Source organism: Nostoc sp. (genome assembly GCF_036919555.1).
Classification (GTDB): domain Bacteria; phylum Cyanobacteriota; class Cyanobacteriia; order Cyanobacteriales; family Nostocaceae; genus Nostoc.
Map to the genome: position 1 here is coordinate 1 of NZ_JBALCS010000074.1, position 57,671 is coordinate 57,671.

Genomic DNA, 57,671 nt, shown 5'->3' on the forward strand with positions numbered 1-57,671 from the left:
GGCTGAACACCACGCTATTGACCCAACTGCTATGTCCACTCAGGGTTTGCAGAGGTTTGCCTGTGGCTGCATCCCAGAGTTTGATGGTCTTGTCACCACTAGCTGAAGCCAGCCTTTTCCCATCGGGGCTGAACACCACGCTATTGACCCAACTGCTATGTCCACTCAGGGTTTGCAGAGGTTTGCCTGTGGCTGCATCCCAGAGTTTGATGGTCTTGTCATAACTTGCTGAAGCCAGCCTTTTCCCATCGGGGCTGAACACCACGCTATTGACCGAACTGCGATGACCTTCTAATGTATTCAGTTCTTGGAATTTGTTCTCTGGTTGTAAGTACACAGCTTTCCGCAATGTTCCTACAACCCGCGTCTGGGTATCTACTGCTACCTCACCTGCGTTTTTCAGTTTTCCGCCTGCTTTTAAGCCTTCTGTCAATGCCTCCCAGATTTGCCCAGAGGCAGAAAAGGTGGCTGAAGAGTTAGCAAGGGCGTTGATTTCACTGATTGCAGCTTGTTTTGTTTCCTTTTCTGCCCTTTGTGCTGCATCCCAGGCTGTAACTGTTAGTCCAGCTAAGACTACTCCGGCTGCAACTGAACCAAAAAGGGCGCGTTTGAGAAAGCCATTGAGTTTTGCGTCACTCAGTTTTCTTTGTTCTCGTTCTTTTTCCAGTTCCGCCATTACCTGCTTTAACTTCGGTTCTTGTTGCTGGCGGATAAAGGCGGCGATGTAGTCGTGTACCAGTTGATAACGGTCAGCTGGGTTATCTGGTAGCAAAACCACCAAGCCCGATTGGACAAAAATTTCTACAATCAAATCTAATTTGCTGATATCAAAAGCTTTATCCTCCCTAATTTCTGATCCCCCCGCCTGGGTTGACCCCCTTAAAAAAGGGGTGAAGAGAATAAAGCCCTGCTTTTTAAGGGAGGTTGGGGGGATCTCCGAGAGATGAAAACTACTAACCGAGAAGTACTCCTGTAAATCGCGTTCCAACTCAGCACGAGTCTTTAACGGGCGAGTTCCTTTTTCATCCGTCAGCAAATACAGTAATATGTTTGCTGCTTGCTGATTTTCTTCACCACAATCATTAATAACTTCATCCAAATAACGCTTAACCAATTCGTCTTTAGTGCCAAGCTGCCGATATTCTGCCAGAGTTCTAATATTCTCCGTTTGCAGTTGTGCCCCCACAACCTGCAACTCAATGGGACGAACTTCGCCCAATTCCCCGGCTAAATCTTGCACCAGTTGTTCAACTAAAACATCCTCTAAGCGAAAACTAGTATTTGCAGTTAAACGCTGAATAATTGACTTCGCATCAGCAGGTGAGAAATTCCCCAACTTGTAAAGCACATTATTACTGAGAATGTCATTGCCAATAATCTTCAGACTGGGCAAATCATTGCACTCCAGCAAGTAATGGATGTAATCCACCCGCAGCGATAAGATAACTTTTACCGATAGAACATTCAGACACTCTCCCAGAAACTCAAAGAATTGCTTCCGTTGTGCAGGTTCGGTGTAAACAAAGAAAAATTCCTCAAATTGATCAAAAATTAACACCGTGCGGAGGTTGCGCTGTTCGTTTTCTTTAAGCCTGGATATTAAATATTGCGGTTCTCTAACCCCTCTGCTTACCAAGGAGAGGGGAGTGTTTGCGTCAGCAAATACGGGGTGAGGTTGCGACGGGATTGCACCGAAGTCAGAACCGCTATATTGCGGAGTTTCGAGTTCAGAGGCTCGACTTTGACCTTCTGAGGCTCGATGTTGACCTTCTGAGGCTGAACGTTGACCTTCTGAGGCTGAACGTTGACCTTCTGAGGCTCGATGTTGACCTTCTGAGGCTCGACTTTGACCTTCTGAGGCTGAACGTTGACCTTCTGAGGCTGAACGTTGACCTTCTGAGGCTCGACTTTGACCTTCTGAGGCTCGACTTTGACCTTCTGACCCTCCCTCATCCCCCTGATCCCTTTCATCTCCCCTATCTCTTCCCAAAAGCCTCCCCAACTCTTCCACCCAGTTGGTGTAAACGCGCATTACCACTGGTAAATAATCTTGAGTACCGATCGCTTTATTCTTTAAAGCTGGTACCAGTCCCGCATTCACCAGAGAACTTTTGCCTACACCCGATTGCCCATGAATTACTATCAACTTTTTATCAGGGCGACCCATGTATTTAATTAAACATTCTACATCCAATAGGCGACCAGATGCAGCAATTTCTGGGGCAATATTTCCTTGTGGAGAGTTTGAGCGCAATGTCTCTACAAATGCCTGTTTTGTAGCTTCTAACCTACCCGCACCAATAAAAGCCCGCAAGCCGAATTGCTGTTCAATAGAACGCCGTTGCTGTTTGATTTTGTATGCTTTGAGATATTCTTTCTGCTCAAAGTAAAGCTGCTGCAAAAACCTGAGAATATCCAAGTAAAGCCTGACATCTTCTAGGGGATTCCCCTCATCCCTAGCAGTTTCTAAGCTGAGAGTCGCCTCTTGAGTTTGACCTAAATGGTATTGAGAACGACCTAAGATAAATTGATATAAGCTCAAATCTTTTGATTTGAAAACCCTTTCAGGAATATCAGATAAAACCCCTGATATATTCGCTGATTCTAGATTGGGAATCAGGGCAAAAACTTCTAAGGCTTGCTGAACTAACTGATTTGCTTTCACCCAGTTATTTTGAGCCAAAGCCACCTCAGCTAAAAAACCGTAGTCCTTGGCTAATTCCCTAAGCTGGTTGTTAGTTTGATGTATTACTAAAGCTTGTTCTGAAAGACTCTGCAACGTTTTCCACTTTTGCAAGTCTCGCAAGATATCACCAAATTTCACTACTGCATTAGCAATTAAATCTTGACTTCTGAACTGATAAATAAAATTTATATACTCTTGAATATAATGCCAAGTTGCTTGCCAATCTGGATGATTAATATCTTGATGTTTAAAAGCTTTGAGATAACAACAAAAGCCAATCTCACCGAGGACTTTTACCTGTCGTTCTAAATTATTACTTTGCTGCCAAAGCTCTAAAGCTTTGTGATAATGCTGTAGCGCCGAATTTTTGTGATTATTTATCTGTTTGATAAAACCTAATAAAGATTCTAAATTAGCTTGAGTTTCTAAATTATAAACATCTGGCTGATTGAGTAAATATCTTCGCGCCGCTTCTAACTCATTTCCCAGTTTGATATATACATCGACGCTAAATTTTAAGTTATTAGTAAACCATTGATTAGCCGTTTCGCTGATAAAATCTACCAATTCCTGTGTTGATATGGCAAAATTTCTCGTAGTTGCCCAACTTTCCAAATCTGGTGCAAGCTGTATTAGCTGCTTGTAGATTTCATCGTCAATCCACAACACTAAGGGAAAAGCAAAATTCTTGCGAAACTCTTCCCGCACCTGATTAGCAGAAGTTAACATCACAGACAAATTCTGCACTGATTCCAAACCGACAACCATTACACAGGCTGGTATTTCTTCGCCGAATTCTGACTGAATCGCAGTATAAAGAGTCCTGTGAGATTGCTGCACCGCCAAGACACGAATTTCGACTTGACAAATTTCCCGCAATTTGGTGATTAAGCGATCGCGGAGGCTAGCATAATTACACCGTGCCAAAATCAGCTTAAACTGTCCCACAGAGGACTCAATCGCCCAAGCTAATTGTTGCAAAGAGTGTAGGCGAAGCCCGTCGTAGACATCGCTGTTTACATGGTCATCTTCTGGTAATTGCGAGTCTGTCATACCAATTTTGGATTTTGGATTTTGGATTAAAAGAACCTGGGCGAATAGAATTCGCCCATTTCGCGTTAAGTAGACTACAAAATTAAACTTCCTGGCGTTTTAACTCCTGTATCAATATTTGAGTGCGTTTGCTAGCTTCTCTTGCTTGTTGTCTAAAATACTTGGCTTGCTGACGGTCACTTAAGCACACTTCAGATGCTTTTTTACTAAATTCAACAGCTTGTTTACTGACTTCTTTAATACGAGTCTTTAACTCTTGGATTGTTTTCATATCTCATCCTGTTCGGAAATTACAATCTCTAAATTTTCAATTTCTTCATAAAGCAAGAGACGCGATGAATCGCCGTCTCTACAATAATCACTGCAACTCACTCGCCTCAGCCAAAACGGGATTAACATCAAACCAAGACTCGCCACCATCCCGATATTCAAATACAAACCGACTGCGGATCAGTTTTTGATATCCGTGGTCATCACTCACCTTTTTCCTTTCCTTGACATGACGTAACAATTGCCACTCTTTATCAGAAATCGGTAATATTATTTCATTCCGTCGAGAACGAATAACTTGCTCTAAGGTTTCACGGGTTAGGGGAAGACTCATTTCTTCCATAATCCAGGTATTTAGCAGCCTCAGCACGTCCCGCACATGACCACCGCTCATTTTACATAACCGCTCTAGGCTAGCAGCACTATCAAAAATCTCGGTAATTTTACTTAAACGTTCCTCTGGTGTCAAGTCAGGAAAAGCTCTCGCTAATACCATCTGCTGCATGAGTGCCATTCCCTCTAGATGAACACTGCCATCAGTCCTTTGTACAGGTACCATTGGCAACACCTTGGGATCTTCTGGGAAACGCTGAGTCAGCATTCCGTAATCATTGGAAAACTTCAAAGCCAAGGGCATGGTGTAGAGTAGATGACAATTAAGCTTCGTCAAAAACTCACCCTGATCGACAAATAAATATTCTTGCTGCGGACGACCCCAAGATTTGACACGATTATCTATGCGGTCAAGATTATCGACAATTACCACCAGACCATTTTTACCCTGCTGTTTGAGTTTAGCGATCGCAGGTTCTAATAATTCTTGATTAATCGCTTCCAGCAGCTTAGTTTTTTGCGGTGCCAAATACTGATTGAGTTTTTCTCGCAGGGTTGAGTCATTTTTTATCTTTGTAGTGATTTCACCAATGCCCACAGACAGAGACAACTTTTCTTTTTCTGAACTGACACCAAAATCGCCGACATTTGGAACCTTAACTTTTACTCCCGTTACCTCGGAGTTTAAGACCTTCCAAGCACCTTGGAGCAACTCATTAAACTTGTTGGGTGCCTCCAGGGTAATTTTATCCAGACTTTGACTCACACGACGAGCGATCGCCAGCAGCACATCAGCAATATCGACATCAGTCATTTCCAGGTCTTCACTGGACTCAAAATAGACGACATGGAAGCCTAACTTTTCCAGTTCTGCCTGTAACCGTAGTAATTCTGTCGATTTTCCACAACCAATATGCCCAGTAAATAAAGTGCAAGTGGGTTCATTGGGCTTAAAAAAAGTAATCTTCTGCTTCAGCTTGCCAAGAATATCACCACCTCGTACCGAGGAAAAATCTATGTAATACTTGCCATCAGAGCTATTATTGACAAACAGAGTTCTGCTCGGATCGCTAGCCTGATAAAATTCCCGTAAATCTATGGGCATAACCTGGTAGTGCAATTATCTCGTATTGTCTTAACATATCCTTGTTTAAAAGGATAAAGTTATTTACATCTTCGTATCTCAATATTTCGGAGAATTTTCGCTTTTGCTGCCTCAAAGGTGAGTAAACGGTATTTTTAGGTAAATTCAATTATTAAACGAGGTAATGAAAAGTTTGGTTTACCACCATGTCCAAGCGACTAAAACTCTTAGTATCTATTAGGAGAGGGCTATTCCAGGTTAGGATGATGACTAGCGATGCCTTGAATTAGATATCGATATTGAATTGTTGAAATTTTATGGACCATAGTCCACAAGATGGCAGTATCAACCTCCTCTGAGCTGGCGAGGAAGCCTCCCAGCGCGGGGGAGACTTAGGAGATATATATCATGCTCACACAGGATATTCGGGATTTACTGACTGATACTACCGATTTAAACCAGTTGAAATGGGATTTAAATCGCTTACAACCTGTGGATGTGGGAGAATACATTACACAATTACCTGAAAAACAACGCGCGATCGCATTCCGTTTACTCAACAAAGCTCAGGCAATTGATGTATTTGAATATCTGCCCACAGAGGTGCAGGAAGAACTAATTAATTCTCTGCATGATGTGCAAGTAGTGCAACTTGTAGAAGCGATGAGTCCCGACGAACGGGCAGAATTGTTTGATGAACTACCTGCTGGGGTAATCAAACGGCTATTGCAAGAACTGAGTCCAGAACAAAGGCAAGCAACAGCAACGATTCTCGGCTATCCAGAAGGTACTGCTGGGCGGGTGATGACAACTGAATATGTCAGGTTGCGAGAAGGATTGACTGTAGGCGAAGCCCTAAGCAAAATCCGCCGTCAGGACCAAGACAAGGAAACAATTTACTACGCTTACGTCACAGATGACAACCGGACGCTGGTGAGAGTAGTTTCACTGCGCCAGTTATTGTTTACCTTTCCCGATGTTTCCATCGGCGATATTGCTAGCGATCGCGTCATTAAGGTGACAACTGAAACTCCTCAAGAAGAAGTGGCGCGAATCATGCAGCGCTATGACTTAATCGCTATCCCCGTGGTTGACCGAGAAGACCGATTGGTAGGCATTGTCACCATTGATGATGTCATGGATATTTTGGAAGAGGAAGCCACAGAAGATATTCAAAAACTGGCGGGTGTGAGTGGTGATGAAACAGCTTTGTCCTCTCCTCTACTCACCATCCGCAACCGCTTGCCTTGGCTATTGGGCATCATGGCACTGTATATTGGTGCAGCCAGTGCGATCGCGCCTTTTCAATCTGTAATTGCCGCAGTGCCAGTTTTAGCAGTTATCATGCCAATATTTTCTAACACTGGTGGTACTGTTGGTATTCAATCATTAACGGTAACAATCCGCAGCTTAGGGGTGGGCGAGGTAACACCGAAAGATACCTTGAAAATTCTCCGTAAAGAACTTTTAGCTGGTTTAGCCACAGCCGTAGTTTTAGCCACAACGATGATTATGCTTTCCTTAATTTGGGCGCGACCTCAAGAGCGATGGGTGGCTTTAATTGCCGGAATCGTAATGGCAACTAATACAATTATGGCTGTTACACTCGGCACTTTACTGCCAATGGGTTTGAAACGACTGAAGCTTGACCCGGCCTTGGTTAGTGGGCCGTTGGTGACTACAATGCTAGATACAATTGGTTTTTTAACGTTCCTTACCCTGATTTCTTGTGCTTTAAATGTTTTTCATTTACCAAGTTAATAAGCTGAAAAACGTCTAATTGAAAAAAAGAGCATAATTTTTTATTTGTTAAAACCCTTGCCCCGTAAGGGTTTTATTATAATCAATCGTCAATGACCATAACGATTCATCTACGCAAAAATCGGCTGTAAATTTAAAATAAAACCAGGGAGAACATCTTCACCAGATAAACTTGTAGGAGATTGTAAAACTTCTGGTGCAAGATTTGGACGATAAATTATTACTTGTTTCTCTTTGGGATTAATTAACCAACCAAGTAATAATCCCGAAGCTAAGTATTCCAGCATCTTGGCTTGAGTGTCTTCCACATCATCAGTTTCGGAAACCAATTCTACTGCAAAGTCAGGACACAAGGGGAGATATTTTTTTCTTTGTTGTGGTGTGAGAGCATCCCACCGTTCCATCTTCAGCCAAGAAGCATCAGGAGAACGAGTTGCACCATTGGGAAGTTTAAAACCAGTGGAAGAATCAAAGGCTTTTCCTAAATTTTTTTGACTGTTCCAAAACCATAGTTGACCTAACAAATCAAAATTACGGTTTCCCGTTTCTCCTCCAGTGGGTGACATGATTACCAATTCTCCTTCAGCAGTTAATTCCAAACGCAACTCTTTATTCACAGCAACAATCTGCTCAAATTCCTCATCCGTAAATTTGAGATTAGGAGGTAATTGTAAAGTTAAAGCAGTCATAATTAATTCCGCTCCACGAAATTCTAGTTGCGTTACACCCATGCGCTGCCAATAGGGAAGACTAAACCTCTACCTCTACTTTAGACAGGTAGCTAATTTGATAGAACACAGATGATATCATTTCCTCTGCATATGTAAATTAAAAAGCTGTAGAGACGCGATGTCTGACGACAAGCCGCTTTGCGTCTACGCTCGGATCTCTATACAGGAAACTGATTACTATTTATGCCTACTAACACCTGGAATCGTCATCACATTCTTTCCCTAGCGGACTTCACTACCACTGAATATGATACAGTTTTGCAAACTGCTGCCAGTTTTGAAGAGGTGCTATCACGGCGGACGAAGAAAGTACCAACCTTACAGGGACAGGTGGTGGCGAATTTATTTTTTGAACCCTCTACCCGAACTCGTAGCAGTTTTGAAATCGCTGCCAAACGCTTAAGTGCAGATACGCTGAACTTCGCCGCAGCCACTTCTTCTATGACTAAGGGAGAGACAATTCTGGACACGGCGAAAACCTATTTGGCCATGGGAACTGATATTATGGTAGTCCGCCATCGAGAGGCAGGAGTACCGAATGCGATCGCGGCTGAAATGGATCGTCTCGGTGTAAAAGTTAGTGTCCTCAATGCTGGTGATGGTCAACATGAGCATCCTTCCCAAGCATTGCTAGATTTATTTACCATTTGTACTCTAATTGACCCAGATCACCCCCGACTGGATCTTTTAAAGGGTAAAAAGATTGCCATTGTTGGGGATATTCTCCATTCTCGTGTGGCGCGATCGAATATCTGGAGTTTAATTGCCAGTGGTGCCGAAGTGCATCTAGCAGCACCACCCACCCTCTTACCCAAGTTATTTGCCGAGTATATCTCGGAGGAAGTAGGGGGCAAAGAGCAGGGAGCAGGAGGAGACAAATTAATTCTCTCATCTCCCTCATCCCCCATTACCCCTTATCCCCAGAGGGGACCCCACCTTCCCCAACTATTTCTACATTGGCAACTAGAACCAGCTTTACAAGATGCCGATTTTGTCATGACTTTGCGCCTACAAAAGGAACGCATGACGGCTCATTTACTGCCAAGTTTGCGAGAATATCATCAGTTATTTGGCATTACACGCACAAAGCTGCAACTTTGTAAACCTAACGTCAAAGTTTTGCATCCAGGCCCAGTTAACCGTGGTGTTGAAATTAGTTCTGAATTGATGGATGACCCGGAATTCAGTCTCATTCAATCACAAGTTACCAGTGGTGTAGCCGTTCGTATGGCGCTGCTGTACCTATTAGGTAGCGGCAAGGCTTAATATAATCTCTTTTAATATTAGTCCCATCGGACTACCTTACGGAAGAATACCTAATCTCATAGAAATTATATATTCCTCCGATCGCATGAGGACAGAATTCTGTAATCTTGGCACACTGGTATCGTAGAAGTTAAGAATTTCATGACTTCTAGATGACTTCTAGAAGTGTCGGAGGTAAATATGAAACGAATTTTTTTGACGGCAGCAGCCATACTCAGCACGCTATGTTTAGCTGCTCCCATCCCCGTCAAAGCAGAAAACTCCGCCCCTGTCCGGCGCTTGCTCGAAACTAGAGAATGTTCCGGATGTAATTTAACAGGAGCAAACCTCAAAGGCGCTCATCTCATAGGTGTTGACCTGAGAAACGCAAATTTAAAAGGAGCTAATCTCGAAGGTGCTAACTTAGAAGGTGCCGATTTAACTGGTGCTAATTTGAAGTCTGCTAATCTCACAAAAGCATTCGTCAGCGATACTATCTTAAATAATGCCAATCTTACCAACGTTAATTTGAGTAATTCCCGTTTATATAATACTGACGTAGATGGCGCAGTTTTGGCTAATATTGATTTAAGCGGTGCTCATGTATTTAATACTGCCATTAGCATCGGTGGTGAATACTAATGATGAGTTAAGAGTTATAGCGTTTCCTAATCATATAAGGTACATCATAGCCCCCTCTCGAAGAGCGGGGAGGGGGTTGGGGGTGGCGTTCTTGTACCTGACTCAACTGAGAACCGCTATATATTCAACTCCTAACTCTGCACTTGCTAAGTTTTATTCACCAGTAATCGACAGTTCATTAACCCAGATTTTCGGGCATACTCCCCCTGGCGTTAACTCCGCTTCTTTCTCTACATAAATAATTGACTTTAAGAGTTCCAAGAAATCACCAGCAACTGTTGCTGACTCAATACTTGTCCTGACACCCTTATTAACTAGCCAACCATCAAACGGCAAAGAAAACGAACCTTGCAAGGATTTAACTCCAGCATGGAGAGCCTGTAAATCATCGATAAAAATCACATTTTCAGCAGTTTCTAAGCTAAACTCTTGCTCAGGAGTTGCTGTTGTAAAAACGTGATAAAAATTGGGACTGACGCTGACTTTTGCACCAATACTGGCATTACCTGTTGGCTGGCCATTTAACCTTTTAGCAGTGCCTGCACTATGAAGAAAGCTTGTTAAAACACCATTTTCAATCAGCGAAATCTGACGAGTCGGAGTTCCTTCACCATCAAAAGTTTCTGCACCAACGTTAGCTGGGTGCAGTGCATCATCAAAAACTGAAAGCAGAGGAGAAGCAATTTCCTTACCTAAATCATCAGGAGTAGATAGGCTTTGATTGTCCAAAATACTTTGGGCGTTGAACAAGTTAGAAAAAGCACCCAACAGACTTAAGAAAGCTTCCGCAGAGAAAACAACTCGATATTTACCAGTTTTGATTTTTTCATAATTCAAGTGACTGATAGTTTTATCGGCGGTTTCTTTGATGCAACCATTGATGTCTAGATTATCTAAACTTTGGTTGATTCTAAAAGCGCCTGCACTACGCGGTTTTTTCCCTTCTTCCTCAGTTTTGGTGTAAAGATAAACTGATGCTAATGAGTGAGATTCAGTTCTCACTGCACCGTCGCTATTGAGATAAAACCTGTCAATATCTCTTTGCGATAAACCATTATAAGGCACACCTTTAATTGCTGGATGAGCTGCGAGTAATTCTTTTTCAGCTACCAATAATCTTTCTATGAGTTCAGCAACAGGTGCTTGGGGTGTCTTATCTTGAGGTTTATTTGGAATAGGAACAGTAGCTTCGGGACTAAAATCAGGAACATTTTCCTTAACACCAAAGAAACTGGCTTCGTAGGCAGTTTTCAAAGCTAATTCCAATCCCTTGGAATCTACATCTGTGGTGCTGGTGACACCCATTGTATTATCTTCATTCCAGACACGAACAGTAACACCAGAGCGATTTGAGGCTTTGACTTGTTTTTGCTCACCTTGGTCTACTTGCACGCTAGTATCATCTACTGTTGAGCCATAAATGTCGAATTTCTTAATACCAAGCTTATCAGCATTGTCCTTGGCAGAATTTGCAATCTCATTGATATTCGGCATAGTCAATTTTAGATTTTGGATTTTAGATTTTGGATTGGAAGCGATTCCATTTTGGATATTAGATTTTGGATTTTGGATGTTATGACTTATATTTTTCTCGTGGTGTTTTTATTGATGCAACAGTCATAGCTAGAATTTCGGTAGCTTCTTACATTAGGCTTTTTAGTTTTTCTGCTGTCATTAATCATGATTCAATCAGAAGCTCAAACCAGTAAAGCGTTTCATCAGTTTCTTCTTCCACGATACCGAGTTTGGCAATTAAATCAGCTGTTGATTTAGCTCAACAGGCTGCTCGATAATTAGCACCAACTGAAGTTGCTGAACGTAACAACTGTTTGCCAATGACATCAGCAATTCTAGTTTGTGGCAGTTGCTCAACTAGACGAATAACTCGTAATGCCAGCTGCTTTGTTCTAGCCTTAAACTCTTGCTCATTCACAATCCCTTCGGGTTCGGCAGTCGCTCATGGGGGAAACCCCTAAGACCGCGCTGCTTCACCAAAATCCAAAATCTAAAATCTAAAATTCTTATCGTCCACCTACGGTAATGGAATCGACCTTGATGTGGGGTTGTCCGACTGTGGTGTAAATACTCCCACTCACAGAGCCACAAAAACCTGGTGCAAGTTCCAAATCTTGGGAACACATGGAAATTTTATTCATAATTTCCTTGGCTTCACCGATGAGAATTGCTCCCTTTAAAGGTTTGGTGATTTTGCCATTTTCAACCAAGTAAGCTTCATCAACACTAAAGTTAAATTGACCTGTAGCACCAACACTACCACCACCCATCTTTTTACAGTAAATACCTTTATCAACAGAGGCAAATAATTCTTCAGTGGTGTATTCGCCAGAATCGATATAAGTATTACGCATCCGGCTAGCAGCAGCAAAGGTATAATTTTGGCGACGTCCACTTCCAGTTCTGGGGTGTCCGGTGCGTGCAGAACCTGTTCTATCTGCTAAGAAGTTTTTGAGAACGCCTTTTTCAATTAATAGGGTTCTTTGAGCCGGCATACCTTCGTCATCCATGTCAATTGTCCCGAAGGCATTTTCTGAGCGCCCTTCATCCCAGGCTGTCAGACTTTCGTGGGCAATTTTTTCGCCTTTTTTGTCAGCAAAGGGAGTGGTATTGCGTTCAATTTGAGTGGTTTCTAGCAAGTGTCCGCAAGCTTCGTGGAAAATTACGCCGCCAAAGTGATTGGCCATAATGATGGGATAAGTACCCGATTCCACGTAATCTGCATAGAGCATTTTTCCAGCAGATTCTGCTATTTTCTCAGCAGCTTGTTGAGAATCCCAAGTTCTCAAGAAGTTGGCATCGCTGGTATTACCAGCGCGATCGCCTATTGAGGTACGATTAGCACCATCGGCACACAACAGGTTAAATCCTACTGATTGGGTGAGGCGAATATCACGGGCAAAAGTGCCGTCACTGGCGGCGATTAAAACTTCTTGCCAATCCCGGAAATAGGTAGCACGGCGCGATTGGACGTGGCTAGCTTTTTGCTTCAGGTGGGCAGTACCATCAAGGAGGACTTCTCCCATTTCGCGGATGGAGCTACACACTGGTAGCCATGCATCTTTACCTCTTTTGGTGGCGTAATCTCTCAATAATTCCAGGTTGATTTCTGGGATGAAAGCTTTAGGAGCAGGTAATTGCAATCCCAGGATAGAAAGACCTTTTTCTAAGGCTGATTTCAAACCGGAAAACGAAAGGTCATTGGTACTGACATAACAGTCAGCTTTGCCGCGAAATACTCTGACTCCCGCACCTGTAGACAGACTGGGTGAAATACTGGTGATGGAGTCGTCTTCTGCAAGACAACTAATATAGTTGCGACGCTCTAAGAATAATTCTATGAAGTCAGCGCCAGCGGCGCGTCCTAGTCCCAAGAGGGTAGCCAGGGGGGCTTCCCAGGTTTCATCGAAACGCTCTGGTGTGGAGGAATATTGTAAGGTGGGAAGTTGATTCGAGAGAAGTAGCGTACTTGTAAGCATGGGTAGCCTCGTCTGCTGGCGTAATTCAGAGATTTGACTGAAAAATCGTAGTGTGTTCAGTCTAACAAATGAGCGAAAGCCAGAGTCGGCAATTAAGTAGTAGGGGTTTCCTCACCTGGGAGACTCACTCCCCCCTTAAAGGTCAGTGAAATATTGTAAGTAACGCCCTTTCGAGAGCGATCGCTATCATGTAGAGTCGAGATAGAATACAGTTTCATTTTGCGACAATAGGGGTAAAAGTTCTACAGCATTGCTAATATCCGCAGGCACTGTTTTACCTATAAAAGGAACATAACAAATGAGTTCGTATGCTTTTTGGAACAACAAAGGTGGTGTGGGAAAGAGCTTTCTTTGCTTTATGGCTGCTGCTGAATATGCTCACCGTTATCCCGATACAGATGTTTATGTAATTGACCTATGTCCCCAAGCCAATGTCTCAGAAACCATACTAGGGGGATATCTCAATAGTCCTAAGGCACTACATTCTTTGAGCAGTAAAACACCGCGTGCCACGGTACTCGGCTATTTAGAAGCACGTCTTAACTCCCCCTTCCGAATGATTACGGATGTATCTCCTTATGTGTGTGAGCCAAGAGAATTTAACCCATAAATACCAGAGAATCTGAGGCTCGTGTGTGGGGATAATCTTCTCGAAATAATTTCTGAAGCAATTTGCTAAAGCTATTAAGGATGTTGATGCCTTGTTACAATATCTTGTCGCTGTTACTGACCTTGGCATGAAGCAAAATATTCAAATTATCTATGGCATAGTTGCACCCTGGTAATAAATCAAGAGAATGTTTAGAGAATCAGTTGCAATACTGGGTGTAGTGTTTTAGACGCAGAGAATCAGCAAGCCAGAAAGTTAAAACCTTCATACATAATTGGAAGGCAGTCTTAGACTGTCTTCCAATTTATTAAAGTATAGGAAGCAATATCTACATATATTGGCAAAAGCAACAATTTCATCAAACTTATTTTTGATTTCTGCCTTGCTCATAGCTAGAATGACATCATTGGGATAAACATTTTTCCATCCACTTAATTTTGTGCAAAACCCTATTTATTCTAAGGTTTATTTACGATTTGCCATTTTCAGTGGAACTCTTGTTGTTTCTTGCTCATTAAAAGTCTGAGCTAAATTGGAAGTTTGCCCTGTAGATGATAGATTCTTCAACAGGAGCTTTAGTATTCGAGTAATAGTTTTAATAACTTTCATTTTGCTGGCAGTCGGCTTTTGATCGTATCTCAAAACCATTGGAACTTCTATGATTTTTGGTTTGAGTACTTTGGCTTTCAGCAGTAAATCTATCATACAAGCAAATCCACTTTCAGTAAATAAACTGTCACCATAATACATATCTAGTGTAGTGACGAAAGTACGGTTATACAGCCTGTAACCACAAGTGTAGTCTCTTACACCTGGTACACAGGCTGCAATTCTAAAAAGCCAGCTGGCTCCATAACTCATCAGCTCCCTAAATGTTGATAAGCCTATGACTTTAGAGCCTTTTCGATATCTAGATGCGATCGCAATATCATAGCTACCAGCTATCATGGTGTCATACATCTTGATTAATAGTTCTGGTGGTTGAGTGTTGTCGCAATCCATCGCGGCTAAAAAATCGCCTTCTTGAGAAATTTCTAAGAAGGTTGCGAAACCTGTTTTGATTGCTTGACCTAAACCAGCATTTTTGGGATGTTGTACTAATTTCAGTAATATCCCCAGTGATTGAGATTCTTCTAAAGCAGTTTTAGCAGTTGTATCACTACTGCCATCATCAACAAGAATCAGTTCTATCTCCATATTAAAGATTTGCTGCAATGTCTGAAACCTTTTGAACAAGGGACGAATTGATTCTTGCTCGTTGTATGCGGGTAAAAGAACAAAAATACTCATAAAGACCTCGTATTATTTTTAAAATAAAATACCATTACTTGAATTTCAATAATTCAGTAATGTTGATTTTTTGAGAAATTCATCGACTTGTCGTACAACTGCGTTGTTGTTAACGCTATCGTTGACCAACTGTGAGGTATTGACGACGAAAAAATCATCGTTTTCAGTACTCACTTTCGGAACAAGACTTGAATAATCTAAAACTTGTAGTGGCTGTACTTTAATCGCTCGATTAATGTGTGCTGCCACAATATCATCTGCTTTGAGTTCTGGGAACATCAAACGTATACCCTGGAAAAATACTTGGCGCAATTCATCATCTGGCTGTTTTAATAACGGGTTAGTGGAAAGTATATATTTTGGTAAGAATGTCATGTGATATCCTGCCGTTTCCTGTAAAGAAACTAAGTTACTCATACCGATAACTCCGGTAAAGGGAATATTTCTATCGGCAATATTTACTACGTAATAAGGAACTAGAGCCTTACGAGTAATAAGTACCATGCAGATTACACCCAGGTATTCTACTGTTTCACCTGTGTCTGAAACTTTCACCAGTTCATTGGCAGCAACCTGTTGCAAAATATTAACTGACCCAGTAAAAATGACTTTATCAAAATGTTCCTTTTTACCCTGAGATTCTACCCAGATTCCACCCCCTGGATGAGGAGCGATATATTCCACCGCAACACCTGTGTGGATATGACCGCCAGCCGCGTAAATTAATTTTTCTATCTGGTCAAAAACAGTTTTGTAACTACCTGAGACATAACCAAGTTGTTCTTTATTTAATGAAGAATCTCGCGCTGAAAATAGTCGTTTAATATAAGCCCAGATAAAAACGGCTGATATTCGCTTATAATTCTCTCCTAATTTGGATAGAAGCAAGGGTTTCCAGAGCTTTTCGTATGTGTTTTTACCACCGAGTTTCAATAGCCAATCTTCAACTAAAATCTTCTCTAAGCGGGGCCAGTTATTAAGGCGTGAACCATACAGAAGAGTAAAAGCTAATCTGATTTTACCTATAAGTCCAAACAGAGGAAATCGCAGAAATTCGATAGTATTACTAATAGAATAAAATTTTTGATTGTCGTAAAAACCTGTTAAACTTCGATGCCAACGCAGTTTCTCTCCAAGACCAATATCTCTGAGAAAATTGATTAAGTGAGTATCAGAAGGTAGGATAACGTGATAAAAGCGATCCCAGGTAAATAATCCGTAATCATGATAGGTAGTAAGTCCACCAAGCTGCTTGTTGCTATCGAATACAGTTACTATATGTCCTTGATGTGAAAGACGTTGGGCTAATACTAGCCCAGTTATACCCCCGCCAATAATGCCTATATTCATAAATTTATATTTTTGTAAGGATACTTTTGAGATTTATATTTCAGAGGCATTTAATATTAATAACCTCAAGAATTGCAGTTTTAGCTCTTAATGTACAACCAGAATTACGCCAGTTATAATAATGGAAATTCCTAACCACTGCCTAAACATAACCTCCTCTTTTAAAAGATAGTGAGAAGTAATTGGTATAAGTGCATACATTAGTCCGAGAACTGGAAATGCTTGACTTAGAGGAATTGTCCGCAATACATAAAGCCACAATATAGTCATAAATGTATAACAGATAAACCAAATCAAAAAATAACGAGAGAATAATAGATTTTTGATAGATGTGCTTTCTCCCTTAGTAGGACTATAAATGTAAAGTCCATACTTGAGTGATACGTTAGCTGTTGTTCCAAATAAAACTACAAGCATTAAAATTAGCCAAGTAATGATGTTCATTTGTCAATACTTTTTGTGGAATTTACTATAATAAATTTATATAGACTTTTTAATGGGAATAGCCACTAAAATAACACCCAGAAAAATAGTGATGACTCCTGCTATTCGAGTTACTGTAATCACCTCATTAAAAAAGTAGTATGAACCGAAAAGTATGCCGACATAATTTAAACTAGTGAGTGGATAAGCAATACTCAATTTTACAGAACGCAGAGCAAATATCCAATTTACTACTCCCAAGCAATAAACACTAACAGCTAATGTTAATTTTTGAATAAATACCCAAGTAAATAATTCCTCATTTGTATTAATCATAGTATGCTTCATCAGCAATTGCCCAGAAATACTAAATAAAATACTGACAAACAGGATGATATAAGGAAGTATTTTAAAGTCGGAAATTTGCGACATAGATTTTCTAATATATTTACCTCAATCGAGATAGTAGGTATGAACCGAACAGTAAACAGTTCGTTGTTTTGAACGTTTCCGATCTCGGTAACACCTTCTGTACAATTCGACTTCCACTTCAGTAAATAGACAACAAAATTAGGGAGGCTATGTTGAAGGGACTGATATCAAAATGACTGGTGAAGCTCATGTCCTAGAGTTAGCAACTAAATATTATCCAGGTTGGATAATAGTACCTGTATTATGGAAGCGTCCGATATTATTCAGAGTAGAATACGCTAAATTTGTTCACTGAGTTATAATCCCAGACAAACCAGTTTTCTTCTTGGCAATTGGCATAATCAATTTAGGCTTTCTTTAGACCAACTGTGAATTACAGAAACCTTCTGTGTTAGCCAGTTATGCTTCAAGACTACTTTTGGCGCGATCGCAATATCTAGGTTATAAAGGATACAGATATAGTGAAGGTTGCGGATTTTGCCACAAATTTGCTATGATACCATACAATTGATCTAGGCTCACAAACATATCTGTAACCTCGGCTGAGAACTAAGCCGATTCATAAAAATTTGTACTCAAGGACATTTAAACACAACAAATTACAGAAGTCTGCTTGGCTGCGGAAACCATAGATAAATCAGTCTACAGGAATGCGCTTTACAGGTTTCTGGGGAATTTTACTGAATGTCCAAATTGAATTTTTAATCACACTAACGGCTAATATAAACTAGCGTTGGGTGATCAACTCGCAGTTAATGTTGATTGCATCTGATTTGAGATGTTTTTACATTACTTAGTATTAGGTTGGCTTAACTTGTTCTTAATTACATGAAATTTTAACTACAGGTTTACTTTAACTTTATTATTACATGTAATTACCTACTAGAATACCATGAGAAAAGCATGTTGCAAATTTATCGCCTCACTTCATCAAAAATTCATTTACCGAAAATATACTTAAACAGAAACTTCATCAAATCTAAACTTTCCTCTAGATGAATTTTCATTTTTAAGGATTTGTGCATTTATGAAGCACTTTCTGGCTAAGAAACTTGCAGAAGTAGCGATTTAGTCTCAGACTCTAGAAGTGCAAAGCTAAGAGTTTGAGAAAGCAGAATTTCAATTTGAACAACAGTGTAAACAGTGGCAAATTGTAGTACAGAAATACATTATTTGCAGCACAAGTTATAAATGCAACCAAGAGTCTGAATAGTTCTGAATAGTTTTTTATTTATCTACGAAATTTTTCAAATCCAGATATCTCAGACATAATTTAGTTGAGAGCTAATTCAGACACTAAGTAAGTTGGAAGAGCCTATTTCTGAATTCTCTCATCAAAGTTTATTTGATACTACGATTGATTGTAAGTATACTTTTAAAAGTTGGCTTCGCCTTACAGATGGAAAATCTCAACAATACCTAACCATAGCGTTTATGGGCTGAAGGAGAAGATCAAGTTTGCCATTATTAGGAAATATTTCATTTCAAAAGCAAGTAGAAACTGGTCAAAACCATACTCATACAGAAGAATTTCCCATAAAACGTTATCAACTTCCGTGTTTAAAGATATTCCTGGGTTAGGTGTCTGATAATTTCCAGCAGTTTAAAGTTAAGAAAAAATTATTGAGTGGTAGTTGGTATTATTTAATTTCTCTAAATTGTTTTCTTGTGGCTTGAGTTTGTTTTAACTCATTTTCCTGCAAAAGCCTGTTAGTAATAATTAAGACAATGATTAACAATCCAAACTGAATCTGCCAGGGTGCTAATACTAAGCTTAAAATCAAGCTAATAGCTGCAAATACACCTGCAAGATATGCAATTTCATCAGTACTCTTTTTAAATAAGTAGCCAGTAGCTAAAGCCGTACACAGTGGTATCAAGAAAAACAAAGGCATTTTAGTAACCTCTGAACAAAAAACTATTGTGGTTATAAAACAAATTGGAATTGTGGTTAATTCTACATCCAATCAGGTTTTAGCCACAACAGTCGTTTGAAATAAATATTATATAAAGTCAAGATTACGCAACGTTGTATATTACACCAATTGGAATATAGCGCTTCTATGTTGAGTAGACATCTCCAGAAATTAAATATGCGTTACCCAGAACCCTTGTAGAGACGTAGCACTGCTACGTCTCTACATTCATTTTCTTTTCCTTTGTCTATTAGACATAGGAGTGAAAATGACGTAGGGACAATTCATGAATTGTCACTGCCAAGGATTTCGAGCAACGCAGAATTAATTTTCACTCCTATGTCTATTAGGCGGACGCCATCTGAACCACCGAACTGACATCAGCATAGCTGCGCTATGCTATTATCGTTTATCTACACGGATTAAAGTGAATCCGTTAATTGTATAGACATCTCTGGATACCCAAAAATCGAATCATCATAATTTACTACAAAAAAAAGAGAGAAAGGCTGCCGTTGGCAGCCTTTCTCATAACGATTATCATTATTATAAATGTATATTTTATTCTCTGGAAGTCCCTAAGAGGATTGTGACAAATTGTGTTCCTCAACTCAAATCAACGGCTGTTAAGGGTTCTGGAAAACTTTTAGATCTACTGAAACTGGTTTACCCCTATTGTGATAAATTGTTTTTTGCGTAAAAAAAGTGCCATCATTGATTTTCGGAATCCACTAATTTCAAAAGTAAAATCATGGTAACTACATCCGCAACAAGTCAAATATCAATAACCTATGGAACCGATGGCACCAAAATTGTATCGGGAAGAACCCAACGAGGTGCAACAAATTGGCAACAGCATAAAGATGATCAAGTTCCGCTATCAATTTATGTAGAGATTGACACTAGTGCTGCTGGGTTTGCTGAGACACCGATATATGTAACATCAATAGCTGGGGATAAACATCATTACGGAACGACTGGAGCTAGTTCTGTTTACAAATCTTCCCCTACAGGCTTTCGTATACAAATCAGATGGGAGAGAGGCTACGTAGAGAGTACTCCAAAGCCTAAGATAGAAGAACTTACACCAGAATGGGCTAATAGTCGTAATTGGTATATCAATTGGATGGCTATTGAGCCTTCTCCACCCATTGGAGCCAATGAATTGCCAAAACTAGGTTGTGAGAATGAAAAATCACTTCGTTCAGTTGAAGGCGGTGCTGTCAGTGAGATAAACTTCATTAACAAAACCAGTTCTGTGGTGAAAGTTGTTTGGATTGACCACCAAGGTCAGCGTAAATTCTACCGTGATTTAAAGCCAGGAGAGTCGTATATACAATCGACCTACGTTAATCATCCTTGGGTGGTGACCGATGAAAAAGGAGGATGCTTGGGTCTTTTCCTCCAGTCTGAGCGCGATCGCAAAGATGCCATCATCAAGAAGTAGCAGACCTGACTCCCTGACAGTAGGTCAAACTCGCACTCGTACAATTCGTTATCCTACTGTCAAAAAAAGTACTATAAAGCCCAAAAAACCAACACCACAATCTGCTTAATCCCGTGATTTTTCAATTTTGGAGTGTAAAGCTTGTGACTCAGTTATCCTGAGTTACTTCGTCATGGGTTTAGTCTAGTAGCGTGCGGTGTAAATACGCCTACCATTTCTCAAGACTGCAAATGATGATTGATTTCAAGGTTCATAATGATGGGTTTATTTCCGCCATGCTGTACTAGCATATTACCTTTAGTAGTAGCATTTTCATTTTAGACACCCAATGCTGAACATTCCTCAATTACTCGCAACTGAAATAAACCTCAAACCCCATCAGGTGCAAAACGCGCTGGAACTTTTGGCGGAGGGTGCAACAATTCCCTTTATTGCACGTTACCGCAAAGAGCGCACCGATGAGATGAATGAAGTGCAACTACGTGAACTGGCTGATCGATATACTTATTTAACAGAACTGGAAGAACGAAAATCGGTGATTTTAAGTGCGATCGCTCAACAAGATAAACTTACAGATGAACTCAAAGCCAAAATCTCATCCTGCTTACAAAAAACCGAACTTGAGGATTTATACTTACCCTATCGACCAAAGCGACGCACCCGCGCCACCATCGCCAGAGAAAAAGGACTCGAACCACTGGCGGAGTTCATCAAGTCGCTAAATGTCAAAAATGCTGTAACGGCTTCCCTGGAGTCAGAAGCGGCTAAGTATATTTCGGAAACCAAGGGAGTAAAAACAGCAGCAGAAGCGCTTAAAGGTGCTGCTGATATTTTGGCGGAAGAAGTAGCTGAAAAAGCTGAGTTACGCGCATATATCCGCGACTATCTCCTAGAAGAAGGGGTATTTGTCTCCCGCATCAAAGATGATTATCCCGAAGGTACAACCAAATTTGAGATGTACCGAAACTATCAAATCAGGGTAAAAAATATTGCAGCCCACAATATGCTGGCGTTGTGTCGGGGTGAAACTGAGAAAGTATTAAGCTTTGAAATTGCTTTTGATGAGGATACAATACTTTACTATCTTGAATCGAAAGAAATTAAAACCAAAGTCCGCACAATTCGGGATTTTTATCAGGCGATGTTGAAGGATGCATTCAATCGTTTGATGAAAGTCTCTCTCATGGGAGAAGTAATTTCTGAGAATAAAGTTTACGCAGACATGGAATCAATTAAGACATTTGAAACTAATCTGCGGGAGTTACTGCTGTCTGCGCCCGCAGGAATGAAACCAACGCTGGCGATAGACCCTGGATTTAGAACTGGTTGTAAGGTTGCAGTCCTCGACCAAACTGGGAAATTTTTGGAATACCAAGCGGTATTTCCCCATCAAGCGGCTGAACAACGACTCAAAGCAGCACAAACTGTCAAAAATCTCATTGAAAAGTACAAAATTGAGTTAATCGCCATCGGTAACGGTACAGCGTCTCGCGAGACAGAGGAGTTTGTGACGCAACTATTGCAAACCATAGAACGCAAACCAGTTAAGGTGATGGTGAATGAGTCTGGCGCATCTATATATTCTGCGAGTACTGTGGCGTTAGAAGAATTTCCCGATTTAGATATTACCGTGCGCGGTGCCATTAGCATCGGTCGCCGTTTGCAAGATCCTTTGGCGGAACTGGTGAAAATCGATCCCAAATCCATTGGTGTGGGACAATATCAGCACGATGTCGATCAGAAGTTGTTGAAAAAGAAATTGGATGACACTATCGAAAGCTGCGTTAATTACGTCGGCGTAGATTTAAACACCGCCTCCAAAGAACTTCTGACTTCCGTCTCTGGGATTACGGCAACAGTTGCCAATAATATTGTCGCCTATCGTAACCAGTATGGAGCCTTTAAAAATCGCCGCCAACTTTTGAAAGTTCCCAAATTGGGGCCGAAGGCTTTTGAACAAGCAGCAGGTTTTCTGCGGATTCGCGGCGGTGACAACCCATTAGATAATACAGCAGTGCATCCAGAGAGTTATTCTGTAGTAGAAGCGATCGCATCTGATCTAAATGTGCCATTAAATCAGGTGACACAAATTGCTGAAAAACTTAAAAAGACCAACCTGAAGAAATATGTTACCGATAGCGTTGGCGAACCCACACTACGCGACATCCTCAGCGAACTGGAAAAACCAGGTAGAGATCCTCGTGCTGAGTTTAAGTATGCCACCTTCAAAGAAGGAATTAAGGAGATCAGGGACTTAAAGGTGGGAATGGAACTAGAGGGAATCGTGACAAATGTCGCCAACTTCGGCGCGTTCGTTGATATCGGCGTACATCAAGATGGTTTAGTGCATATATCCCAACTTGCTGATAGATTTGTAGACGATCCCAACAAAGTTGTCAAAGTTGGACAAGTAGTTAAAGTGCAGGTGCTAGAAATCGACGAGAAACTCAAGCGGATTAGTTTGTCGATGAAAGCAGTTAAACAATAATTAAAAATAGCAGATGGCAGTTTATCAAGTTCGATTCCTCAATTCTACACTTGGGTTAGATCGCACCATTCAAGTACCAGATGATCAATATATTCTGGATATGGCAGAAGAAGCTGGTATTCGCCTACCATCTGGGTGCAAACAAGGCGAATGTTCTGCTTGTATCGCCAAACTTATTAGCGGTGAAGTTGATCAAAGTGAGCAAAAATTTCTGCGTCCAAGCGAAATACAGGCTGGTTATATTGTTACTTGTGTAACTTACCTTTTATCTGATTGCACTTTAGAAACCCATCAAGAACAAGTCTTGTATAAATCAGCCCTTTACTATCAGCCTGAGTCGGGAAAATCCGAGTGATTGTTGGACTATGACAGTGAACTAATCTTAAGTTTGTCGGGTGCGTTAAATTTGTTTATAGCGGAATACGCTTGGGTTATATCATGTCCGGTTAATTAGTTGTGATTCGCATAGTCATTGCACCCCATACGCCAGATGCTCCACTTGGGGAGACCCCTTTGAGCGCTGGCTCCCCTTAATCCCCTCCCCGCCGGCGGGGAGGGGAGACAAAACGTAGCTTTGGCGGGGTGGGGTTCTTCGGGTTTAATAAGTAATCAAGCGGACATGATATTACAGCAGTTTTCATGTATTTGAACCACATCTATCGTAGGGGCACAGCAATGCTGTGCCCTTCCTCAAACGCCACTTGCTTAAAGTCGGGAAACCGCAAGGGCGCAGTGCTTCCCCAACCTACACAGTTTAAGGTTTTTGGCGCTAACTAAACCGTATTGATTTATAGCGCTTTTCGTTTGTATATAATACAGTTTTACCTCTCTCCTAAAAGAAGCTACGGTGTACATACAAGTCTTTGATGACGCAATGCAATTTACGGTTAAGTCTCATAGCCACTGAGATACCTCACCCTGGTTTTACGAAGTAAAATCTGTCCCTCTCCTTAGTAAGGAGAGGGATTAAAGATAGGACAGTGTGAGGTTTTAGAGGACTTTTGGGTAATCGGATAACTTGTGTCTACACCGTAGCCTAAAAGAAGAGAGGCTTTGAATTTTACTTCCCAACGCTACAAGGGTTGGGGTTGGGGGTTAGGTCTGTATTGGACTCAACAGAGAAGCGCTATAACGCACCCTTAAAAACATTACATCACGGCAATTGCCTATATTATAACCGCGATAGTTTTCTCAATCATAGACCTAATGGTAGAAGTAAATTCTATCTTGCAAGAGAGGTTAAAACGTAGCAAATAGTTAAAGATGAGATAAGAGGTTTCAAACGAAATATCTTTAGTTCTTAGGTAAAAACAATGTTGACTCCATTATTAACCGCGCTAGCTACAGCTTTGAGCCTGTTGATTGTTGATTTAATTGTTCCAGGCGTTAATATTGCTAATTTTCCAGCAGCTTTGATTGCCGGATTAGTAGTTGGTCTAATTAACGGTTCATTTAAACCAGTTCTGTCTACTCTTTCTCTACCACTTAACTTTGTCACATTTGGGGGATTTTCGCTCATCGTCAATGGTTTGTGTTTCTGGTTAGCAGCAGTGCTGGTTCCTGGGTTCTCAGTTCACGGAATTATTGGTTTTATTCTAGGACCAGTAATTCTATCTTTTGCTAACACCTTCATTAACAACTACTTTGTTGAAAGAAACCTTTTAACCAGCAGTGGTGATGTAAAAAGCCAAAATGAATTACCTTCCAGATAAGTATTAGAGGGAGTAGAAATACTAATCTTACTGATCACGTCTCTACTCCAAATATAAATATCCGAAGGTGGATTTCCTCATTCGGCATCTTCAAATTAAACAAAATCACAAAGTTGTAACATCATGAAAATAGTTCGTTTTCTTCTAGGTTTGCTACTGCCTCCTTTAGGCGTTTTCCTGACAGTTGGAGTTGGACCAACTTTGTTTATTAACATTTTGCTCACATTTCTAGGTTGGCTACCCGGTAGTATTCATGCAATTTGGGTTATTGCCAAGCATGAAGAACAACTTAATGAAGGAGGACGTATTTACTAGTAGGCAAGATTAATTTTAGGGGCTTCTAATTAAGTAAGGTGCGTTAGCTATAACAGCGTAACGCACCAGTTTTTATGTATGGAATCTACCATTGTGTTAAGGGGATATTTCAAGATAATTTGTAAATCAAAAAATTTCTGTAAAGCCTCTAACGGATCATACTATAGCGGTTATCAGTTGAGTGAGGTACAAGAACCCCACCCCCAACCCCCTCCCCGCAAGCGAAGAGGGGGCTATGATCTAGCTGATTTGATTAGGAAAAGCTATAAATCAATTAAAGACTAAAACAGTCTATTTATGAATAGTCTCCCGCTCTTTAGCAGCAGGTTCCTTATCTTTGAATAAGTCAGCTGCCGTTAACAGTAACTGCCTCAACGTTTGTTTGATTTGGCGCTCTTTTCTCGCTAGAGATGTACCAGCTTCACCTAGTTGATCTTCTAGCTGCGATCGCTTTTCTCCTACCTGTGCAGCCATAGATTCTGCTTGGGGACGAGCTTTATCATACCAGTGTTTAGCCTCGTCTAGATAATCTTGAACCTCCATAGTACGTCCGCCATAGCGTGCTGCTAAGTTAGCTCGGACAATGGCTAGCTGCGCTTGCAGTTGCGCGTAACGTTTCTTTAACAATCCTGCTTCTTCACTATCCTTAATAGCATTGACAGCAGAATCAATTGCAGTTTTGGTACTAGGAGTTTTTTCCTTACCCGTCTCTTCAATCTCTGCCAAAATCACATCAACCTCTTGCTGGAGTTGTTCTTCTTCACCATCTAGTTGAGCCTGTAGTCGCTTGATATCTGTCTGAGTTTTAGCAATGCTTTCGTGTCTTTGACTATTAATTCCTTCCAGCGCTCCTTCAATGGAAGCTGTCACATCATCTTTGAGTTCGCTACCTTTTTCTTGGAAGTTTTCAACTACAGCAGAAACTGCATCTCTAACAAGGCTGCGAAGTTCACTAGAACCTTGTTTAAACTCAGAAGCTACTTGAGAAACTGCCGATTTTACAATTTCTCGAATCCGATCAGTTCTTAATTGTCCGGTTTCTTTCGCTTGTTGCAGGTCTGCTTGAATTTGTTGTTTGATATTGTTAGGCATTTTTAACTCTTGGGATTTAACTAAAATATTTTCTAGACTTGTTCATACACCCATATTATGGCGTAGTCTGATTGGGCTAGGCACTTCCTTTAGATAGAAAATTACAGCCCCAAAAAGTTCAGGAGTGCTGAGTGCTGAGTGCTGAGTAACCAAGAGAGATAAATCTAGGGGATTGAAGTCAGGACGGATTATAAATTGATTGCACTCTCCGCTCGAAATAAATGCATTTCTTCTTCCATACCGTCGATGTTGCGGCAACTCTTGGAGACGCAACGCGAACAAACATGAGTGTGCTGTTAGCGATAGCGGGGCGTTTAGCCCGTGCAATTAATTTTACTTTTTACTCAGCACTCGTTCCTGGGCACTCAGCACTGTTTCGGTGATGTGTAATATGTTGCCCATTTATGAGATGATCAAGATTTAGCGGTAGTCATTGGGAGTGAAATATGTGGCGAGTAAATATTACTTGTTCGAGCGATGCCTGGAAGCGTTATGGTACTGAATTTAAAGCGATCGCAGAGAAATATCAAGGTGAATTGATTGGTTCCAAAAAAATGCCAGATGGTACGCGCATCATGTCCTATAAAATTGAGGATGTTAGTGATGCAGAAGCATTTCAAGAAGATTGTGCAAATTTTGCTGGATTTTCAACTGACTTTGAATCCCTATAGTATTGGTTCTGACATTTATGCCTGCAACCAGTATGTCAAAATCAGGAGAAGTTAATTGAAAAAAATAATCACATTAGTATTAGTAACGTTTTTGTTATTAATCAGTACTTTTACTTTCCGTGCTAGTGCAGCAGACACAGTTAATGGTGAACAAATATTTAGTGTTCATTGTGCTGGTTGTCATATCAACGGCAGCAACATAATCAGGCGAGGTAAAAATCTCAAAAAGCAAGCGCTCAAGAAATATGCTATGGATTCCATAGAGGCAGTTACATCTATAGTAACCAATGGTAAAAATAATATGTCAGCCTACAAAGAGCGCCTCACTGAACAGCAAATTCAAGAGGTTGCTGCTTACGTTCTCGAACAAGCTGAAAAAGGCTGGCGTTAGAAAGTTAGGAGTTGAGAGTTAGGAGTTAGGAGTTAAGACTTTAGCAGTTATTAACTCTAGCAGTCCGAAATCATTCATAATAAAGTAGAAAAGTTAAAAAGGCTGTAAAAACCCTCTTGTCAACTCACTAATTATTAACTCTTCTCACTCCTCATCCCTCACTCCTCACTCCTCACTCCTAACTTATCACTTCCAACTTCTCACTCCTAAACTTGAAAATGAACTTACCCGCAGCTAGCCGTTTCCAATTCACTCCCGATTTGAATATCTGCCGCATATTAAATGGGATGTGGCAAGTCTCCGGCGGACACGGACAGATAAATCCCCAAGCCGCTATTGAGACTATGTTCAAATATTTAGATGCAGGCTTTACCACTTGGGATTTAGCAGACCATTATGGCCCCGCTGAAGACTTTATTGGTGAGTTTCGCTGCGAACTAATTGATACTCGTGGAAAAGATGCTTTATCTCAGGTGCAAGCTTTTACAAAATGGGTCCCTCGTCCAGGTAAAATGACGAAAAAACTCGTCGAGGAAAATATTGATATTTCCCTGAGAAGAATGAATGTGGAATCGTTAGATTTAATGCAATTCCATTGGTGGGAATATCAGGATAAAAATTACCTGGATGCCCTGAAATATATGGCAGAACTTCAGACTGAGGGTAAAATTAAGCATCTAGGTTTAACTAATTTTGACACGGAACACCTGAAGATTATTACCGAAGCAGGTATCAAAATTGTTTCTAACCAAGTGCAATTTTCCCTTGTTGACCGCCGTCCCGAAGTTAATATGGTGGAGTTTTGTCAACAGCATGACATAAAGCTTTTTACTTACGGTACACTGTGCGGCGGTTTGTTATCAGAAAACTATCTGGGGAAACCGGAACCGCGAGTATTTGATCTGTCCACCGCTAGTTTGAAAAAATATAAAAATATGATCGATGGTTGGGGTGGTTGGCAATTATTTCAAGAGTTGCTGGCGATCCTCAAGGAAATTGCTAATAAGCATGGGGTAAGTATTTCTAACGTAGCAGTGCGTTACATCTTAGATCAGCCAACTGTGGGAGGTGTGATAGTTGGTGCAAGGCTTGGTGTATCTGAACATATAGAAGATAATGCCAAAGTATTTAGTTTTAGTTTAGATGCTGACGATCGTGATCACATCAATGCAGTATCTCGGCAATCACGGGACTTATATCAGCTAATCGGCGATTGTGGCGACGAATATCGGCGATGATAACTAAGCCTTTAGGAATAGGGTAAGCTTTCAGTAATTGAGTGATCATACGGTCAAGGTTATTGTGGAAACTACCCCTACAGGCCATGCCTCTAAACCTCACCTTCGCCCTTAGTCAACAGCAAACTTTTGAACTGCGCTTCAACAATGTCTCACATCACTTGAATAAAGCAGAGTTGGCAGCGCTGATTGATTTGTGTGAGCAAAATTACTATACTCAACAAACAGTAGCCTTACCCGACCTCACCCAGTTGGGACGACAACTTTATCAATGGCTGGATGGTAATGAGGGATGGCTGAGAAGGTCGCTAAATGAAGCAGATGAGCAAACAATTTATCTGGATTTGATTCAAGCTAGCGAAGCACAGGGGTTGAACCCACAAACAGAAAGAGTAGCATTGGGATTAGTACATTTGCCTTGGGAATTACTACATGATGGTGCAGGGTTTTTAATAGAACGCCGGGATATTTCCGTCTTGCCAGTTCGTTCTGTACAGCAGCGTCAAACTCAAGTGATTGGCGTGCAAAATCGCCCATTGCGGTTGCTGTTCATGGCGACTTCACCTGAAGATCCCAGAGTTATACCACTAGGGTTTGAGCAGGAAGAAGCGAACCTTTTGCAAGCAACTAAAGAGCAGCCTTTGGTATTGATTGTCGAAGAAACTGGCTCAGTTGCAGAGTTAGCTAATTTGGTACAATCCTACCCAGAAGATTATTTTGATGTCTTTCACTTCAGCGGACACGAGATAATTTATACCAAAAAAGATTACGGCTATTTGCTGCCACCAAGTACAAGATTACCAGACAATACTCCTTGCTTGATTACCGAGGATGAGGTGGGGAATTTGCAACTTACTACCGTCAATGACTTAGCTAGAGCCTTTGGCGATCGCTGTCCCCGTGTAACTTTTCTCTCTAGTTGTCATCCGGGACAGGTTCCTAACAAGGAGATAGTATCCTCGATCGCCCAGGCATTGGTAAAGGCGGGGGCAGGTATAGTTTTAGGCTGGGCGTTTCCAGTGTTTCATCGCACGGGTATTGTCGCAGCACAGGCGCTCTATCGAGCTTTGGCGACGGGGGCAACTGTTGAAGCAGCAATCAAAGCGGCGCAGCAGGAGATGATTGACAAGGAATGTACCGACTGGCATCTGTTACGGATCTATCGGCATACGCGCCCGATCGCCGAACTAGTGACACCACTGAGAACAAGAAATCGCCAAAGGTTGAAGTTCACAGCGCCAGAGCCAGAATTTCTGGATGAGAATAATCAAATCAAAGTTGCCAGTCGGTTTGAATTTGTCGGACGCAGGCGACATTTGCAACGGTGTCTCAAGGCATTGCGGGAAACCAGCGACCAAATCGGTGTGTTTATTACCGGGGTGGGCGGACTGGGCAAAAGTAGCTTGGCGGCGCGGTTATGTACCAGGGTGCAGGCGCAGCGTACTAATTTTGCGCGAGTCGTGTTGATTGGCCTTCTGAATGAGTGGGGTTTGCTGAATCAGCTTTCCCATAAATATGAGCGGTTTGCAGATGTACCCACACTTTTGAATCAACCAAAAGTAACTCTCAAACGGCGGTTGCAAAACTTTTTTAAAGCAATTGAAAACGTCCACAACCAACCCCTGCTGCTGGTGCTGGATGACTTTGAGCAAAACATCCCCAACCGGAATATTGAAGATGGCTCATTGCGGATGACGGTAGAGGCTTACGAGATTTTAGAGGCGATTTGTGCAGCATTGGCAGAAACCGGGGCAGAAAGTCGGCTGATTGTCACCTGTGGCTATTTGAAAAAAGACACCTTGCCACCCCATCGCCTGCACTTGGAATCTTTGGCAGAGATGAGCAGCAGTGATATTGATAAAATCTGCTTTTCCTTAGATAAAGAAGTTAGGCAACAGTTAAAAACTCAGAGGATTATTAACATTGCCAATGGCAACCCTGGTTTGCTGAAGTGGCTGTTGGAGGTGATTCCGCAACTAGGACTGGCGGCCGATGAACTACTGAATCGGCTGGAGAAGACTGAGCAAAAGTTTCGTGAAAATATTTTGGCACAAACTCTGCTGGATGCCTTGCAACCGGAAGAACAAAAGTTTCTCGCCCAGTTGAGTGTGTTTCATCTGCCTGTGACAGAGAAGACAATTAGTGTTTTCATGCAGAACCTCTCGCCAACCCTCCTCCTACAAGGAGAGGGGGGAGTTAGGCCACACTTACCCAAGCTTCTGGGCCTTGCAAGCATCCCAATTTTGCACAAATACCTGGCGAATAGAATTCGCCACTACACAAACCAAGTCCGCTCCGTCCCTGGCGCGGACACCAGAGGAGAAGTTCTGATGCCTGGGTTGGGCTACGCTAACGTCGGTTCCCGTCCTTCAGACTTCTCTGTGCGCGGACTAATCCTAGTCTCCGTATTACTTCGCAGAAGCCATGCCCCTTTGAGAAAGCAAGCTAAGAGCAGCGTCTTTGTCAGGAAAAAGCTAGGCAGACTTTGTTTTAGCCCCACCAAACTTTCAGACTGTTCGCGTAGCGTCTGCTTGAGGGAGGGCATTTTGCACATTTGGGATGCTCCCGTCAGCCTTAGCCTAGTCGAGTCCGCCACCACTAACCCCACCCAGCCAGCTAATTACCGAGTGACGAAAATTTTAAAACCATTGCTGGAATCAGTGTTGAGTGAGTCAGAGTGGCAAGCAACCCGACAGCAAGCGGTGAAGAAAATCTATCAAGTTTGGTGGCAAGACTTTAACCAACGTACAGAAGCAGAAGGACTGGAAATTGTCCGTTTGGGGCTGCTGGCAAGAGAGCAAGAAATTACTGTTAGCGTTGGGGATAGGATTGCAAGCGGTTGGGTGAAGAATTCCCGCTTTGTAGAAGCTTTTGATTTATGTGAGCAAATCTTGGCAGTTTTTCCAGACTACCGCATCTTGAGAACCATTGCCCGTGTCGAAGAGGTTTTGGGTTTTTCGCAAGAGGCTGTTGTCCATTTTCAGCAAGCCTTAGACCTTTGCCCTGAAGAGAACTTGCAAGAACAAGCCGCGACGCTACACGAAATGGCAGGGTTAAAAGCCGAACAAGGAGACATCTCAGGAGCGATCGCTTTCTATAAACAGTCTTTGCAAATCGAAGAAGATATCAACGATCTACTAGGGAAAGCCACAACACTACACGAAATAGCAGGGTTAAAAGCCGAACAAGGAGACATCTCAGGAGCGATCGCTTTCTATGAACAGTCTTTGCAAATCGAAGAAGATATCAACGATGACCTAGAGAAAGCCGCGACGCTAGTAAATCAGTCTTACTGGGCGGCTGAAACTGGAGATCAAGCTAAGGAGTTAGATTACAATTTGCAAGCTGCTGTCACACTTGCAAAAATACGTGCATACATTAATTTGGTGACGGTTCTGACTAACTTAGGTGTAGCAGATGAAAGTAACGGTTTGGTTTATCTAGCTCAAGCAATCTGGCTGACACTGAAGATTCAACCTCCCCTAGCAGAGACAATTGAGTTAATCAATGTTTTATATAATAGAGTGCCTCAAGGTGATGAATTAGAAGCTTTGCTAGGAGCAACGGCAATTTTCTTTTGCAACTACCGAGGTGAAGGTGATCCGCAGTTAGAAGAACTCCAAGAGTGTAGTTTCGAGATCATATCAGGGGCGGCGGATAGCCAAGGAATTGAAACAGAGGAAAGGTTTAATACTTGGTTTACTCAGCAACGGTTCAACGATCCAGAATATTTCCTGCCTCGACTCAATCAACGCCTAGAGGAGATAGTCGGGGATGGGTGGTTGTTTGACCCCAGTCAAGTTTAGATGGCGGGATCAGGCCAGATGCGATGGGAGCATTTCAGTTTTGCAAATATACCATAAGAGAAACAAGATTCTTGCTCCCTCTCCTTACCAAGGAGAGGGTTGGGGTGAGGTTTTACAAGGCTTTTTACACTCATTGAGATGCTCCCAGATGCGATCGCGCTACTCTTAAATTAATCGCTAACAATGTAACCAGCTTATGCAGTCCTTCAATATCACATTGCCAGATGCGATCGCTAATACTCTCAATACTTATATCAAAGATCAGGAAGTTTCCATACCCGCGAATGTCGATTTAATGCTAGTTCAGGTATGGCGATAAACAACTATTGTTGAGAGAAAAGATGCGATCGCGTTACTTTTAGATTACAGCAGAATTCAAGTATTTTAACCACATCTCTGGTAAGGGCACAGCAATGCTTATGAGTGTCAACTTAAGCTTAAACCCTTTTAAACACCTCGTTTCTAGCCTCTGGCTGGAAATGCGTCTCCTGGCGGCTCTGCCGCTTTTCAAGAGGCTCCGCCTCTTGAACGGCATTCCCAGTCGGAGACTGGGAACGAGATAATCTAAAAGCTGCTTCTAGGCAAGTTTTCAGGTTAAGTTGACACCAATGAGCAATGCTGTGCCCCTACCGCGTGGTCTATTTACCTGAAAATAGCTGTAATTAGCGACAATACCACGTTCACAAATATCAAAGACTCATTCATCCACCTTTGATACTCATTCATCCACCTTTGATACTCATTCATCCACCTTTAATACTCATTCATCCACCTTTGATACTCATTCATCCGCCTTTAATACTCATTCATCCACCTTTGATACTCATTCATCCGCCTTTAATACTCATTCATCCACCTTTAATACTCATTCATCCACCTTTGATACTCATTCATCCACCTTTGATACTCATTCATCCGCCTTTGATACTCATTCATCTGCCTTTGATACTCGCCCTGGCAAATAGAATTTGCGGCTATATAGACAAAACCCACGAAGGTGGGTTTCAAATTCCTGAGTTCGCGCAGGCGGACTTATAGCTTTTTCCTAATCAAATGAGCTACATCATAGCCCGCTCTCGAAGAGCGGGGAGGGGGTTGGGGGTGGGGTTCTTGTACCTCACTTAACCCAGAAACGCTATAGTTTGTCTAGCCGCGATTTCTAATCGCCAGGTATATTTATTTACAAAAGTCAAATGCTCTCATACATCTGTTTATGCTTGGCTAAAAGCTCTTGATATTTCTCATTTGTCTTTGCTTCTACCCACTTGGCTTTAAATATTGCTGCTGATTCCGCTTTAACTGAGTCTACTTCATCGGGAAGAATCTCTTTTTTGTCACCTGAAGTTTCCGAATTTTGTTTATATTTCCTGCCGCTTTTATGATTAGCATAACGGCGAGAGCGAGTATAACCCATTTGGATAAACTTACGTGCCATATCCGCTCCGACAAAATCATCTTCTTCTAAATAATCAAGAAACATCTCGTAGATTTTTTCACTTGACCCTCTAGCAATCTCAGGAGTTTTAAATCGCCAGTAGGGAAGGATTTCTGATTTGTATGGTTCTACCAAAAGTACACCCTGCTCACCCTTTCCAACACGATAGAGTTCAGGATGTTGCCGAAAATCGATATTTTTAAAGTCTAAAGAATAATCAAAAGCCATGCGAAGTGTTTATTATGAATAATAAACTTTAAGAAAGAAGTTGAACTTCTATCTCTGTAGGGAAATTTTGTTTTATTATGCTATCTAGTACCCAATCCGTAAACAGTGTCCTAGCACCAGGGAATCTGCGTAAAGTGCATCACATTGCCCTCAACGTCCAGGATATGCAAGCTTCGCGCTACTTTTATGGCACAATCCTGGGTTTGCACGAACTCACAGGCGAGGAAGTACCCGCAACCCTGGTGGAACTTGTCGCATCTGGGAAAGTAGCCAACTTCATCACCCCAGATGGGACAATTTTGGATTTATTTGGGGAACCAGATTTAAGACCACCAAATCCAGATCCAGAGAAGACCTTCACTAGAGCGTACCATCTCGCCTTTGACATCGATCCGCAGTTATTCGATCGCGCGGTGACAGTGATCAGAGAAAATGAAATAGCGATCGCACATGGCCCAGTCACTCGTCCTACTGGTAGAGGAGTGTATTTTTACGATCCAGATGGCTTTATGATTGAAATTCGTTGCGATCCAGATGACCATTAAATAATTATTTGTCAGCAAAAAACGGGAAATACTGCTATGACAGCACTGACATTAAACCTTAATTCGATTCTTAAACTGACAACAGAGCAGTTTTATCAGCTGTGTGAAGGAAACCCCGATTTACAACTAGAACGCAATGCCCAAGGAGAATTAATCTTAATGCCACCAACAGGAGGATAAACTGGAAAAAGTAACGTTAATTTAATTCTGCAATTAGCATCATGGAATGAACAAAAGCAACTAGGCGAAGTTTTTGATTCTTCCACTGGATTTACTTTACCAAATGGTGCTGACCGTTCTCCTGATGTTTCGTGGGTAGAAAAATATCGTTGGGATAGTTTGACAAAAGAACAAAGAGAAAAATTTATTCCTTTATGTCCTGACTTTGCAATTGAAATCATGTCGCCATCTGACACTTTGAAAAAAGTTCAAGAAAAAATGCAGGAGTATATATCAAATGGTTGTCGTTTAGGTTGGCTGATAAATCGAAAAAAACAGGAAGTAGAAATTTATCGTCCAGGACAAGATGTGGGAATTTTAAAATCACCTCAAACTCTTTCTGGAGAGACTGTTTTACCTGGTTTTGTACTAAATCTGAAAAAAATTTGGGGATAATAATGTTTGAAAATGCCCGAATGGATAGAACACACAATAGTTAAAAGGACACTATAGGAATCCGGTTTGATTTCTGAAAATATGCGTAGGATGTGTTAGCGACAGCGTAACGCATCAAACCCGTGATAATAGTGCGTTACGAACTCCGTTCTAACACACTCTACAATACCTAATTTTGTTCAAAAATCAAATAGGAGTCCTATAGTTAATCTACTATGACCGCGAAACTCATGCAAATATTTAAAGTAATTGAAGACACAATCACAAAACCGCCAATTCCACACGAACCATACAAGCAATCATTGAAAGCTTGGGCGATGTATTGTTTGCGAGACAAAGGTTTTATAGTCGTTTATGCTCAAAATGCCGACTTTGCTATTGAAAGAAAAGGCGCAGAAAAGCTATATTTTAAAGTTTCAAATAGCCCCGATGATTTAGATGATTCTATTAGCTGGATTGTTTGGGATAGTGCAACCAAAAGCGCCAGTCTCATTCCCAAAAAATAGACTGATGTTAAAAAATCTTATATCATGTCCGCTTGATTACTTATTAAACCCGAAGAACCCCACCCCGACAAAGCTGCGTTTTGTCTCCCCACCTGAAGAGCGGGGAGAGGGGATTAAGGGGAGCCAGCGCTCAGAGGGGTCTCCCCAAGTGGAGCATCTGGCGTGTGGGGTGCAATGACTATGGGAATCACAACTAATTACCCGGACATGATATTACTCCCCTTCCCTTGTAGGGAAGGGGCTGGGGGTTAGGTCTGTGCGCTATATCTTCCTTCCCCAGACAGCTGCTGCACAAATATTTGATGTTCTGGCGAATTTAATCCCAACTGCAACACAGCCAATACTTGCTGCATATTGCCAGCAAGTAAATCTGAGATTGACAACCACAAACCAGGAAATACTTCACTTTTGATAATTCCATCTGCGTCCACTTCTAAAGACACATATTCTCCTTGTTGCAGGCGAAACCAATCTAATTCATTTTCAAATATTTGCCAGACAATGTATTCTTTTACCCCATTACGACCATAGACTTTTTTCTTGTCATGTAAATCAATAGCAACACTGCTAGCTGCTATCTCTATTACGAGTTCTGGCGCACCTTCTATATAATCATCATCGCTCAAACGAGATTGTCCTTTAGCTTTTGGTGTGATTAATAGCACTCCATCAGGTTGCGGTTCATTGTCTCGATCTAAGCGGACTGTTGGCTCAATTCCCAATCTCACACCAGGAGTGGCAATTTGGTAAGTCCACAACCAACCTATTAGATGACCATGTGGTTCAGCATGACTTTCAAAGCATAACGGGGATGCCAAGTATACAACTCCTTCAATCAATTCTGCCTTTTGATGACGGGGCATTGCTTGATAGCGTCGCTCAAATTCGTAGCGAGTCAGGCGATCGCCATTTTCTAAAGGAGGAATTCGCTGCTTGAGTGATAGGTTGACCATGATTTTCTGCTCTGGCAAGGAGTCTTACTTTATTATGGCTTGATGCATATTTTTTTTGTGATATACTGCCCAAGCCTCATCTCGTCAATAAATCGCTAGAATCAGGTTTCTCAAATACCATTAAATGTTGTTGAGGTAACAAATTTTTAGTTTCCCGCCAAACCAAACCAACAGCTTGCATTTCTTTACGGACTTGCTTTTGAGTCATCTTGTGTAGACCTTTAATCATGATAAAGGGATTTTCGCCCCGGTACTCAACCAAAACCACCCTACCACCTGGTTTCAGTGCTTTCATAATCCCTAGCATCACTTCTTGGGGATACTCAAGTTCATGGTAAGCATCCACCATCAGCGCCAAATCGACACTTTCAGGTGGTAGGTTTGGGTCAGTAAGGGTTGCCAAAATAGGCTCAACATTGGTGATGTTTTTCTCTTTTTTGAATAACTCAATGATTTCCAACATTTCTGGCTGAACATCTATAGCCAACACTTTACCTGCTGTTAATAGCGGCGCGATGCGAAAACTCAAGTAACCTGTACCAGCACCAATATCCGCCACCAGATCATTAGGTTTCAGATTGAGGACGTTGACTACCTTACTTGGCTGTTCCTCTCCCTCTCGCCTTGGACGTTCTAGCCAGCCAGCACCTGTGTATCCCATAACTTTGGCAATTTCTCGCCCCATGTAATATTTGCCGATCCCATCTGGATTATGGATAATATGCTGTTCGTAAACCGTGGTGGATGAAGAAGCGGCTTGTGCTGTCAGGGTTGGGTTCAGCAACGAGCAACTCAACATCACAACAAGAGTTACTATAAAGTGGAGAAAATTTGACATTTGGTTATGACTGATCTGGATAGCTATAAGCAGCAACTAAGAGAATTTTATGGTAGTAGAACGACTTATGACCATGAGGAAGGGACTCGCCATCCTCTAGAAGCCAAGCTTCTACTTGAATTTGTGCCGCTAAATTCGGGACAGAAAATCCTTGATGTGGCGACTGGAACAGGTTTAGTTGCGATACCCGCAGCTGAAAAAGTTGGTTTAGATGGCTCTGTGATTGGGATTGACATGACCCCTGGAATGTTGCATCAAGCAAGACTTAAGATTGCAGCAGCAAGATTACAAAACATCGAGTTGATTGAAGCAGATGCAGAAGATTTCAACTTTAGTGATAGTAGTTTTGATGTTGTCTTTTGCTGTGAGGCAATTGTACTTTTTCCTGATATCCTTGCTACTTTGCAAAAGTGGTATCGCTTCTTGAAAACAGGAGGGTATGTGGCATTTACCTGTCCTCCCGAAACTGCTTTTACGGCATCTCTTCAGCAGAGGATCTGCGCTAGAGTTTTGGGCGAATCGCTACCACATATCCTTGAACCACTTGGAACTCCAGAAAAATGTCGAAATTTGCTCAATCAGGCAGGTTTTAGAGATATCGAAATTAAGATTGAGCCATCAGGACGTTATCGTCCTCTTAGGGATAGCAGATTATCTAGAACAATAATTAATATAAATTTTAAAGATAATCCTCTGTTGTCAAAATTATCACAAGAACAATTAAATCAGTTGCAAGTTGAGTACAAAGTAGAAATTGAAAAGCTAGCAACTGATCAAGGTGTTTGGGAAGACACTACAAAATTCTTTGTTCGCGCTCAAAAATAAGTTGATGAGAAAAGCTTTACTCCTGAACTGACAGCTTCGAGCGATCGCGCATGATCATCTTGCCGTTAATAATGACAGTTTAAGCTCCTAGGCCGATGTAGAAATAAACATTTTCAGTATTTACTTGAACAGCCCCTTGAAAAATTTGTAATCCATCTTTGGACGCTTATATGCAAAACCTGTCCCTGATGTTAGTGCCTGTACTCGCTGCACAGAAAGCAGCCGGTGACGGTTTAATTAAACCTCTCGGTCATCATGAGCTGCTATTGGTGCTGGTGCAACTGTCACTGTTGCTTCTGGTAGCGCGGGGATTAGGTGAGTTAATGCGCCGGATTAACCTACCGCCTGTTGTTGGGGAATTATTAGCAGGTGTGCTGCTTGGCCCTTCTATATTTGGTTTGCTTCTTCCAGACTTACAGGCGCAAATCTTTCCTAAAAGTCAAAATCAGTCTGATTTACTTTCGGTGATTTCTTGGTTAGGCGTGTTATTTTTGCTGATTGTGACTGGCTTGGAGACGGATCTCAAGCTGATTCTTCGTAAGGGTAAAACGGCTTTGCTGATTTCACTGGGCGGAATTATTGTCCCGTTTATCACCGGATTCGGATTGGGCTGGCTATTGCCAGATAGTTTTTTAGCCGACCCAGATAAGCGACTGGTATTCAGTCTGTTTATCGCCACAGCAATGAGTATTTCGGCAGTACCAGTGATTGCTAAGGTGCTAATGGACTTAAACCTGATTCGCCGTGACATAGGTCAAGTCACCTTAGCAGCTGGGATGACTGACGACACCATCGGCTGGATTTTACTTTCTGTGGTTTCAGGTTTAGCTACTAGCGGCAAGTTTGACTTTGGGACAGTTTTTCACTCCGTGAGTGCGGCAGTATTGTTTCTAGCGATCGCTTTCACAATCGGACGTACCATCGTAGACCAGATTTTGCGCTGGGTTGATGACTACGTTGGCGGAATCTCCGCTAGTATATCAGTTGTGCTGATTCTTTCGCTCTCAGCAGCAGCACTTACCCACGCATTAGGTCTGGAAGCAGCATTAGGTGCTTTTGTGCTGGGGATTCTGGCAGGTCAATCCCGCCGCTTTAGCAATGAAGCTGGACATCTGCTAGAAGTCTTCACAGCAGCCTTTCTAGCGCCAATTTTCTTTGCTTCAGCTGGCTTGAAAGTTAACTTGCTAACTCTGTTAGTCCCTCAAACGTTGATATTTGGCTTGATTGTTCTTACTGTCGCCTGTGTTGGTAAATTTACAGGTGCTTACATTGGTTCTCGCGTGGGTGGCTTGAGCCATTGGGAAGGTTTGGCAATGGGTTCCGGGATGAATGCTCGCGGGGCGATGGAAATTGTCGTTGCCACGATTGGTTTATCTTTGGGAGTGCTGAATCCACAGATGTACTCGATTATTGTCATGGTAGCGATCGCAACTTCCTTAATGGCTCCACCGCTTTTGCGCTGGTGTTTGTCGAAGGTGGTTATGAGTGAAGAGGAAGCGCGACGTTTGGAACAAGAAGAACAAGATAGCCAAAGCTTTATCAAACAAATCCAGCGTGTCTTAATACCCACTAGCGGTGGCCCCAACATCCAACTCGCGGCGCAACTAGTCGGTTACATGGCTCACCAAAACTCCATAGAAGTCACATCTCTATATGCCCTGAGTGACAAGCAGCCCCAAAAAAAAGCACGTCGAACGGCAACCCAAGTTAAAGACACCGCCGCCGAGGAAGCTCTGGCTTCTGTTGCTGAAGAAATGCAGCTACCTGCTGATACCATCCTGCAAACAAAAACGGAGTCTGGGCGTAATAAGGCGGAGGTGATTCTGAATGAAGCGAACAAAGGCTATAACTTGATCGTACTGGGAGCTTCTGAACAGATCCGCCCCCAGAAAGCATTGTTCAATTTGCTTGTAGACCGGGTAGTACAAGATGCGCCTTGTGCAACAATGGTGGTGAAGTCGCACTTACCCCACCCTAAAGGCGAGATATGCAAAATTGCTCAACAACATCTGAAAAAAATTCTGGTGCCTACGGTAGGGACAGAATATAGCAAAAATGCGGTAGAAATGGCAAGTACGATCGCTGCTCAAACAGGGGCATTAGTGATGATCGTTAACGTGATTAATTTGCCACAGGTTGAGTATATTCTTTACGAACAGCGATCGCTAGCTCCAGTGAAAGAAATTGCCCATGATATGCTCGAACAGCAAGCAGCAATTGGCCGCAATCTGGGTGCTGATGTCAAAACCTATATTCTGCAAGGAACCAGCTCAGAAAGGGAAATCCTCAAGTTTGCCCAAACCAATGAAGTTGACCTAATTATTCTCGGAAGTAGTATCCGAATGGTTACGGGTCGCGTTTTCTTCGGTCACAGAGTCGATGCAATTCTGAGTAAAGCCCATTGCCCAGTAGCCGTAATTACTACGCCATAGTCGTTCTCATTAGATGCATTTAGTTTGCTTAAATATAGCTACACTCACATAGATTACCAATCTAAGGATCTAAGCAAACTTTTCTTTAATGATTTGACCTTAAGAACGTGGATTAAATAAAATACAAAACTTTAACTTTATCCTATCTCTAGCTTCCCTCTCCTTTATAAGGCTACGGTGTACACATAAGTCTCTCTAGACACAATTTACGGTTTCTCGAATAGCTCAAGAAAACCTCACCCTGGTTTATGCTACGCAAAACCTGTCCCTCTCCGTGAGTTCGGAGAGGCATTAAAGTCAGGACAGGGTGAGGTTTTTGGGTAATTTGAAGACTTGTGTGTACACCGTAGCCTTTATAAGGAGAGGGATTCAGGGTGAGGTAAGCCAGGGACATAAATTGGATGTTATTTAATTCTTATTCCTTAGTACAGCATTTCATTAATTCGTAGCAAATTAAATTTTGCAATACCCTGCAATGCCAATGCATCTCAATGCAATGTTAATGCGTTTCCCTGCGTTAAAAAACTACGTTTTTACGCAAAACTGTACTTAGCGCGAAGCCCTGTAAGTGACTGATATTTGCAAATTAGCTAGAGCGATATTGTAATTCAAAATAGCTGTGACTCGATTACCTTCTGCTGTTGTCAGGTCATTTTCAGCAGCAATCACTTCTGTTTGAGTGCCCACACCAGCTTGGAACCTCAGCCTTGCTAAATTTAGAGCTTCCCTGGCTTGATTTAAAGCCACACTAGAAGTTTGCACATTATTTAAATTGGATTGCAATTGAGAATAGTACTGTTCTACATTAAAGCGAATTTGGTCGCGCTGGCTAGCAAATTGAGTCTCTGCGATCGCAATATTAGCTTTCGATTGAGCCGCACTCGCTCTTGCTGCGCCCCCATCAAACAAAGTTAGACTTCCTTGAATTGCTGCTGAATACCCATCAGTAACGCTGACGCCATCATTATACCGATCCAGCAGGTTGTAGTTGCCTACCAAACTAATTTGCGGCCCTAACTGTGAAAGCGCCTGTCGTCGCTGTTGCTCATAAATATTACGTTGTGCCAAATACTGTGGCAATTCTGGACGATTTTGAAACGCTTGGATAATAGTTTCTTCCAGTGTTGCCTGCCAAAGACCCGCTATTTGTACGGGATCTGCGGCAGTGATATCAACTGACTGCGACAAACTTAACAGAGTTGCAAGCTGACGACGGGCAATTCGCTGCTGTGAAATAGCATTAGTCAGGACTTGTTGGGCATTTGCTAAATTTACCTGAGCTTGTAGCACATCGAACTGCGTACCTACTCCAGCATCTAGTCGAGCCTGAGTATCCCGCAAACTAGCCTGGGCATTCTCCACAGCAGACCGACTAATTCTGACTTGTTCATCGGCTTGTTGCAAATTGTAGTATTGAGTGGTGGCATTCAACCTAATTGTCAAAGACTGACTTTCAACATTAAATTCATCTACACGTAGTTGTTCTTCAGCTGCTTGGATTGCCGCTTGTCGATTCCCGGAGGTATAGAGGTTATAATTCAGTTGTGCTGAACCATTGAAAGAACTGCTGCTTTGAGATTGACTGCTACTAAAACCATTTCCACTGTTAGTCACACTACCGTTGATTGCCAGAGTAGGAAATAAGGCAGCTTGAGACTGACGTAGCGCCGAGCGACTGCGTTCTAACTGCAATATGGCTACTTGTAAGTCTCGATTGTTGCGTTGTACTAGTTCCAAAGCTTGTGCCAAACTGATTGGCACAGTTTCCTGAATCCTTACTTCCTCCGGTTTGGTAGGAAATTGGAGAGGATTGGGATTGGGGTTGAGGTAATCGGGAACCTGTACAGAGCTTGAGGAATTCTGCGGTTTTGGCGGAGTTGCTGCACTTGCTAAAGTTGAAAAAAGAATTGCGGTCGCGACGCTAACCCAGGTAGAATGCACGAAGATTAAGCTGAAATTCATAAGATAGATATAGTCATTAATCGGGTTTCTTTGAGGATACAATCAAAAGTTTTCATCCTGATTGACCTGACAATGGTTTAAATTTTAAATTCCTTCTCAAATGGTTGATATTAACAAATTAACCTACAATCAAGCCATCCTGAACTCGAATAATCCTATTGGTTTGAGCAGCAATATCTGGTTCATGGGTGACAATCACAATCGTAATCCCTTGGTCATTAAGTTCTGTCAGCAAACTCATCACCTCACGCGAAGTTTCAGTATCTAAAGCTCCTGTTGGCTCATCTGCCAAAACTAACGCAGGTCGGTTGACCAAAGCGCGAGCGATCGCTACCCGTTGTTGTTGTCCGCCAGACAGTTGACTAGGACGGTTAGCTATGCGTTCCGCCAGTCCTACCTTTTCCAAGGCTTCTAATGCCCTTTCACGGCGTTTTGGCTTAGGCAAGTTAGCGTAAACCATTGGTAACATGACGTTTTCCAGCGCTGTCGCCCGCGCCAATAGGTTAAATTGTTGGAAAACAAAACCTATCCTTTGGTTGCGGATATAGGCTAATTCATCATCATCAAAAGTCGTCAAGTTTCTGCCTTCAAAAATATAGTCTCCAGTTGTGGGACGATCCAGACATCCCAAAATATTCATCAGCGTGGATTTACCCGAACCTGACGCACCCATAATAGAAACGTATTCCCCTTCCTCAATGGAAAGTTGAATTCCCTTGAGTATTGGAACACTAACTTCTCCCAAGTAGTAAGTTTTAGTAATAGATTCCATCCAAATCATCGTTGTCATATTGATTTTGCCTTAATAAATTATTAGTTGTTGGTTGTTAATTTTTCAGAAATTGATTTATCGTAGGGAAAATTCATGAATCGCCCCTACAGCGTGTAGTTTTGCATCAGTAAGTCGGCGAGAAAAATTTAATGTATATGAAGAAATCTAAATTATTAGTAGTGGCGTGGCAAGGCTAAAATATTGCATTACAAATCTTGGAAATATTGAGATTTTAGAAACATAACTAAATTTTTCTATTGCATCAATTTAGCCTTGACACGCTAGTTGGGTGTGTTACGCCGTAGGCTAACCTTGAATCGTTGACGGTGCGTTGTCGCGCAGTGTAACGCACCCTACATTTAAATTTATTAACATAGCTTGAAATATTAGCACCGACTTACTTAAGTCCTATTTTAAATTTTCCAGTTTGAATTATTTAGTCGCTTCGTAAAGCGTTGATTGGATCTAATTTAGATGCGTTTCGAGCTGGAATTACCCCGGCGAGTAAGCCAACCGTTAAGGAGAGTCCAAAGCCAGCAATGATCGACAAGAAAGAAATTACAAAGGGAAATTTGAAAATGTTTGCAGCTGCAAACGCTAATAAAATACCAGTCGCCATCCCAATGCATCCGCCGACAATGGAAATCACGATCGCTTCGGCTAAAAATTGATTAAGTATCGCAGAATTGGTGGCACCTACGGCTTTGCGAATCCCGATTTCTCGCGTCCGCTCAACCACGGAAACTAGCATAATATTGGCAATGCCAATTCCACCAACCACCAGAGAAATTCCCGCGATCGCTACTACCATTACTGTAAATAAACCCACAATACTAGTAAAGGTACTAACAATATCAGCTTGATTGGTCAGCCGAAAATCATCAGCTTGCGGCGGATAAATGTTGTGACGCAGCCGTAAGAGATTGGTGACTTGAAACTGAGCGGCTTCTAACTGCTCCTGATTCGCGCCTTTAACTAAAATTCCATTTACAGAAACGCCAACCAAGGCATTGTTACCAACCAGTCTCTTCGACATAGTAGTTAGAGGGATGAAAATCTGGTCATCTCGATCCATCGGTCCTTGAGCGCCTTTAGGCTCCATCACTCCAATTACTTCATAAGCCTCTCCCTGAATCCGAATTCGCTCACCGATCGGATTTACACCTTTTCCAAAGAGTGTGGTTTGGACTGTGGGGCCAAGAATGGCCAGCTGTGCAGCAATATCTAGTTCTTCCTGAGTAAAATATCTCCCTTGCTGGGGATGGGTATTTCTGACTTCTGGGTAGTTTAAATCTGTGCCATAAATGGTTGTTGAGGTGTTCTGTCCTGCATATACAACTTGGGCGGTGCGTTGAAGATAAGCAGAAACCATCTGGGCTGATGGCGCTTGTGTAGCGATCGCCTTAGCATCTTCCCAAGTCAAGGTGCTGCTAGAACCTACTCCTTGACGGACATTCCCGCTTCTTGCTGCACCCGCCAAAATTTGGATCACATCTGTACCCAACGCTTGTATCTGTTGCTCAACTCCCTTTTGCACTCCCTGACCAACAGAAGTAATCGCAATGACTGAGGAAATCCCAATAATCACGCCCAACATAGTTAGACCCGTGCGTAATTTGTTACTCCACAGAGTCTCTGCCGCCATTGTCAAAATTTCCAGCAACGGTACTGTGCGGGTCTTCTTAGCTTTGTAAAAGCCCTTAAATATCTTAAACATAAGGTTTTATTTAAAACTCACTTTAAGGGGAACCACCGCCTTGAGAACGACCACCAGAAGAACCACCACCTGAACGACCGCCACCACCGCCTCCGCCTGCTCCTGAGCCTCCTCCTAGACCAGGAAAAACTCCTCCTCTTGGTGTTGATTGCGGACGTGATCCTGGTGGGAAACTGAGTAATACTCTCTCGTTTCCTGTCAATCCAGACTTAACTTCGGTAAAGTTATTCGCGGTAACGCCTGTCTCGATGCGAGTAAACACAGGTTTGTTATTCTTTCCTGCCACAAACACACCTGTGGCATTTTCTTGCCGCACCACTGAGGCCGTTGGCACTACTAAAACATTTTCAACTTGACCGACTTGAAAATCTACTGCCACATTCATCCCAGACCGCAATAGTCTTTGAGGGTCCAAAAGTGATACTCTGACTTCAAAACTGGTGACGTTTTGCTCTACTACTGCTTGGGCAGCAATTTGGCTGACTTTACCTTCAAAGGTTTTTCCTGGGTAGGCATCTGCTTGAATCGAGACTTTTTGACCAAGGCGGATTTTGGAAATATTTGTTTCCGCTAAACTTGCTACAACTTCATTTGTTGAAGCTAGAGACAAGATTGAAGAAGAAGAAGAAGAAGCTACTTCACTACTGGCAGTTGTGGGTGTCACGAAAGCGCCTGGATCAGCAAACTTCTTTGTGACTACACCATCAAAGGGGGCGCGAATGATCGTGTCATTGATTTCGGCTTGGATGTTTTGCAGCGAACCACGAGCAGATGTTACCTGGGCGCGGGCTGCGTTAATGTCTTCTTGGCGCGTTCCGGCTTTCAGAAGTGCCAAAGCTTGCTGTCTCTGCTTCACCACAGCTCTTGCTTGCTCGATGTCTTCTGGACGTGACCCGGCTTTTTGCAACCCCAGTGCTTGCTGTGCTTCATTTACACTACCTTGGGCGCTGTCGCGAGTGGCACGGTTTTGGTTAAGAGTCTGAAGGGAAATACCGCCTGCATTGTAAAGCTGTTGATTACGAACAAAATCATCTTCTGCTTGGCGAAGGGTGGCTTGAGCGCTTTGCAAGCGTGCCTGTGCTTGGCCAATATCTTGAGAGCGATTACCTGCTTGTACCTTTTGCAGATTCGCCTCGGCTTCGTCTAATACTCCTTGTGCTTGAGCAATATCTTGAGGACGATTACCTGCGATCGCTTTTTGTAAATTAGCCTCGGCTTGTGCCAATTGTCCTTGAGCTGAGGTGAGTTGCCCCCGCAGGTTGGAATCATCCATGTAAGCGACAATCTGTCCTTGTTTGACGAGATCTCCTTCCTTTGCCAACAGGCTTTTCAGGATGCCGGAATTTTTCGGGCTGAGGTTGATTGACCGCTCAGGCTTCACCGTTCCGTTCGCTGAAACTGTGATTGTTAAACTCTGTCTTTCTACAGGCTTTGTCAGCACCCGGCGTCTGGCTTCTTGACGGGAAACAACCGTTACTTGGTAATAAACGGCATAGCCAATTCCACCCAAAAGGCAAAGAGCAATTAGCCAAGAGAGCCAATTACGTTTGACCTTTTTTTTCTTTACCTCTGGAACCAAAACTGATGAATCTACGGGGTTTAATGTATCAATTTTCATATCCACTTTTTTATCTATAAAGAACGGCTACCGAGTCAGTTATTCATGCCTAAAACTATGCCTGGTAGCCCTATACTGACAATTTCTTGAGTTTTTAGTGTTTTCACAAAAAAGAATTCAGGAGCAGAGCGTCTGGAGTCTCCCCAAGTAGAGCAAGTGGCGTCAACTTGTGTTCAGAATTAAGCATGAATTGGAGTCCGACTGGCTCCTGAATAAAGGGTGAAAAACTATACTAAATCCAAGATTTAGTGGTCAACTCTCGTAGTGGCGGGTCTGAATCCCCAAGGAATTACATTCTGAATTCTGACTTCTTATTTAAAAAAGGTGTATGTTGATTAGCGATGGTCTCTCAGCAGGAATTATGTAGCCAGGAGCATAAAATTCCTGCTGTGGGCCAATAATAACCCCGTCGGGAAGTCTGGAGTAACCATTACGAAGTCTGACTACGTCTCTAGCAGAAATAATTCTCCCATTAGCCAATCTGAGATCACCATTACGAAGTCTGGCTGCTCTGCTATTGTATTGATTGTCGCGGTTCCAATTGCTCCTGTCTCCAACGTTTCTAACTTCTCCAGTATTGGCTCTGCCGTCGCGGTTCCAATTACCCCGATCGCTAGAGTTTCTAACTTCTCCAGTATTGGCTCTGCCGTCGCGGTTCCAATTACCCCGATCGCTAGAGTTTCTAACTTCTCCAGTATTGGCTCTGCCGTCGCGGTTCCAATTACCCCGATCGCTAGAGTTTCTAACGTCTCCGGTATTGGTTCTGCCGTCGCGATCCCAATTACCCCGATCGCTAGAGTTTCTAACTTCTCCAGTATTGGCTCTGCCGTCGCGATCCCAATTTTGATCGCCTTCACCCGTCTGGGCATTTGCAGGCGCAGCCAAGAGAGCGGGAACAATGATTAGGGCAGCAGCAGCTAAGACTATTGATACACGGTTTGCTTTCAGCATTTAATTGACTCCTTGTTTAGATTTAAGTTCTATTCTGCTTAGGTTCAGATTTAGTAATTTAGACAGTTGCTTTTGTTTTGGCATCAAGATGTCTAATATTTACGCTATCGTATAAATTCGTACATCTTAATTATGGCTCAAAAATTCCCAACCGATGTATGACCAAAGTCACTAGTAATTCCAGACTGATGTATGACCAAAGTCATCAGTTTTTATAATGCTTACTGGGGAAGGGAAAACGCGGGTAAATATTTCTAAAAATCTCTTTGCTTCTCCGTGTAAGAGCCTCCCCGCGTCAGTTTACTTAATCCTGGCTTGGTGCAATTCCTTGCCAGACAATATCCACAATACTCAGGATAAATACTGATGCTTCCGTGGCAGGATCTCCAGAATTTAAGTAAGTTCCTATTGCTAATTCGGCAGTTGGTATACTGACTTGGGACGACATCTGTTCCAAGAAAACGTAATTCATCACCGATCCTACTAAGATATGAGCCACTGTCTGGGGATCGCAAGGGCGAAGGCGATCTTGGTTGATCTCACGCTCTAGGAAAGCAGTCAGTACTTTGACATCTAGCATCGGTGTTGGCTCTTTACCTCCAAGTTCTGGCATTGCATTGCCTCGCGATCGCAGCATCATTATTCGAGGCAGCACATCGCGATAGAATTCCATAATCTGGAGGCAAATATTGATTAGGTTTTCTTTAAGATCGCCTTTGCCACAGAGAGATTCCAACTCGTTCACCCAGAGAGGTTTTTCTGGAATTCCCATCGCCGCAAAAAATAATTCTTCTTTCGTTGAGAATCGTTTGAAAATTGAAGCTTCAGAAATACCAGCCTGTTGAGCAATTTCTAAGGTTGATGCACCAAATCCTTGTTGCAGGAAAACTTGACGAGCCGCTTCTAAGATTTGCTGATTGGTGATTCTGGGTATACGAGCCATAAGTAAGTAAGTGGATACTTATTAATATATTGCCTTTGTGATCGGGATGTCAAGAGCTAATCACGTCAGATTTTGCTACCGTCAAGAGCGGAGATCGTTTAAGCTAGCTGAAAGATTCTTTGATTAGTGGCTTAAAGGCGGTAGTGTGCCTAAATATGTTCGTTTGATTTCTTTTCTAATGGTTTGTAGTTTGTGGAGTATGCCAAAAGCCGCTAACGCGCAGGCATTAATACCCCATACATTGCAACTAGATGCGACAAAGTTAGAGAAGCAGGGGTTGAGCTTAGCACAAGAGGCAGCTCAACTAGCTCAGTTTCAACAGATTGATTTAGCTTTGCCACGAGCGCGGCTGGCGAGTCAACTGGCTCCTGGGAATGATAAGGTGTGGTTGCTGTTAGGTGGATTGCAACTGCAAACTAAAGAGTTTGACGGAGCGATCGCTAGCCTGAAAAAAGCGCAATCTATCAACCCCAAAAATGGTGATATTTTGTTTGCTTTGGGTTCAGCGAATTTTCAGCAGAAAAATTATCAGGCTGCTCTTATCAATTACCAAGATGGTTTGAAGTTAAAACCCAATGATCCAGAGGGGTTATTTGATTTGGGTAATGCTTACTTTCTGCTGGGTAAATTGCCAGATGCCATCGCCCAGTACGATAAAGCCGTTTCCCAAGATAAAAAATTCTGGCCGGCGCTCAACAATATTGGCTTAATCAACTACGAACAGGGTAATATCCCCGAAGCGATTAAGCGATGGCAATCTGCTGTAACCCTTGATAAGCAAGCCGCAGAACCTTTATTGGCCTTGGCAGTGGCACTGTATACTAAAGGCGAGCGCCAACAAGCACTAACCTTCGGAGAAGCAGCACTCCGCATCGATTCACGCTATGCTAGTTTGGATTTCCTCAAAGAAAATCTCTGGGGCGATCGTCTACTGTCTGATACGAAAAAATTCCTAGAATTACCCCGTATTCAAGCAGCCCTACAGCAACGAGAAAACTCATCATCAGCCCCTGGAAAACAGCCTACCCAATAAAAGTGAGGAGTAGAGACGCGATTAATCGCGTCTCTACAGGAGTTAGGAGTTAAATATTTCAACTCTTCATTCACAACTCCTCACTCATAACTCCTCACTCATAACTCCTCACTCCTAACTCTCTGATCACCACTTGCCTAAAAGTACCTTTTTGTAGTACATATATACTAGCTAAATACAGGAACTAGTCGCCCAAAAACATTGGCGGGTGAGTATTCCTGAAATAAGTCGTTAATTCTCAATGGTCGTCTGTGGGTAGAAGTGCGATGATTTGGTCAACAAACTGTTGATGGTCAACAACTGGCTTAGAAATGTAGCCATCAGCACCGCTTTGCTTGAGAAAATTCTCGCGATCGCCTTCCATAGCATGTGCCGTCACCAAAATAACAGGTAATTTTGCTGTTTTTGGATCAGATTTTAACATTTGTGTAATCTTGATTCCATCAACAGACTTACCTTGATAAACACTTCTAGACAGAGAAACATCCATCAAAATCAGGTCGGCTTCTCCTGATTGGGCAATTTTGATGACTTCTTCGACATTTTCAGTGTGTTTCACACCCAAGCCACCACGTTTGGACAAAATTTTGGAAAAAACACGAGCATTAATTAGATCGTCTTCGACAATTAAAACAGTTTTCATGAGAATTTTAGTTATAGAGGTGAGAGGATTCAAGAATTCCAGAATTCAAAATTAACAAATGCAATCATGATCAGAAGCAGTCAGAAGACAGAATTCAGAATTCAGAATACCCCGCAGTCAAGTCAGGAGTAACAGTCATGGAAAGAATTTTTTCTTCTCCATGATTAAAATCGCTTGCTCTAAACTTCGATTCCCTATCCAGTCCCACAGAATCCATTCTGGATTCTGTCTCCTGAATTCTGAATTCTTCTTCGGTAAGTATCATGGCTACTAAGTTTATGTAGATTATAGTCGTCTGCATCCTTTTTAATAGTCAATGTGTATCCTCGTCATCAAGGATGATACTACTGCTTTTTATTCTATGACTATCAAAATTTTGTTATGAATCCCATTTCATCCGTTATGCTGTGGTTGCTGCAATATTGAGTTCCATCGGCTTTTGTGTAGTTAAATTTCAGGGAAAAAACTCATGGCAAAACAGTTAAACCTGCTCTCAACGGGACAGGTAATTACAACAGCCCTGCACACCGAGATGCAACGGTCTTATCTAGAATATGCCATGAGCGTGATTGTCGGGCGAGCGCTACCAGACGTGCGTGATGGCTTAAAACCAGTGCATCGCCGCATTCTCTATGCAATGCACGAACTCGGTTTAGTACCAGATAGACCCTATCGTAAATGTGCCCGTGTAGTGGGTGATGTGTTGGGTAAATACCATCCACACGGCGACCAATCAGTTTACGATGCCTTAGTGAGGCTGGTGCAGGATTTTTCTAGCCGCTATCCTTTACTAGCAGGACACGGTAACTTTGGCAGCGTCGATAATGACCCGCCAGCAGCGATGCGCTACACAGAAACACGCCTCGCACCCATCAGCCATGAGGGAATGCTGACAGAAATTGGCGAAGAAACTGTAGAATTTGTCGGTAACTTCGATAATTCCCAGCAAGAACCAACGGTGCTACCTGCTCAATTGCCGTTTCTGTTGCTTAATGGCTGTTCTGGTATTGCCGTGGGAATGGCGACGAATGTTCCACCGCACAACTTGGGGGAAATTGTCGATGGGTTAATTGCCTTAATCGACAACCCAGATTTGCCAGATGAAAAATTATTCGAGTTAATTCCAGCGCCAGATTTTCCCACTGGTGGGGAAATAGTTGGTCAGGCCGGAATTCGGGAAGCATACACCACAGGTAAAGGTGGGATTCTGCTGCGGGGAGTTGCGACTCTGGAGGAAATCCCAGCTAGTAGGGGAAGCAAGCGACGGACGGCAATTATTATTACAGAATTGCCATATCAAGTGAATAAGGCTGGCTGGATTGAGAAGGTAGCGGACTTAGTAAATCAAGGTCGTTTGCTAGGAATTTCTGATCTTCGGGATGAGAGCGATCGCGAAGGGATGCGGGTGGTAATTGAACTCAAACGCGATACCAATCCCCAAGAAGTTCTCCAGCATTTATATCACCAAACTGCTTTACAAATGACTTTTGGGGCAATTCTCCTAGCAATAGTGGATGGACAACCCCGCCAGTTAAGTTTGCGTCAAGTGTTGCAGGAGTTTTTGAGTTTCCGAGAACAGACGCTGAACCGTCGTTACAATTACGAGTTGGGTAAGGCTCAAAGTCGTGTGAATTTGGTAGAAGGTTTACTCAAAGCGCTGTCTAATTTGGATGAGGTAATTAGAATTTTGCGCCAAGCTCCCGATGGAAGTACGGCAAAAATTAACCTTTGTAGCCAACTAGATTTGAGTGAGGAACAAGGAGATGCGATTCTAGCTATGCCGTTACGCCGCCTCACCAGTTTAGAACAGCAAAATTTGCAGCAGGAATTTGAGCAGATAAGTCAACAAATTAGCTTATTGGAGCAATTACTCAACGATCGCCGGGAATTATTGAAGGCGCTGAAAAAAGATTTGCGATCGCTCAAGCGCAAGTACAACGATCCCCGGCGGACAAAAATCGCAGAGGAGCAAAAGTCTAGGGCAGAGGATCAGAAGAACAGAGGATCAGAAGATGATCAAGACAATCCAAAATCCAAAATCGTTCCACTGAGCGCTCACGCCGAAGTCCAAAATCCAAAATTAGAACAGCCAGCAGAGGAAGCAGTTTTAGAATTTACCCAACGGGGTTATGTCCGTCGCACCCAGCCATCTGGGAGAAAGTCAAAAGGTGAAAATGGTCTGCATGATAATGACTTCATTATTCAAACAGTGTTGACCAACACCGAGAAAGATTTGCTAATACTAACCGGTGGCGGCAAAGTCTATCCTGTGAACGTGGGAGAAATCCCCCCAACCACCGGACGTTCTCCACGGGGAAAACCTTTGATTACTATGCTCAGTAGTACTGCTCAAGGCGCTCAAGAAGCAATGGTCAGCCGCTTTTTGCTCCCGGAAAATCTCGAAACTAGGCAGATGATTCTCGTAACAAAACAAGGACGAATTAAGCGTCTGTCTTTGGGAGAATTTACTAACTTGACTCGGCGCGGAATCACGATTTTGAAGCTCAAAGACGATGATGAATTGTCATTTACCCAGTTCACGACTCCAGGGGAGCATCTGATTTTAGCTAGTTCCGGTGGGCGACTGTTGCGTTTTGCAGTCAATGATGAACAATTACCGATTATGGGTCGCACAGCGATGGGTTTACAAGCATTTCGGTTATTGAAAAATCAGCAAATGGTTGGCTGTGTCACTGTCGGTAAAGATGACCAACTGCTGCTAGTCACTCAAGAAGGATATGCCAAGCGGATGGCTGCGAGTCAGTTAAGAGCGGCTAATCGCGGCGATTTAGGCACGCAAGCGCTGAAATTTGCTAGCAAAACTGACAACTTAGCTGGTATGGTCATAGCGATCGCATCTGGTGAGGTAGCTTTAGTGACGAATAGAGAGCGGGTAGTGCGGATACCTGTGGAAACAGTGCCGATCTTAGGTAAAGATGTGAAAGGTGAAAGCATCCTTCAACTTAACCGCGATGAAAAAATCATCACCGTTGCCGAAGTGCGATCGTAAATTATGTAGGGCTTATCTCGTTCCCAGTCTCAGACTGGGAACGCCTTTTTAGAGGCTCCGCCTTATAAAAAGGCAGCTTAAGTAAGTGCTTTAGATTCTCAATATCTCTATTAATTATCAATAATTTTTAATTGTAAAATAACAAACTCTATGGAAGATAAAGCAATACAAATAACCAGTTGACAATTAATTTCAATAAGCTAATATTGTCTATAACGCTATAAATCTACATAATATTTTTTCTCTCTCAGTAAATCTAACTTAAGGACGATGTTTTAATGTGTATAAATAGCTATTTATATTTATGTCAAGGTATGGAAACAAAAGTATAAAAAATGTTGCCTTGATAAAAATATTTGTTATATTAGTTTACATAAGGTAATGAACCTTAACAATTAAATTTGGAGTTCCAACCATGACAAATGTAAGCACAACAAAAGTTACTACTCCCGTAATTGAAGATCGCAACGCTTGGCGTTGGGGCTTTACCCCACAAGCAGAAATTTGGAACGGTCGCTTGGCAATGATTGGCTTTTCAGCAGCCATTTTGGTTGAGCTTTTTTCTGGTCAAGGCTTCCTACATTTTTGGGGCATCCTATAAGTTTTTATATCTAAGATGACCTATAAATAAAAAAACCTGGAGTGCTAACTCACTACCAGGTTTTTTATTTGTTTGTTATTAGTCAGTTGTCATTTGTCCTTTGTTTATTTACTAATGACCAATGACTAATGACCAATGAAATGACAATGACTAGCGAATATATTCCTTGAGAACGCTGTTGCGATTTGGATGGCGCAATTTGCGGAGTGCTTTCGCCTCAATTTGACGAATCCGTTCGCGGGTAACGTTGAAAATCTGTCCGATTTCCTCAAGGGTCTTCATCCGACCATCATCCAAGCCGTAACGCAGTCTGAGAACATCCCGTTCACGAGGACTGAGACTATCGAGGACTTTTTCGAGGTCTTCGCGCAGAAGATTTTTGGAAACTTGGTCTTCTGGTGTCTCACCATCGGATTCAATAAAATCGCCCAATCGAGAATCTTCTTCTTTACCAATGGGCGTTTCTAGTGAGATGGGTAACTGGGCGGATTTAGCAATAAACCGCAACTTCTCAATGGTCATTTCCATGCGAGTGGCGATTTCTTCTTCGGTGGGTTTGCGACCCATTTCTTGAGATAGCAGCTTGGTAGTTTTCTTAATCCGAGAGATGGTTTCGTAAAGGTGAACTGGAAGGCGAATCGTGCGGGATTGATCGGCGATCGCACGGGTAATTGCTTGACGAATCCACCATGTAGCGTATGTAGAGAACTTATAGCCTTTTTCGTGGTCAAACTTTTCAGCCGCACGAATCAAACCGAGACTGCCTTCCTGAATTAAGTCTTGGAACGACAAACCACGATTCATGTACTTCTTAGCAATTGAAACCACAAGACGGAGGTTAGATTGCACCATCTTGTCTTTAGCCCTGCGACCAACATGGAGACGATAACGAAAAGCTGGTAGTGGCAGTTGCACTGCTTCTGCCCATTCACTATCACGAGGATCGCGATCCAACTGCTCTGAGAGTCTTTCCCGCACCCTCTCTAATTCCAGCAAATCGGCGATTTTCCGCGCCAATTCAATTTCTTCGTCTGCCCGCAACAGCCGAATTCTACCAATTTCTTGCAAGTAAAGCCGAATTGAATCTTCGGTGTAGTGCTTTTTCTTGCTTTGTGTCCGACGACGCGATTTAGCGGCTTTTCCAGACTTTGCGTCGTCCTCATCAGACTGAGGCTCTAAAAATTCCTCGTCACCTTCATCGATGATCAGCAAGTCCTCTTCTTCGTCTATTAAGAGTTCTTCTAACTCGAGCTCAGGCTGATTCATTATTTCTAGGTCAGGCTGATATATGCTTTCGAGTACGTTGTTAGCCTGGTTCATGCCGCGTTCCTCATGCTCCTTGCAGAATCAATTACTCAAGATGTGTTTACTGCTCTTTTAAACGAGCTAGTTGTCAACCGAAAATAAGCTTTTTGGCAGATTTGCCAGAGATATTTTCGGACGTTTTACACCTCCGGTCGGAGGGTTTTACTTTAGTTTAAGCGATTACTAAAAGTGACTTGCTCACCTTAGTAAATGTTATATGTGTTGCTATCACATTTTGCTTTCAACTAACTGGTCAAAAAAAAGACTCGCCTTGATCAAAAAATTTGCCATTCATATAAATGAATTCAGAGTGTTGGCAGATTTTCCTATAAAGACTCTTCCGATTGTAGCCTGTTTCACAGAAATTGCACTCTTTTTGTGTATTAATCATGAACTCCTACAGCAATTGTTAGCCACTATTACCAAAAAGACATTAAAAACGGGAGTTATACCCTGAAATTTTTTCCCCACTTTTCGGAATTGCAGTGACGCTCTTATGACATTAGGAAATAAGTACGCTTGCTATTGCCGAATTTCATGTATTTTACACAACATTAATTACTGAGAAAGAGTGCATTGTATGTTAACTCAGACGATTCCTCTTAAATCTACCCATTTTTACATTTCCTTCATAAACTAGGCATTCCTCAGACTAAAGCGGGTGTTGACCTTGGGTAAATACAACAAGGGGGATGGTGCTTGCCTGAAAGCAGTTAACCTTCTGCGTACTAATTACCTTAACTGAGGAGTTGAGGCGATGGCAGAATCGACCTGATAGTAGATCAATTTAGGTTTAACTAATTTGGCCTTATTCACACGTTAGCGCACTGTGGCGATTTCAGCCCTATGAAACTTGACAAACTCTTCTTATTGTATACAAGGATATTTTAATCAATTCAAAAACAATTTGTCCTGGGAACTCGCCAATATAATCCTATCTTAGGCAAAAGTACATTAGATACATACGATACAATAGCGATCGCCACGGTATTACATGAAGATATTAACAAGTTTGCTGCCAGATGGTATCTGCTTCCAGTAGGCATTACCTCCAACAGAGAGAACCCAGAAGATTGCCTGATGATTTGGTTACAAAGGTTGTTTACGTAATTAAATTGTAAATTTAATTACTTTTATTTCAGTAACTTTTTGTCATCTTATGATCAGAAATCCTCAAGATACTTATTAATTGCTGTTTGATAGATGATATTCAGTTATTTTCTTAAAGCATAACAAATGTGTTTCTAGCTGGTGGGCGAAATTATTTAGCGAGTTAGTGCAAAGAGTATTATCTAGACTAAATTTACAATAAAGTTGGTAGTTTTGCTAACACTAGAACATTGAATTTTTGTAAAATATTGACAATAAGCAAATTGTATGGTTAATTACTAACTGATAAAATGACAATTTTTGTAGTTATGTAGCACTGACCTACCACTTGTGTGGTAAGCTAACCTAATTTTTTTTAATTGATTGTTAACATCTAGTTCAAAGTCAGGGTGGCTTTCAAACCTCAAAACCTCAAAACCTCACCCCCAACCCCTCTCCTTATTAAGGAGAGGGGAGATAAAGCACAGCTAGCTTTATCGGGGTGAGGTTAAGCTGTACCTCAGTTGCTTAAGGATTCGCTATATAGATTAGATGGATGCAGAAACTATAAAAAAGGTAATGGGTGAAAACATATCACCCATTACCAATGTCACAAATTATTCAGAGTAGTGTTAGGGAATTGATATTAGATATCAAGATCGGTGAAGTTGAGTTTAGAACCATAGGTTTCGATGAATTCTCGTCTGGGTGCGACCCGATCGCCCATTAAAATTGTGAAGATGCGATCGGCTTCGGCGGCATCCTCAATTTCAACTTGCTTCATTTTGCGGGTTTCTGGATTCATGGTGGTGTCCCAGAGTTGTTGTGGCATCATTTCACCCAAACCTTTGAAGCGTTGGATGGTATAGTTGGCGTTAGCAGGAAATTTGCTGATTACTTGATTTTTTTCGCGATCGCTATAGCAGTACTCATGATTACGTCCCCGTTCTACTTTATACAGTGGGGGACAAGCAATATAAATAAAGCCTTGTTCGATCAGCGCTCGCTGATATCGATAGAAGAATGTTAACAACAAAGTTCGGATGTGCGCTCCATCTACGTCAGCATCAGTCATGATGACTATGCGGTGATAGCGCAGTTGAGTGGAATCGAATTCATCACCTTTAACACCTAAACCGAGTGCTGTAATTAACGATTGAACTTCGTTAT

At 42.1% G+C, this 57,671-nt stretch carries 46 protein-coding genes and 1 pseudogene (1 of these 47 running past the window's edge); 22 read left to right on the top strand and 25 right to left on the bottom strand.

Annotated elements, in window-relative coordinates:
- From V7K36_RS20595 to V7K36_RS20605, 3 genes are all read right to left on the bottom strand, one after another.
- The coding region (locus tag V7K36_RS20595) for an nSTAND1 domain-containing NTPase (RefSeq protein ID WP_335118778.1) at positions 1–3,739 on the bottom strand (3,739 nt) is incomplete at its 3' end.
- 82 nt (positions 3,740–3,821) lie between these two features.
- Positions 3,822–4,010: a hypothetical protein gene (locus V7K36_RS20600; protein ID WP_335118780.1), complete on the bottom strand. Its 189-nt coding sequence runs from the start codon at positions 4,008–4,010 to the stop codon at positions 3,822–3,824.
- 87 nt (positions 4,011–4,097) lie between these two features.
- Positions 4,098–5,447 carry an ATP-binding protein gene (locus V7K36_RS20605; protein ID WP_335118782.1) on the bottom strand — a complete coding sequence of 450 codons (1,350 nt, stop codon included), beginning with the start codon at positions 5,445–5,447 and terminating at the stop codon, positions 4,098–4,100.
- 387 nt (positions 5,448–5,834) lie between these two features.
- Here V7K36_RS20605 and mgtE point away from each other — a divergent pair, with 387 nt between their 5' ends.
- Positions 5,835–7,187, top strand: a complete 1,353-nt coding sequence (gene mgtE, locus V7K36_RS20610) for a magnesium transporter (RefSeq protein WP_335118784.1) — start codon at positions 5,835–5,837, stop codon at positions 7,185–7,187.
- A 110-nt stretch (positions 7,188–7,297) separates the two neighbouring features.
- Here the strand turns inward: mgtE and V7K36_RS20615 are convergent, their stop codons facing one another.
- A complete protein-coding gene (locus tag V7K36_RS20615; RefSeq protein WP_335118786.1) occupies positions 7,298–7,876 on the bottom strand; it encodes a Uma2 family endonuclease in 579 nt (192 codons plus the stop codon).
- Between the two features lie 225 nt (positions 7,877–8,101).
- Between V7K36_RS20615 and V7K36_RS20620 the strand changes: the two genes are divergently transcribed.
- Together V7K36_RS20620 and V7K36_RS20625 are read left to right on the top strand one after the other, a co-directional pair.
- Entirely contained in the window at positions 8,102–9,184 is a 1,083-nt protein-coding gene (locus V7K36_RS20620) for an aspartate carbamoyltransferase catalytic subunit (protein WP_335118788.1), read from the top strand.
- Positions 9,185–9,364: 180 nt separating this feature from the next.
- Complete coding sequence (locus tag V7K36_RS20625) at positions 9,365–9,805, top strand: pentapeptide repeat-containing protein (RefSeq protein ID WP_335118790.1); 441 nt, start codon at positions 9,365–9,367, stop codon at positions 9,803–9,805.
- Positions 9,806–9,958: 153 nt separating this feature from the next.
- Here V7K36_RS20625 and V7K36_RS20630 read toward each other — a convergent pair whose 3' ends face one another.
- The 3 genes from V7K36_RS20630 to V7K36_RS20640 all read right to left on the bottom strand — a co-directional run bounded on the left by V7K36_RS20630 (position 9,959) and on the right by V7K36_RS20640 (position 13,299).
- The gene (locus V7K36_RS20630) at positions 9,959–11,299 is read right to left on the bottom strand and encodes a TldD/PmbA family protein (RefSeq protein WP_335118792.1); all 1,341 of its coding nucleotides are present in this window, start codon (positions 11,297–11,299) and stop codon (positions 9,959–9,961) included.
- A gap of 280 nt (positions 11,300–11,579) precedes the next feature.
- Positions 11,580–11,738 (bottom strand): four helix bundle protein, encoded by a 159-nt coding sequence (locus tag V7K36_RS20635; protein WP_335118794.1) that lies wholly within the window; start codon positions 11,736–11,738, stop codon positions 11,580–11,582.
- An 88-nt stretch (positions 11,739–11,826) separates the two neighbouring features.
- A complete protein-coding gene (locus tag V7K36_RS20640) occupies positions 11,827–13,299 on the bottom strand; it encodes a TldD/PmbA family protein (RefSeq protein WP_335118797.1) in 1,473 nt (490 codons plus the stop codon).
- A gap of 298 nt (positions 13,300–13,597) precedes the next feature.
- Between V7K36_RS20640 and V7K36_RS20645 the strand changes: the two genes are divergently transcribed.
- On the top strand, positions 13,598–13,909 hold the full coding sequence (locus V7K36_RS20645) for a ParA family protein (RefSeq protein WP_335118799.1): 312 nt from the start codon (positions 13,598–13,600) through the stop codon (positions 13,907–13,909).
- A 465-nt stretch (positions 13,910–14,374) separates the two neighbouring features.
- Here the strand turns inward: V7K36_RS20645 and V7K36_RS20650 are convergent, their stop codons facing one another.
- The 5 genes from V7K36_RS20650 to V7K36_RS20670 form a co-directional block, all read right to left on the bottom strand.
- A complete protein-coding gene (locus V7K36_RS20650) occupies positions 14,375–15,199 on the bottom strand; it encodes a glycosyltransferase family 2 protein (RefSeq protein ID WP_335118801.1) in 825 nt (274 codons plus the stop codon).
- Positions 15,200–15,244: 45 nt separating this feature from the next.
- Positions 15,245–16,549 (bottom strand): NAD(P)/FAD-dependent oxidoreductase, encoded by a 1,305-nt coding sequence (locus V7K36_RS20655; protein WP_335118803.1) that lies wholly within the window; start codon positions 16,547–16,549, stop codon positions 15,245–15,247.
- 87 nt (positions 16,550–16,636) lie between these two features.
- Positions 16,637–16,993: an EamA family transporter gene (locus V7K36_RS20660; protein ID WP_335118805.1), complete on the bottom strand. Its 357-nt coding sequence runs from the start codon at positions 16,991–16,993 to the stop codon at positions 16,637–16,639.
- Between the two features lie 36 nt (positions 16,994–17,029).
- On the bottom strand, positions 17,030–17,404 hold the full coding sequence (locus V7K36_RS20665; protein ID WP_335118807.1) for an EamA family transporter: 375 nt from the start codon (positions 17,402–17,404) through the stop codon (positions 17,030–17,032).
- Between the two features lie 1,640 nt (positions 17,405–19,044).
- Positions 19,045–19,299: a hypothetical protein gene (locus tag V7K36_RS20670; RefSeq protein WP_335118809.1), complete on the bottom strand. Its 255-nt coding sequence runs from the start codon at positions 19,297–19,299 to the stop codon at positions 19,045–19,047.
- A gap of 772 nt (positions 19,300–20,071) precedes the next feature.
- Here V7K36_RS20670 and V7K36_RS20675 point away from each other — a divergent pair.
- The 5 genes from V7K36_RS20675 (at position 20,072) to V7K36_RS20695 (ending at position 25,282) form a co-directional block, all read left to right on the top strand.
- Positions 20,072–20,767: a VHL beta domain-containing protein gene (locus tag V7K36_RS20675; RefSeq protein ID WP_335118811.1), complete on the top strand. Its 696-nt coding sequence runs from the start codon at positions 20,072–20,074 to the stop codon at positions 20,765–20,767.
- Between the two features lie 328 nt (positions 20,768–21,095).
- The gene (locus V7K36_RS20680; RefSeq protein ID WP_335118813.1) at positions 21,096–23,255 is read left to right on the top strand and encodes a Tex family protein; all 2,160 of its coding nucleotides are present in this window, start codon (positions 21,096–21,098) and stop codon (positions 23,253–23,255) included.
- 13 nt (positions 23,256–23,268) lie between these two features.
- Positions 23,269–23,610, top strand: a complete 342-nt coding sequence (locus tag V7K36_RS20685) for a 2Fe-2S iron-sulfur cluster-binding protein (protein ID WP_335118815.1) — start codon at positions 23,269–23,271, stop codon at positions 23,608–23,610.
- Between the two features lie 958 nt (positions 23,611–24,568).
- Positions 24,569–24,967: a phage holin family protein gene (locus tag V7K36_RS20690; RefSeq protein ID WP_335118817.1), complete on the top strand. Its 399-nt coding sequence runs from the start codon at positions 24,569–24,571 to the stop codon at positions 24,965–24,967.
- 123 nt (positions 24,968–25,090) lie between these two features.
- The gene (locus V7K36_RS20695; RefSeq protein ID WP_334823577.1) at positions 25,091–25,282 is read left to right on the top strand and encodes a YqaE/Pmp3 family membrane protein; all 192 of its coding nucleotides are present in this window, start codon (positions 25,091–25,093) and stop codon (positions 25,280–25,282) included.
- A 291-nt stretch (positions 25,283–25,573) separates the two neighbouring features.
- Here V7K36_RS20695 and V7K36_RS20700 read toward each other — a convergent pair whose 3' ends face one another.
- Positions 25,574–26,374 (bottom strand): histidine kinase, encoded by an 801-nt coding sequence (locus tag V7K36_RS20700; protein WP_334945918.1) that lies wholly within the window; start codon positions 26,372–26,374, stop codon positions 25,574–25,576.
- Positions 26,375–26,820: 446 nt separating this feature from the next.
- Here V7K36_RS20700 and V7K36_RS20705 point away from each other — a divergent pair, with 446 nt between their 5' ends.
- The 5 genes from V7K36_RS20705 (at position 26,821) to V7K36_RS20725 (ending at position 32,799) form a co-directional block, all read left to right on the top strand.
- The gene (locus V7K36_RS20705) at positions 26,821–27,045 is read left to right on the top strand and encodes a hypothetical protein (RefSeq protein ID WP_335092005.1); all 225 of its coding nucleotides are present in this window, start codon (positions 26,821–26,823) and stop codon (positions 27,043–27,045) included.
- Between the two features lie 55 nt (positions 27,046–27,100).
- A complete protein-coding gene (gene petJ, locus V7K36_RS20710; protein WP_335118819.1) occupies positions 27,101–27,436 on the top strand; it encodes a cytochrome c6 PetJ in 336 nt (111 codons plus the stop codon).
- 218 nt (positions 27,437–27,654) lie between these two features.
- Complete coding sequence (locus tag V7K36_RS20715) at positions 27,655–28,674, top strand: aldo/keto reductase (RefSeq protein ID WP_335118821.1); 1,020 nt, start codon at positions 27,655–27,657, stop codon at positions 28,672–28,674.
- A gap of 86 nt (positions 28,675–28,760) precedes the next feature.
- A complete protein-coding gene (locus V7K36_RS20720) occupies positions 28,761–32,480 on the top strand; it encodes a CHAT domain-containing protein (protein WP_335118823.1) in 3,720 nt (1,239 codons plus the stop codon).
- A gap of 196 nt (positions 32,481–32,676) precedes the next feature.
- Complete coding sequence (locus tag V7K36_RS20725; RefSeq protein ID WP_335118824.1) at positions 32,677–32,799, top strand: hypothetical protein; 123 nt, start codon at positions 32,677–32,679, stop codon at positions 32,797–32,799.
- Positions 32,800–33,669: 870 nt separating this feature from the next.
- Here the strand turns inward: V7K36_RS20725 and V7K36_RS20730 are convergent.
- Positions 33,670–34,143, bottom strand: coding sequence for a DUF4385 domain-containing protein (locus V7K36_RS20730; protein ID WP_335118827.1), 474 nt, complete (start codon positions 34,141–34,143; stop codon positions 33,670–33,672).
- 77 nt (positions 34,144–34,220) lie between these two features.
- Here V7K36_RS20730 and V7K36_RS20735 point away from each other — a divergent pair, with 77 nt between their 5' ends.
- The 3 genes and pseudogenes from V7K36_RS20735 (at position 34,221) to V7K36_RS20745 (ending at position 35,809) form a co-directional block, all read left to right on the top strand.
- A complete protein-coding gene (locus V7K36_RS20735; RefSeq protein ID WP_335118829.1) occupies positions 34,221–34,688 on the top strand; it encodes a VOC family protein in 468 nt (155 codons plus the stop codon).
- Between the two features lie 36 nt (positions 34,689–34,724).
- A pseudogene (locus tag V7K36_RS20740) lies at positions 34,725–35,303 on the top strand (Uma2 family endonuclease).
- Between the two features lie 230 nt (positions 35,304–35,533).
- Positions 35,534–35,809, top strand: a complete 276-nt coding sequence (locus V7K36_RS20745) for a hypothetical protein (protein WP_335118875.1) — start codon at positions 35,534–35,536, stop codon at positions 35,807–35,809.
- A 248-nt stretch (positions 35,810–36,057) separates the two neighbouring features.
- On the opposite strand, the gene V7K36_RS20750 is transcribed toward V7K36_RS20745, so the two are convergent.
- Positions 36,058–36,762: a Uma2 family endonuclease gene (locus tag V7K36_RS20750; RefSeq protein WP_335118831.1), complete on the bottom strand. Its 705-nt coding sequence runs from the start codon at positions 36,760–36,762 to the stop codon at positions 36,058–36,060.
- Positions 36,763–36,838: 76 nt separating this feature from the next.
- Positions 36,839–37,600 carry a class I SAM-dependent methyltransferase gene (locus V7K36_RS20755; protein ID WP_335118833.1) on the bottom strand — a complete coding sequence of 254 codons (762 nt, stop codon included), beginning with the start codon at positions 37,598–37,600 and terminating at the stop codon, positions 36,839–36,841.
- A 6-nt stretch (positions 37,601–37,606) separates the two neighbouring features.
- Between V7K36_RS20755 and V7K36_RS20760 the strand changes: the two genes are divergently transcribed.
- Both V7K36_RS20760 and V7K36_RS20765 read left to right on the top strand, forming a co-directional pair.
- Positions 37,607–38,425 (top strand): class I SAM-dependent methyltransferase, encoded by an 819-nt coding sequence (locus V7K36_RS20760; RefSeq protein ID WP_335118835.1) that lies wholly within the window; start codon positions 37,607–37,609, stop codon positions 38,423–38,425.
- 170 nt (positions 38,426–38,595) lie between these two features.
- On the top strand, positions 38,596–40,857 hold the full coding sequence (locus V7K36_RS20765) for a cation:proton antiporter domain-containing protein (RefSeq protein WP_335118837.1): 2,262 nt from the start codon (positions 38,596–38,598) through the stop codon (positions 40,855–40,857).
- A 549-nt stretch (positions 40,858–41,406) separates the two neighbouring features.
- Here the strand turns inward: V7K36_RS20765 and V7K36_RS20770 are convergent.
- The 6 genes from V7K36_RS20770 to V7K36_RS20795 form a co-directional block, all read right to left on the bottom strand.
- A complete protein-coding gene (locus V7K36_RS20770) occupies positions 41,407–42,819 on the bottom strand; it encodes a TolC family protein (protein ID WP_335118839.1) in 1,413 nt (470 codons plus the stop codon).
- Positions 42,820–42,937: 118 nt separating this feature from the next.
- A complete protein-coding gene (locus V7K36_RS20775) occupies positions 42,938–43,609 on the bottom strand; it encodes an ABC transporter ATP-binding protein (RefSeq protein ID WP_334832504.1) in 672 nt (223 codons plus the stop codon).
- A gap of 418 nt (positions 43,610–44,027) precedes the next feature.
- Positions 44,028–45,308 (bottom strand): ABC transporter permease, encoded by a 1,281-nt coding sequence (locus tag V7K36_RS20780; protein ID WP_442948495.1) that lies wholly within the window; start codon positions 45,306–45,308, stop codon positions 44,028–44,030.
- 22 nt (positions 45,309–45,330) lie between these two features.
- Positions 45,331–46,926 carry an efflux RND transporter periplasmic adaptor subunit gene (locus tag V7K36_RS20785; RefSeq protein WP_335118841.1) on the bottom strand — a complete coding sequence of 532 codons (1,596 nt, stop codon included), beginning with the start codon at positions 46,924–46,926 and terminating at the stop codon, positions 45,331–45,333.
- A 315-nt stretch (positions 46,927–47,241) separates the two neighbouring features.
- A complete protein-coding gene (locus V7K36_RS20790; RefSeq protein WP_335118843.1) occupies positions 47,242–47,877 on the bottom strand; it encodes a hypothetical protein in 636 nt (211 codons plus the stop codon).
- Positions 47,878–48,181: 304 nt separating this feature from the next.
- Complete coding sequence (locus V7K36_RS20795) at positions 48,182–48,820, bottom strand: TetR/AcrR family transcriptional regulator (protein ID WP_335118845.1); 639 nt, start codon at positions 48,818–48,820, stop codon at positions 48,182–48,184.
- Positions 48,821–48,965: 145 nt separating this feature from the next.
- Between V7K36_RS20795 and V7K36_RS20800 the strand changes: the two genes are divergently transcribed.
- The gene (locus V7K36_RS20800; RefSeq protein ID WP_335118847.1) at positions 48,966–49,853 is read left to right on the top strand and encodes a tetratricopeptide repeat protein; all 888 of its coding nucleotides are present in this window, start codon (positions 48,966–48,968) and stop codon (positions 49,851–49,853) included.
- A gap of 238 nt (positions 49,854–50,091) precedes the next feature.
- On the opposite strand, the gene V7K36_RS20805 is transcribed toward V7K36_RS20800, so the two are convergent.
- A complete protein-coding gene (locus tag V7K36_RS20805; RefSeq protein WP_334832516.1) occupies positions 50,092–50,496 on the bottom strand; it encodes a response regulator in 405 nt (134 codons plus the stop codon).
- Positions 50,497–50,965: 469 nt separating this feature from the next.
- On the opposite strand from V7K36_RS20805, the gene V7K36_RS20810 reads away from it, so the two are divergent.
- On the top strand, positions 50,966–53,506 hold the full coding sequence (locus V7K36_RS20810) for a DNA gyrase/topoisomerase IV subunit A (protein WP_335118848.1): 2,541 nt from the start codon (positions 50,966–50,968) through the stop codon (positions 53,504–53,506).
- A gap of 415 nt (positions 53,507–53,921) precedes the next feature.
- Complete coding sequence (locus V7K36_RS20815; protein WP_300414870.1) at positions 53,922–54,107, top strand: chlorophyll a/b-binding protein; 186 nt, start codon at positions 53,922–53,924, stop codon at positions 54,105–54,107.
- 150 nt (positions 54,108–54,257) lie between these two features.
- Here V7K36_RS20815 and rpoD read toward each other — a convergent pair whose 3' ends face one another.
- Entirely contained in the window at positions 54,258–55,427 is a 1,170-nt protein-coding gene (gene rpoD, locus V7K36_RS20820; RefSeq protein ID WP_335118850.1) for an RNA polymerase sigma factor RpoD, read from the bottom strand.
- A 1,720-nt stretch (positions 55,428–57,147) separates the two neighbouring features.
- Positions 57,148–57,671: the 3' portion of a DNA topoisomerase (ATP-hydrolyzing) subunit B gene (gene gyrB, locus V7K36_RS20825; RefSeq protein ID WP_335118852.1), read on the bottom strand. Its footprint extends 1,414 nt past the window's final position; only the last 524 of its 1,938 coding nucleotides appear in the window; its start codon lies beyond the right edge, outside the window; the stop codon is at positions 57,148–57,150.

What these genes read in the sequence shown, in the direction of transcription:
- V7K36_RS20720 (WP_335118823.1), top strand. Translation starts at nt 28,761, where the DNA reads ATGCCTCTAAACCTCACCTTCGCCCTTAGTCAACAGCAAACTTTTGAA.
- V7K36_RS20715 (WP_335118821.1), top strand. Translation starts at nt 27,655, where the DNA reads ATGAACTTACCCGCAGCTAGCCGTTTCCAATTCACTCCCGATTTGAAT.
- V7K36_RS20640 (WP_335118797.1), bottom strand. Translation starts at nt 13,299, where the DNA reads ATGCTTACAAGTACGCTACTTCTCTCGAATCAACTTCCCACCTTACAA.
- mgtE (WP_335118784.1), top strand. Translation starts at nt 5,835, where the DNA reads ATGCTCACACAGGATATTCGGGATTTACTGACTGATACTACCGATTTA.
- V7K36_RS20725 (WP_335118824.1), top strand. Translation starts at nt 32,677, where the DNA reads ATGCAGTCCTTCAATATCACATTGCCAGATGCGATCGCTAATACTCTC.
- rpoD (WP_335118850.1), bottom strand. Translation starts at nt 55,427, where the DNA reads ATGAACCAGGCTAACAACGTACTCGAAAGCATATATCAGCCTGACCTA.
- V7K36_RS20670 (WP_335118809.1), bottom strand. Translation starts at nt 19,299, where the DNA reads ATGCCTTTGTTTTTCTTGATACCACTGTGTACGGCTTTAGCTACTGGC.
- V7K36_RS20785 (WP_335118841.1), bottom strand. Translation starts at nt 46,926, where the DNA reads ATGAAAATTGATACATTAAACCCCGTAGATTCATCAGTTTTGGTTCCA.
- V7K36_RS20690 (WP_335118817.1), top strand. Translation starts at nt 24,569, where the DNA reads ATGTTGACTCCATTATTAACCGCGCTAGCTACAGCTTTGAGCCTGTTG.
- V7K36_RS20685 (WP_335118815.1), top strand. Translation starts at nt 23,269, where the DNA reads ATGGCAGTTTATCAAGTTCGATTCCTCAATTCTACACTTGGGTTAGAT.
- V7K36_RS20735 (WP_335118829.1), top strand. Translation starts at nt 34,221, where the DNA reads ATGCTATCTAGTACCCAATCCGTAAACAGTGTCCTAGCACCAGGGAAT.
- V7K36_RS20705 (WP_335092005.1), top strand. Translation starts at nt 26,821, where the DNA reads ATGTGGCGAGTAAATATTACTTGTTCGAGCGATGCCTGGAAGCGTTAT.
- V7K36_RS20795 (WP_335118845.1), bottom strand. Translation starts at nt 48,820, where the DNA reads ATGGCTCGTATACCCAGAATCACCAATCAGCAAATCTTAGAAGCGGCT.
- V7K36_RS20780 (WP_442948495.1), bottom strand. Translation starts at nt 45,308, where the DNA reads ATGTTTAAGATATTTAAGGGCTTTTACAAAGCTAAGAAGACCCGCACA.
- V7K36_RS20750 (WP_335118831.1), bottom strand. Translation starts at nt 36,762, where the DNA reads ATGGTCAACCTATCACTCAAGCAGCGAATTCCTCCTTTAGAAAATGGC.
- V7K36_RS20680 (WP_335118813.1), top strand. Translation starts at nt 21,096, where the DNA reads ATGCTGAACATTCCTCAATTACTCGCAACTGAAATAAACCTCAAACCC.
- V7K36_RS20650 (WP_335118801.1), bottom strand. Translation starts at nt 15,199, where the DNA reads ATGAGTATTTTTGTTCTTTTACCCGCATACAACGAGCAAGAATCAATT.
- V7K36_RS20760 (WP_335118835.1), top strand. Translation starts at nt 37,607, where the DNA reads ATGACTGATCTGGATAGCTATAAGCAGCAACTAAGAGAATTTTATGGT.
- V7K36_RS20615 (WP_335118786.1), bottom strand. Translation starts at nt 7,876, where the DNA reads ATGACTGCTTTAACTTTACAATTACCTCCTAATCTCAAATTTACGGAT.
- V7K36_RS20745 (WP_335118875.1), top strand. Translation starts at nt 35,534, where the DNA reads ATGCAAATATTTAAAGTAATTGAAGACACAATCACAAAACCGCCAATT.
- V7K36_RS20810 (WP_335118848.1), top strand. Translation starts at nt 50,966, where the DNA reads ATGGCAAAACAGTTAAACCTGCTCTCAACGGGACAGGTAATTACAACA.
- V7K36_RS20620 (WP_335118788.1), top strand. Translation starts at nt 8,102, where the DNA reads ATGCCTACTAACACCTGGAATCGTCATCACATTCTTTCCCTAGCGGAC.
- V7K36_RS20675 (WP_335118811.1), top strand. Translation starts at nt 20,072, where the DNA reads ATGGTAACTACATCCGCAACAAGTCAAATATCAATAACCTATGGAACC.
- V7K36_RS20630 (WP_335118792.1), bottom strand. Translation starts at nt 11,299, where the DNA reads ATGCCGAATATCAATGAGATTGCAAATTCTGCCAAGGACAATGCTGAT.
- V7K36_RS20775 (WP_334832504.1), bottom strand. Translation starts at nt 43,609, where the DNA reads ATGACAACGATGATTTGGATGGAATCTATTACTAAAACTTACTACTTG.
- V7K36_RS20770 (WP_335118839.1), bottom strand. Translation starts at nt 42,819, where the DNA reads ATGAATTTCAGCTTAATCTTCGTGCATTCTACCTGGGTTAGCGTCGCG.
- V7K36_RS20655 (WP_335118803.1), bottom strand. Translation starts at nt 16,549, where the DNA reads ATGAATATAGGCATTATTGGCGGGGGTATAACTGGGCTAGTATTAGCC.
- V7K36_RS20600 (WP_335118780.1), bottom strand. Translation starts at nt 4,010, where the DNA reads ATGAAAACAATCCAAGAGTTAAAGACTCGTATTAAAGAAGTCAGTAAA.
- V7K36_RS20755 (WP_335118833.1), bottom strand. Translation starts at nt 37,600, where the DNA reads ATGTCAAATTTTCTCCACTTTATAGTAACTCTTGTTGTGATGTTGAGT.
- V7K36_RS20815 (WP_300414870.1), top strand. Translation starts at nt 53,922, where the DNA reads ATGACAAATGTAAGCACAACAAAAGTTACTACTCCCGTAATTGAAGAT.
- V7K36_RS20660 (WP_335118805.1), bottom strand. Translation starts at nt 16,993, where the DNA reads ATGAACATCATTACTTGGCTAATTTTAATGCTTGTAGTTTTATTTGGA.
- V7K36_RS20645 (WP_335118799.1), top strand. Translation starts at nt 13,598, where the DNA reads ATGAGTTCGTATGCTTTTTGGAACAACAAAGGTGGTGTGGGAAAGAGC.
- V7K36_RS20765 (WP_335118837.1), top strand. Translation starts at nt 38,596, where the DNA reads ATGCAAAACCTGTCCCTGATGTTAGTGCCTGTACTCGCTGCACAGAAA.
- V7K36_RS20700 (WP_334945918.1), bottom strand. Translation starts at nt 26,374, where the DNA reads ATGCCTAACAATATCAAACAACAAATTCAAGCAGACCTGCAACAAGCG.
- V7K36_RS20805 (WP_334832516.1), bottom strand. Translation starts at nt 50,496, where the DNA reads ATGAAAACTGTTTTAATTGTCGAAGACGATCTAATTAATGCTCGTGTT.
- V7K36_RS20665 (WP_335118807.1), bottom strand. Translation starts at nt 17,404, where the DNA reads ATGTCGCAAATTTCCGACTTTAAAATACTTCCTTATATCATCCTGTTT.
- V7K36_RS20790 (WP_335118843.1), bottom strand. Translation starts at nt 47,877, where the DNA reads ATGCTGAAAGCAAACCGTGTATCAATAGTCTTAGCTGCTGCTGCCCTA.
- V7K36_RS20695 (WP_334823577.1), top strand. Translation starts at nt 25,091, where the DNA reads ATGAAAATAGTTCGTTTTCTTCTAGGTTTGCTACTGCCTCCTTTAGGC.
- V7K36_RS20625 (WP_335118790.1), top strand. Translation starts at nt 9,365, where the DNA reads ATGAAACGAATTTTTTTGACGGCAGCAGCCATACTCAGCACGCTATGT.
- V7K36_RS20730 (WP_335118827.1), bottom strand. Translation starts at nt 34,143, where the DNA reads ATGGCTTTTGATTATTCTTTAGACTTTAAAAATATCGATTTTCGGCAA.
- V7K36_RS20605 (WP_335118782.1), bottom strand. Translation starts at nt 5,447, where the DNA reads ATGCCCATAGATTTACGGGAATTTTATCAGGCTAGCGATCCGAGCAGA.